Source organism: Microbacterium sp. NPDC055455, from assembly GCF_053619935.1.
Genome location: NZ_JBSHLB010000006.1, coordinates 1 through 42089, shown reverse-complemented (window position 1 = coordinate 42089; position 42089 = coordinate 1). Strand labels below are relative to the sequence as shown.

Annotated in this window: 29 protein-coding genes and 1 pseudogene; 15 read left to right on the top strand and 15 right to left on the bottom strand. The window is 72.5% G+C overall.

Annotated elements, in window-relative coordinates:
• Nucleotides 1–270: 270 nt before the first annotated feature.
• The 5 genes from ACWGUG_RS15040 to ACWGUG_RS15020 all read right to left on the bottom strand — a co-directional run bounded on the left by ACWGUG_RS15040 (nucleotide 271) and on the right by ACWGUG_RS15020 (nucleotide 9778).
• Nucleotides 271–4800, bottom strand: coding sequence for an FtsK/SpoIIIE domain-containing protein (locus tag ACWGUG_RS15040; protein WP_452325160.1), 4530 nt, complete (start codon nucleotides 4798–4800; stop codon nucleotides 271–273).
• Between the two features lie 25 nt (nucleotides 4801–4825).
• Nucleotides 4826–6130: an RDD family protein gene (locus tag ACWGUG_RS15035; RefSeq protein WP_452325159.1), complete on the bottom strand. Its 1305-nt coding sequence runs from the start codon at nucleotides 6128–6130 to the stop codon at nucleotides 4826–4828.
• Nucleotides 6131–6204: 74 nt separating this feature from the next.
• Nucleotides 6205–7809 carry a bifunctional phosphoribosylaminoimidazolecarboxamide formyltransferase/IMP cyclohydrolase gene (gene purH, locus ACWGUG_RS15030; protein WP_336398299.1) on the bottom strand — a complete coding sequence of 535 codons (1605 nt, stop codon included), beginning with the start codon at nucleotides 7807–7809 and terminating at the stop codon, nucleotides 6205–6207.
• 25 nt (nucleotides 7810–7834) lie between these two features.
• Nucleotides 7835–8437, bottom strand: coding sequence for a phosphoribosylglycinamide formyltransferase (gene purN, locus ACWGUG_RS15025; RefSeq protein ID WP_336398298.1), 603 nt, complete (start codon nucleotides 8435–8437; stop codon nucleotides 7835–7837).
• Between the two features lie 9 nt (nucleotides 8438–8446).
• Nucleotides 8447–9778, bottom strand: coding sequence for a cell division protein PerM (locus tag ACWGUG_RS15020; RefSeq protein ID WP_452325158.1), 1332 nt, complete (start codon nucleotides 9776–9778; stop codon nucleotides 8447–8449).
• A gap of 125 nt (nucleotides 9779–9903) precedes the next feature.
• On the opposite strand from ACWGUG_RS15020, the gene ACWGUG_RS15015 reads away from it, so the two are divergent.
• Nucleotides 9904–11388 (top strand): NCS2 family permease, encoded by a 1485-nt coding sequence (locus ACWGUG_RS15015; RefSeq protein WP_378882226.1) that lies wholly within the window; start codon nucleotides 9904–9906, stop codon nucleotides 11386–11388.
• Between the two features lie 155 nt (nucleotides 11389–11543).
• Here the strand turns inward: ACWGUG_RS15015 and ACWGUG_RS15010 are convergent, their stop codons facing one another.
• Together ACWGUG_RS15010 and ACWGUG_RS15005 are read right to left on the bottom strand one after the other, a co-directional pair.
• Nucleotides 11544–12287 (bottom strand): formylglycine-generating enzyme family protein, encoded by a 744-nt coding sequence (locus tag ACWGUG_RS15010; RefSeq protein WP_452325157.1) that lies wholly within the window; start codon nucleotides 12285–12287, stop codon nucleotides 11544–11546.
• A 10-nt stretch (nucleotides 12288–12297) separates the two neighbouring features.
• The gene (locus tag ACWGUG_RS15005) at nucleotides 12298–12738 is read right to left on the bottom strand and encodes a nitroreductase family deazaflavin-dependent oxidoreductase (protein ID WP_336398294.1); all 441 of its coding nucleotides are present in this window, start codon (nucleotides 12736–12738) and stop codon (nucleotides 12298–12300) included.
• A 57-nt stretch (nucleotides 12739–12795) separates the two neighbouring features.
• On the opposite strand from ACWGUG_RS15005, the gene ACWGUG_RS15000 reads away from it, so the two are divergent.
• Nucleotides 12796–13032: a tautomerase family protein gene (locus tag ACWGUG_RS15000; protein WP_452325156.1), complete on the top strand. Its 237-nt coding sequence runs from the start codon at nucleotides 12796–12798 to the stop codon at nucleotides 13030–13032.
• 66 nt (nucleotides 13033–13098) lie between these two features.
• Here the strand turns inward: ACWGUG_RS15000 and sucD are convergent, their stop codons facing one another.
• From sucD to ACWGUG_RS14985, 3 genes are all read right to left on the bottom strand, one after another.
• Entirely contained in the window at nucleotides 13099–14001 is a 903-nt protein-coding gene (gene sucD, locus ACWGUG_RS14995; RefSeq protein ID WP_452325155.1) for a succinate--CoA ligase subunit alpha, read from the bottom strand.
• 45 nt (nucleotides 14002–14046) lie between these two features.
• Entirely contained in the window at nucleotides 14047–15213 is a 1167-nt protein-coding gene (gene sucC / locus ACWGUG_RS14990) for an ADP-forming succinate--CoA ligase subunit beta (protein WP_336398291.1), read from the bottom strand.
• An 84-nt stretch (nucleotides 15214–15297) separates the two neighbouring features.
• Entirely contained in the window at nucleotides 15298–16881 is a 1584-nt protein-coding gene (locus tag ACWGUG_RS14985; RefSeq protein WP_452325154.1) for an FAD-dependent oxidoreductase, read from the bottom strand.
• 125 nt (nucleotides 16882–17006) lie between these two features.
• On the opposite strand from ACWGUG_RS14985, the gene ACWGUG_RS14980 reads away from it, so the two are divergent.
• The 5 genes and pseudogenes from ACWGUG_RS14980 to ACWGUG_RS14960 form a co-directional block, all read left to right on the top strand.
• Nucleotides 17007–17693 carry a TetR family transcriptional regulator gene (locus ACWGUG_RS14980; RefSeq protein WP_378882216.1) on the top strand — a complete coding sequence of 229 codons (687 nt, stop codon included), beginning with the start codon at nucleotides 17007–17009 and terminating at the stop codon, nucleotides 17691–17693.
• A gap of 61 nt (nucleotides 17694–17754) precedes the next feature.
• Nucleotides 17755–20475: a cation-translocating P-type ATPase gene (locus tag ACWGUG_RS14975; protein ID WP_452325153.1), complete on the top strand. Its 2721-nt coding sequence runs from the start codon at nucleotides 17755–17757 to the stop codon at nucleotides 20473–20475.
• A gap of 96 nt (nucleotides 20476–20571) precedes the next feature.
• The gene (locus ACWGUG_RS14970; RefSeq protein WP_336398287.1) at nucleotides 20572–21369 is read left to right on the top strand and encodes an alpha/beta fold hydrolase; all 798 of its coding nucleotides are present in this window, start codon (nucleotides 20572–20574) and stop codon (nucleotides 21367–21369) included.
• Nucleotides 21366–22739 carry a sensor domain-containing protein gene (locus ACWGUG_RS14965; RefSeq protein WP_378882210.1) on the top strand — a complete coding sequence of 458 codons (1374 nt, stop codon included), beginning with the start codon at nucleotides 21366–21368 and terminating at the stop codon, nucleotides 22737–22739. Before ACWGUG_RS14970 ends, ACWGUG_RS14965 begins: the two co-directional genes overlap by 4 nt.
• A 268-nt stretch (nucleotides 22740–23007) precedes the next feature.
• Nucleotides 23008–23391 (top strand): annotated as a pseudogene (locus tag ACWGUG_RS14960) (GyrI-like domain-containing protein); the annotation flags it as partial.
• A gap of 31 nt (nucleotides 23392–23422) precedes the next feature.
• On the opposite strand, the gene ACWGUG_RS14955 reads toward ACWGUG_RS14960, so the two are convergent.
• The gene (locus ACWGUG_RS14955) at nucleotides 23423–23764 is read right to left on the bottom strand and encodes a DUF2834 domain-containing protein (protein ID WP_336398284.1); all 342 of its coding nucleotides are present in this window, start codon (nucleotides 23762–23764) and stop codon (nucleotides 23423–23425) included.
• Between the two features lie 104 nt (nucleotides 23765–23868).
• Between ACWGUG_RS14955 and ACWGUG_RS14950 the strand changes: the two genes are divergently transcribed.
• The 7 genes from ACWGUG_RS14950 to ACWGUG_RS14920 all read left to right on the top strand — a co-directional run bounded on the left by ACWGUG_RS14950 (nucleotide 23869) and on the right by ACWGUG_RS14920 (nucleotide 31314).
• Nucleotides 23869–24099, top strand: coding sequence for a YkvA family protein (locus ACWGUG_RS14950; RefSeq protein ID WP_336398283.1), 231 nt, complete (start codon nucleotides 23869–23871; stop codon nucleotides 24097–24099).
• A gap of 49 nt (nucleotides 24100–24148) precedes the next feature.
• A complete protein-coding gene (locus ACWGUG_RS14945) occupies nucleotides 24149–24775 on the top strand; it encodes an SRPBCC family protein (RefSeq protein WP_452325152.1) in 627 nt (208 codons plus the stop codon).
• The gene (locus ACWGUG_RS14940) at nucleotides 24772–25440 is read left to right on the top strand and encodes a DUF4166 domain-containing protein (RefSeq protein WP_452325151.1); all 669 of its coding nucleotides are present in this window, start codon (nucleotides 24772–24774) and stop codon (nucleotides 25438–25440) included. The genes ACWGUG_RS14945 and ACWGUG_RS14940 overlap by 4 nt, the downstream gene beginning before the upstream one ends.
• A gap of 94 nt (nucleotides 25441–25534) precedes the next feature.
• Nucleotides 25535–26767, top strand: coding sequence for an acyl-CoA dehydrogenase family protein (locus tag ACWGUG_RS14935; RefSeq protein ID WP_452325150.1), 1233 nt, complete (start codon nucleotides 25535–25537; stop codon nucleotides 26765–26767).
• Nucleotides 26768–26830: 63 nt separating this feature from the next.
• Nucleotides 26831–27982, top strand: coding sequence for an AI-2E family transporter (locus tag ACWGUG_RS14930; RefSeq protein WP_452325149.1), 1152 nt, complete (start codon nucleotides 26831–26833; stop codon nucleotides 27980–27982).
• 181 nt (nucleotides 27983–28163) lie between these two features.
• Nucleotides 28164–28355: a hypothetical protein gene (locus ACWGUG_RS14925; RefSeq protein ID WP_336398278.1), complete on the top strand. Its 192-nt coding sequence runs from the start codon at nucleotides 28164–28166 to the stop codon at nucleotides 28353–28355.
• A gap of 37 nt (nucleotides 28356–28392) precedes the next feature.
• Nucleotides 28393–31314: a helix-turn-helix transcriptional regulator gene (locus ACWGUG_RS14920; RefSeq protein ID WP_452325148.1), complete on the top strand. Its 2922-nt coding sequence runs from the start codon at nucleotides 28393–28395 to the stop codon at nucleotides 31312–31314.
• Between the two features lie 34 nt (nucleotides 31315–31348).
• On the opposite strand, the gene ACWGUG_RS14915 is transcribed toward ACWGUG_RS14920, so the two are convergent.
• A complete protein-coding gene (locus ACWGUG_RS14915; RefSeq protein WP_452325147.1) occupies nucleotides 31349–32926 on the bottom strand; it encodes an aspartate:alanine exchanger family transporter in 1578 nt (525 codons plus the stop codon).
• A 156-nt stretch (nucleotides 32927–33082) separates the two neighbouring features.
• On the opposite strand from ACWGUG_RS14915, the gene ACWGUG_RS14910 reads away from it, so the two are divergent.
• On the top strand, nucleotides 33083–34129 hold the full coding sequence (locus ACWGUG_RS14910) for an ATP-dependent DNA ligase (protein WP_452325146.1): 1047 nt from the start codon (nucleotides 33083–33085) through the stop codon (nucleotides 34127–34129).
• 14 nt (nucleotides 34130–34143) lie between these two features.
• Here ACWGUG_RS14910 and ACWGUG_RS14905 read toward each other — a convergent pair whose 3' ends face one another.
• The 3 genes from ACWGUG_RS14905 to ACWGUG_RS14895 form a co-directional block, all read right to left on the bottom strand.
• Nucleotides 34144–36876 (bottom strand): BTAD domain-containing putative transcriptional regulator, encoded by a 2733-nt coding sequence (locus tag ACWGUG_RS14905; protein WP_452325145.1) that lies wholly within the window; start codon nucleotides 36874–36876, stop codon nucleotides 34144–34146.
• Nucleotides 36873–39644: a BTAD domain-containing putative transcriptional regulator gene (locus tag ACWGUG_RS14900; RefSeq protein WP_452325144.1), complete on the bottom strand. Its 2772-nt coding sequence runs from the start codon at nucleotides 39642–39644 to the stop codon at nucleotides 36873–36875. The genes ACWGUG_RS14905 and ACWGUG_RS14900 overlap by 4 nt, the downstream gene beginning before the upstream one ends.
• 204 nt (nucleotides 39645–39848) lie before the next feature.
• Nucleotides 39849–42065 carry a S1C family serine protease gene (locus ACWGUG_RS14895; RefSeq protein ID WP_452325143.1) on the bottom strand — a complete coding sequence of 739 codons (2217 nt, stop codon included), beginning with the start codon at nucleotides 42063–42065 and terminating at the stop codon, nucleotides 39849–39851.
• Between the last annotated feature and the right edge of the window lie 24 nt (nucleotides 42066–42089).

Below are 42089 nucleotides of genomic sequence, written 5' to 3'. Positions count from 1 at the left end.
GTGCTGCGTCTTGAAGTCCTCACCCAGCAGCGTGTCCACCTGGCTCTTCAGCGCGTCCAGCTGACCCTGGATGTCATCACGAGCCTGCGACAGCGCCGACGCCACCTGCTCCATCTCCGCATACGAGGCACCGAAATCCGCCATCGTCAACTCCCTCACTCAGGTAACCCGACCCACCCCGGGCGGGACACTCAGAAACCTAACCGACGCCCACGACGCCACGCGATGGGGACCATTCCCCATGGCATGACCCATGGCCTCTCGCCGCGGTCAGTGCTGCGCGGCGGCCTGGGCGACGGGCAGGGCGGATGCCTCGACCAGCGGCAGCTGCACGGTGACCTGGCGGCCCGCCTGCACGAAGATGCCGCGTCCGTCGGGGAAGTCGGCGCGCTTGACCTTGGGGAACGGCACCTTGAACACCGCATCGCCGTCGAACGCGTCGGGCTTGAGGATGACGCCCTTGCGACCGCCCTTGAAGTCCCCGACGAGCCCGAAGCCGCTCGTGACCTGCGTCACGTCGGCGTCGCCGATGAGGAAGTGCTCGCTGCGGTTGACCGCCTGGAACAGCGCCTTCAGCGGGCGCTCGGCGGGCGAATCGGCGAACTGCGGCACGTCCTCGATCACGATCATCAGACGGGTGTCGATGGACTCGTCGGCGACCAGCTCGGCGAGCTCGGTCGCGAGCTCCTTGGCCTCGTCGGGCGTCGTGGCGCTGCGCATCCAGGGCGCGAACTCCTTCAGCTGCGAGCGGCGGCCGCCGAAGTGGAACAGCCTCACGCCCGGGTCGAAGCGCACCATCGCCGTCACGAGCGCCTTCATCGCGTTGGTCTTGCCCGCCAGCGGCGGGCCCGCCACGACGAACGTGCCGACCGGGTCGAAGTCGCGCGGCGCGAGCGTGTCCTCGGCGATGCCGAGCGCCGGGAACTCGCCGACGCGGTCGGGCAGCGCCGACCATGCCAGGCGGGTCGGCAGCGAGCCGATCTCGTCGACCTCACGGGCACCGAGCGCGCGCAGCTCCTGCGCCCACTGCACGAGCAGCTTGGTCTGCTCCGCCACGTTGGGCGTCCCGCCCAGCACCGCGATCTGCGTCTCGAACCCGTCGATGATCGCGCGGCCGGGCGCGGACCGCTCGTCCAGGACGTCCTTCGGGGCGTTCAGCAGCGAGTACGCGCTCTCGTCGGCCAGGCGCAGGACGACGCGGCGCGAGATGTTCGAGCTCACCGCGGTCGGAACGGACCCCGAGCGGTCCGCGGTGGCCACGACGTGCACGCCCAGCGGGCGCCCCTCGCCCAGGATCCGCATGAACGCCTGATAGAACGGCATCCGCGCCGTCGTCGTCTCCCACTCCGCCCGGAACTGCGGCAGGCCGTCCAGCAGCAGGATGATGCGGGGCTCGTCCCGGCCGGTGAGGTCACGGTACTCGGCGATGCTGGAGGCGTTGGCCGCGCTGAACCTCTTGCCGCGGTCGTCGAGCACCGCGCCCAGCGACCGGAGGATGCGCTGCACGCGCTCGGCGTCGTCGCCCGGGATGATCGAGCCGACGTGCGGCAGCACCTCGAGGCTCTTGAGCGCACCCGCCCCGAAGTCGAGCCCGTACACGGCGACGTTCTCGGGGCGACGCCCCATCGCGGCCGCGATGGCGGCGGTGCGCAGCACGGTGGATTTCCCCGAGCCGCTCGTGCCGTAGACGAGGAGCGACCCGTCGCGGTCCGGCTCGAAGTACACGGGCTCCTGCAGCTGTCGCTCGGGGACGTCGCGCTTGCCGAGCAGGATGCTGCCGGGACGGCCGGCGCGGAGCGCCCGGATGTCGACCGTCGTCTCGAGGTCGTCGAGCCACGGGCGCCGGGGAGCCGGGATGCGCGCCTGCGCGGCCGCCGCCACCAGCGTCGCGACGATGCGCTTCTGGTCGTTGGGGCCGGGGTCGGCGGTGTCGTCGGCGGCGTCGCCCGGATCCTCGAGCTCCCACCTCTGCACCGACCCGAACCGAAGCTCCGCGACGCTCACGTCGGCCGCCGGCACCTCGTCGGTGCTCCAGCCGCCCGCGTACGCGGACTGGAACGGGACCAGCCGCCCCGGACCGGTCTTGGCGATGCCGCGCCCGGGGATGCCGGGGTCGAACCGCGCGGCGACCGGGTCGTCGACGACGTCCTTCGAGTCGGACTCGTCGGCCATGCGCAGCGCGACCCGCAGGTTGGTGTTGGCGCGCAGATTGTCCTTGATGACGCCCGCCGGACGCTGGGTCGCCATGATGAGGTGGATGCCGAGGGACCGGCCGCGCTGGGCGATGTCGACGACGCCGTCCACGAACTCGGGCACCTCGCCGGCGAGCGCGGCGAACTCGTCGATGACGATGACCAGCGCCGGGGGCACGTCGGGATCGCGGCGCTTCTCGAGCTCGAGCAGGTCCTTGGCCTTCTTGCGGTTGAAGAGGTGCTCGCGGTGGTGCAGCTCGGCGCGGAGGCTGGTGAGGGCGCGTCGCACGAGGTGGGGGCTGAGGTCGGTCACCAGGCCCACGCAGTGCGGCAGCTCGACGCAGTCGGCGAAGGCGGAACCGCCCTTGTAATCGACGAAGAGGAACGTGACGCGGTCGGGGCTGTGGGCGGCGGCCATGCCGAGGACCCACGCCTGCAGGAACTCCGACTTGCCCGCGCCGGTGGTGCCGCCCACCAGGGCGTGGGGTCCCTGCGTGCGCAGGTCGAGCGTCATCGCGTCGGTCGCGCCCTGCCCGACGATGGCGCGCAGGTTGCCGGCCTTCTTCAGCCGCGGCAGCGCCGCCCCCGACCGGTCGACGATGGTGTTGTTCTCGCGCCAGCGCTCCACGGCGAACGACGGGTCGGTCGCGATCTCGGGTCCGACGACCGAGAGGAACATGACCGAGTTCGGGATGTCGGAGGAGTCCTCGATGACGGTGCTGGAGTCGGCGACGGGCGCGAGGCGCTTGGCGAGCACGGTCATGAGCTCGTTGGAGACGCCCTCCACGACGGTGGCCGGGTACTCGACGCCGCTGCGGACCGTCCCCGCCCGCGCCGCCTCGAGACCCCCCGCCACGTCGACGAAGCTGCGGCATACGGCCGGCAGCGCCTCGACGACCGGCGCGACGAACAGTCCGTACACGCCGACGTCGGCGCCGCGCTCGAGCACCTGGGTGAGCCGGGCACGGTCCACCGGGGCATCCGCCGTCACGATCACCACGACCGCCGTCTGCCCCGGGAAGGTCGCATCCTCGGCGGCGCGGCGCACGTCGGTGCCGTAGCGCATCGGGTCCCAGTCGTCGTCCAGCGGCAGACGCGGCGACGAGGCCGCCTTGGAGCGGCGCATCACGAGCTCCTCGAGCGCCGAGAGCAGCGCCGCGCCGGTCGACGCGGAGTCCGACAGGGGCATGTCGCGGAACGGGCTGCGCTCGCTCGTGGTGTGCGGAAGCCACTTGAGCCATTCCAGTTGCGTCGCCCACTGCGGCTCGGTCAGCGCGACGGCGACGAGCTCGTTGGGCGAGTGCAGGCCGAACAGCTGCACGCACAGGCCGCGCAGCGCGTCCGCCGCCTCGCGCGGGGGCCCCGCGACGCCGATGACGCCCACGCTCTGCAGCGACTCCAGCACCGGCACGCCGTCGATGATGCGGTAGCGCTCGCGCAGCCGATCGACGCGGTCGACGTACTCCTGGAGCGCGTCGGGGTTCTCGGCGCGCTTGATCGTCGTGCGCGAGGGCGCCTCGGACGTCCCCAGCCGCACCGAGAGGAAGTTCCAGTGCTCGGGGCGCCTGGTCCACAGCATGGGCCCCAGCCGCATCGCCTCGTCGAACACCACGGCCACCGGCGGCACCTCGGCGTTGCGCACCTCGCGTTCGCGCGGCCGTTCGCGGTACAGCGTCTCTTCGAGCTCCTCGAACGTGCGCTCGAAGATCTCGGCCTCTTTGCGCACCCGCTGACCCACCTGGGTGCGCTGCGAGATGAAGTTGCCGAGCAGCATGAGGGGCGACAGGAGCACCACCAGCAGCGAGCGCGGGTTGCCTGTCATCGCGAAGATCGAGGCGCCCAGGATGACCGGCGCCACCAGCATGGGCCACGGGAACAGGCGGCTGATCGGATCCTTGGGGAGACGGGGCTCCGGCAGCTCCTCCCCCACGTACCGCGGCTCGACCCGGGGGCTGCGGTTGAACAGCAGCGATCCGCCGCGCTCCAGCACCGGGTCCTGGTCCAGCGGTGCGAAGTCCTGCACCATGCGCACGACCAGCTCGGTGTCGCCCAGCGCGAACCGCTGCCCCGGGATGACCTTCAGGCGCTGCACCAGGCCGCCGTCCACGACGATGCCGTTCGCCGAGTTGAGGTCGACGAGCTCGACGGAGGATCCGACCTCGATGCGGGCATGCCGCTTGGACACCAGCGGATCGTCGAGCACGACGTCGGCGCCCGCCGCCCGGCCGATCGTGAAGTGGCCGCGCGGCAGCTGGAACTCCCGCCCCGCGAACGGGCCGGCCACGACCGACAGGATCGCCGCCGGCGGCGCGCCCGCGCGGCGGCCCGAGACGTAGTCCGCCCCGAGGTTCGCGATCGTCGCGACGAAGCCCGACCCCACCGGCGCGTCGCTGATCAGCATGTCGGGCTCGAGCAGCTGGAACGTCGACGAGGTCGGCGGCGCCACCTGGAGGGTGAGCACGTCGCGCGGCGACGAGACGAAGCTGCGGGCGGGATCGGCTTCGGCGATCCGGCGCGCCACGTCCTGCACGGTCGCGGTCGTGTCGGAGGTGACCACGATGTCGGTGTGATGGCCGTCGCGACGCTGGAGCGTCAGTTTGAGTCTCATTCGCTGTCCCGGTCGAGCATCGGCCTCAGCCGATGCGGATCATTGCGTGGCGGTCCCCGAACCGAATCGTATCGCCGGGCCGCAGCGCGACCGGGGCACCGGGGACGAGCGGATGCTCCGCCCCGCCGCGCACGACGGCGCTGCCGTTGGTCGACCCGCGATCGACCACGACGGTGTCGGTTCCGTGCGGCAGCACCGCGAGGTGCGTCTTGGAGACCGACATCGTCGGGTCGTCGATCGCGACCGGGGCGACGCCGTCGTCGCCGGTGACCGGGGCGGGATCGCGGCCGATCAGGATGCCGCTGCCGACGTCGACGACCCGGCCGGTATCCAGCACGAAGCGCGCGGCGGACGCACCCGGACGGGAGGGGGCTGCGGGGCCGCCCTGCGCGCCCGTGACGGCCGGGGCCTCGCGCACCGGGGACGCGGCGCTCCCGTCGGGCAGCAGCTGGGGCGGGACCCATCCCGAGGCCGTGGGACCGGCGGGCGCCGCGACGGGATCCGGCGCGTCGAACGGCGTCGTCGCGGGCGCGGGCGCCCCGTGCTCCGGAGCGGGAGCGGGTGTCGCGATGCCGGATGCCGCCTCGCCGCGTGCCGCCCCGAGGACGCCGCCGCTGCTGCGCGGGGCCGGGACGTAGGCGGCAGGCGGACGCGGGCCGGCGGCCGTCGCGAGCGAGGGCAGCTCGCTGCGGACGTCCGCCAGATCCGTGGCGACCGTCTTGCGCGCGATGCGCATGCGCTTGTCGTCGTACGGGTTGAGGCCGCGCCGGGCGTCGACGAGCCAGGTGGCGCCCGCGAGGTCCGCCCAGCCCCGGCCCCGGCGCTCCGGGTCGAAGAACGGCGACAGCGCGATCACCAGCAGCGGCCCCAGGAGCGGCACCGCGAAGCTCGCCCACAGCACGAGCCCGCGCACGACCGCGCCGCGCCAGAAGCCGGGGCGCTCGAGCGTGCGGACGTTCACCGACCGCAGGCCGGTGAGCGCCTTGCCGAGCGTGATGCCGCGCCGGCCGTGCAGCACCAGCTGAACGATGAGGTAGACGGTGGTGAGCACGGTCGAGATCGCGGTGAGCACCACGACGAGCACGAGCCGCCCCTGCAGCGCCTCGGCGGGATCCGCCTCCGCCGACGCGGCGAGCAGCGCCGGCAGCGCGCCCAGCAGCAGCGGCAGCTGCAGCAGGACGTAGACGACCGCCTCGATGGTCGCCGACAGCGCGCGGCGACCGAAGGGCGCCCGCACGAGGCCGAGTGACGCGGCGTACTCCGGCCGCGGTCGCCCGTCGTCGTCGAGACCCTCGATACCACGGGTCGACTCGTCGATCTCCCAGATCACGCGGTCCTCCTGGCCAAAACTCCGCATCGACCCTAACCCGGGCGCCCGGCGGGCGCCGTCATCGGAACACGGCGTCAGTGGAAGAAGTGGCGCTCGCCCGTGAAGAACATCGTGACGTTCGCAGCCTGCGCGGCGGCGATCACCTCGTCGTCGCGCACGGAGCCGCCGGGCTGGATGATCGCCGAGATGCCGGCGTCGAGCAGCACCTGCGGGCCGTCGGCGAAGGGGAAGAACGCGTCGGATGCCGCCACCGACCCCGCCGCGCGGTCCCCGGCGCGCTCGACGGCGAGCCGGCACGAGTCGACGCGGTTGACCTGCCCCATGCCGATGCCGACCGTCGCCGAGTTCTTGGCCAGCACGATGGCGTTGGACTTCACGGCGCGGCACGACTTCCACGCGAAGATGAGGTTCGTCATCTCGTCGTCCGACGGACGCTCGCCCGAGACGAGCTGCCAGTCCTTGGCGACCGACTCGATGTCGTCGGGGAACCGGTCGGCGTCCTGCAGCAGCAGGCCGCCCGACACCAGGCGCACGTCCATCCGCTCCTGCTGCCAGTCGGCCGGCAGCTGGAGCACGCGCAGGTTCTTCTTGAGGCGGAACACCTCCAGCGCCTCGGGCTCGAAATCGGGCGCGACGATGACCTCGGTGAAGATGTCGCGGAGGTTCTCGGCCATCTTCAGCGTCACGGTGCGGTTGGCCGCGATGACGCCGCCGAAGGCCGACACCGGGTCGCACTCGTGCGCGCGCAGGTGGGCGCTGGCGATGGGGTCCGGCGACTTCGGAGCCGCCACGGCGATGCCGCACGGGTTGGCGTGCTTGATGATCGCGACGGCGGGCTTGACCATGTCGAACGCGGCGCGGAGGGCGGCGTCGGCGTCGACGTAGTTGTTGTACGACATCCCCTTGCCCTGCAGCTGCGTGGCCTGGGCGATGCCGTGGCCGCCGTTGCGGGTGTAGATCGCCGCACGCTGGTGCGAGTTCTCGCCGTAGCGCAGCGTGGCGAGGCGCTCGGCCTTGATCGTGAGGTGCGCGGGCAGGTCGTCCTCGAGGAGCGTGCCCTCCGAGAACCAGGTCGCCACGGCGCGGTCGTACTCCGCGGTGTGCGCGAACGCGCGCGCGGCGAGCTCGCGGCGCTGCACGAGCGAGGTGCCGCCGGACCGCACGGCCTCGATGACGGCCGGGTACGACGACGGCGAGACGACGATGGCGACGTTGGCGTAGTTCTTCGCCGACGCGCGCACCATGGCGGGCCCGCCGATGTCGATCTGCTCGACGACGTCGTCGCCCTGCGCGCCGGAGCGCACGGTCTCGACGAAGGGGTAGAGGTTCACCACGACGAGCTCGAACGGGGCGATGTCGAGATCGGCGAGCTGCCGCTCGTGGTCCTCGAGGCGGAGGTCGGCGAGCAGGCCCGCGTGCACGCTCGGGTGCAGCGTCTTGACGCGGCCGTCGAGGGATTCGGGGAACCCGGTGACGCGCGAGACGTCGGTCACCTCGTACCCCGCCTCGCGCAGCAGCGTCGCCGAGCCGCCGGTCGAGACGATCTCGACGCCCGCCTCCGCGAGGGCGGCGCCGAGCGTCAGGAGGTCGGTCTTGTCGCTCACCGACACCAGCGCCCGGCGCACCGGGACGACGTCGCGGGAGCGGTAGAGGGCGGGGTCGTGGCTCGGTCCGGCCATGGCGGGTTCTCCTCGGTGGGGTGGGTCAGAGCTGGGCGCGTGCGGAGGCCGCCGCGAGGTCGAGGTCGCCGGTCGCGATGCGGCGCACGACGTCGATGAGCAGGCGGCGCTCGACGGGCTTGATGCGCTCGTGCAGGGCGTGCTCGTCGTCGCCGGGAAGCACGGGCACGCGCTCCTGGGCGAGGATCGGCCCCGAGTCGACGCCGCTGTCGACGATGATGACGCTGGCTCCGGTCTGCGCGACGCCGGCGGCCAGCGCGTCGCGCACGCCGTGCGCGCCGGGGAACTCCGGCAGATACGCCGGGTGCGTGTTGATGATGCGGGGCGACCACGCGTCGACGAGGTCGGCCGGCAGCAGGCGCATGAGGCCGCTGAGCACGACGAGGTCGGGCTTCCACACGGCCAGCTGCGCACCCAGCTCGGCGCCCCATTCCTCACGGGTGCCGAATCGCGCGAACGGCACCATGAAGGTCGGGATGCCGTAGTCCTCCGCGTGCGCGAAGCCGTCGGCCTCGCGGTCGCCGCCGACGACGACGATGCGGGCGGGGAACTCGGGTTCGGCCGCCGCGTCGAGCAGAGCACGCAGATTCGACCCTGTGCCCGAGATGAGGACGGCGACCGTGAGCACCGACTCAGTTTAGTCCGGAACCCGGCTCGGACCGTGCGACGTGAGCCGCGGCAGCTCGATGGGCTCGGTCGTCGCCTCCGCGGCGGCGGCGGGTGCGGGCGGTTCGGGCGCGGCCGGATCGTGCGAGCCGCGGGGGGAAAGCAGCAGGATGGCCGCGCCGACGAGCACCTCGAGCCCCACCGCGAGGGCCACGGGCCCTGCGTCCGGGCCGAAGTGCGCCAGGCGCCCCGGTCCGACGGATCCGGACGCGGCGACGCAGAGGAGCGCGGCGGCGGCGCCGGACACGAGCGCGATGCCCGCGGTGATCGTGAGCCGCGCCGCGACGGCGTCCTCCGCGCGCCCGGGCGTCGGCGCGCCGGCGTGCACCAGACGGGAGCGGGCGATCCACCCCGCGAGCGCGCCGAGCGCGACGGGGAGGAGCGCCAGCAGGAGCAGCCACGAGGTCGTCGACTCCGGCACGGCGCCCAGCGCGGGAAGACCCGGCACGATGCCCACCTGCGTGCCGGCCGGCGAGACGGAGGTGCCCTCGCCCACCGCGAAACCCGGTCCGGCCACGAAGCTGAGGCCCCACACGGCGAGGGTCGGGACGTACGCCAGCTGCGCGAGCGTGAGCAGGGTCGCGCCGAGCACGTCGGCGTCGCCCGCCTGGAAGAGGGCCACGATCCGACCCGCCCGCGCGAACACCGCGACGGCGGCGACGGCCGCGCCGAGGCCGACGAGCCCCACCACCACGACGGCGGATCCCCGCGCGATGAGCGCCGGGGTCTCGGCCCAGCCGTGCGGCATCGACTCGACCCGGTCGCGGAGCCGCGCGATCGCACCCGATCCAGCCTCGATCCACTCCGTCACCACGGCGGCCGTGAGCGCGGGCAGCGCGAAGACCAGCGTGGGCACCAGGATCGCCTGCCAGGTCACCGCGACCGCGACGCCGTTCACTCCCGTGAGCGCCGCGCCGGTCGCGAGCGCCGCGAACACGACGATCGACGAGGCCACCCCGGTGATCCACGCGTCGGCGCGCGACGCGCGCACGCCCGACCGGGCGGCGAAGACGGCGGTGAAGACGGCGAACGCCAGCGGGGCGAGCGAGAGGGCGAAGGATGCCGCGTCGGCGGGGATGCCGGTCGCGGCGAGGTACTCGGGCGGGAGCGTGATGTGCAGCGGCACGAGGTTGCCCAGCTGCCACACCGCCACGGCCGCCGGCCACAGCACCCCCCAGTCGGCGCCACCGCCGAACCCGAAGACCCACAGCAGCGTCAGCGGCGCGAGGGTCGCCGCGATCCCGACGGCGACCGCGATGGCGGCGTCGACGGAGGAGAGGAGGGCGACGATGAGGCGATGCATGCGCCATAGACCCTACTTCGCGCCGCGTCCGCCTCCCGGTCGCCCGCGCCGCGGAGGCGCGGCATCCGTGCGGAATCTTCCGGCCGCCGGAGCGACTAACGTTCTCTGACGGAGGTCAACCACACATGAGCGCAGCCCCGTCCACGACGTCGAACGCACCCGAGGCACTCGACGGCAGCGAGACACCCCCGCCGAAGAACGGCTTGGACAGGTTCTTCGAGATCACCCGGCGAGGATCGACCATCGGCACCGAGGTGCGCGGCGGTGTGGTGACGTTCGTGACGATGGCCTACATCGTCATCCTCAACCCGATCATCCTCTCCGGCGGCGTCGACGTCGCCGGGGACTCCCTCGGCTTCACCCAGGTGGCGGCGACCACCGCGCTCACCGCCGGTGTCATGACCGTGCTGTTCGGCCTCGTGACCCGTCTGCCGTTCGCGTTCGCGGCCGGGCTCGGCATCAACTCGTTCCTCGCGGTCTCGGTCGTCGGCCAGGTGACGTGGGCCGAGGCGATGGGTCTCGTCGTCATCAACGGTCTGATCATCGTGCTGCTGGCGGCGACCGGGCTGCGGCGCATGATCTTCGACGCCGTGCCGATCCAGCTGAAGATCGCCATCACGGTCGGCATCGGCCTGTTCATCGCCTTCATCGGATTCGTCGACGCGGGCCTGGTCACCTCGACGGGAGCGTCCTCTCCCCCGGTCGGCCTGGGCGTCGACGGTTCTGTCGCGACGGTCCCCACCCTCATCTTCGTGTTCACGCTGCTGCTGACCGGCGTCCTGGTGGCGCGCAAGGTCAAGGGCGGCATCCTGATCGGCCTCGTCACCGGCACCGTCGTCGCGGTCGTCGTCGAGGCGATCTGGAACATCGGGCCGAAGTTCGCCGGCGACGAGGTCAACCCGGGCGGCTGGGGCCTGTCGGTGCCAGAGCTGCCGGCGTCGCTCGTGAGCGTCCCCGACCTCTCGCTCGTCGGTCAGATCTCGTTCGGCTCGTTCGAGCGGATCGGCGTGCTCGCAGCCCTCATGCTCGTCTTCACGCTCGTCTTCACGAACTTCTTCGACGCCATGGGCACCATGACGGGCCTGTCGAAGGAGGCGGGGCTCGCGGACGAGAAGGGCGACTTCCCCCGCATCAAGTCGGCGCTGATCGTCGAGGGCGTCGGCGCGGTCGCCGGTGGATTCACGTCGAGCTCGTCCAACACGGTGTTCATCGAGTCCGGCGCCGGCATCGGCGAGGGGGCGCGGACCGGCTTCGCGAACGTCGTCACCGGTGCGCTGTTCCTCATCGCGATGTTCTTCACGCCGCTGGTGTCGATCGTGCCCACCGAGGTCGCTGCCGCCGCGCTGGTGATCGTCGGCGCCCTGATGATGTCGCAGATCCGCTTCATCGACTTCACCGACTTCTCGATCCTGCTGCCGGTCTTCCTCGCCGTCACCGTCATGCCCCTCACCTACTCGATCGCCAACGGCATCGGGGCGGGCTTCATCGCGTGGGTCGTGGTGCGCTCGCTGTCGGGCAAGGCGCGCGAGATCAGCCCGCTGCTGTGGGTCGTCGCGGCCGGCTTCGTGCTCTACTTCGCCCGCGGGCCGCTGGAGGCCGTGCTCGGCTGAGTCTCACCGCGAAGGGGACGGGTGCTGCGGCATCCGTCCCCTTCGGCATCTCCCGGCCCGGCGCGCCTCGGGTTCGGGGCGCGCGACGCGCATCCGGGGCGCACGCGACGCGCCCCGGACGAGCGGGACGCGCCCCAAACCCGGGAACCAGGGGTTCAGCGCAACGGCGTCCAGCCGGGCGGGAGCGGACCGTCGAGGTCGGCGCGCTCGCGGTCGACCGCGGCCGACCAGCCCTGGGCGGCCCCGACGGCGTCGAAGCCGCCGCGCGCGACCCGGAAGCCGACATCGTCGTGGTGCATGCGCGGCGCGCCACCCCGGCGCGTCGACGCGCGCACGCTCCACGCGTCGTCGGCGAAGCCGCCGCCCCGGAACACCCGGTAGTCGGCGTAGCGCGCGGGGTCGAGCAGGTCCCAGCACCACTCCCACACGTTGCCGAGGGTGTCGAAGAGCCCGTTGAGATTCGGATGCTTCCCGCCGACGTCCTGCGGCGACGTGACGCCGTCCGCGCTCGTCCACGCGATGTCGGCGAGCGGTCCGTAGTGCGGGCCGGCCGACCCCGCGCGGCACGCGTGCTCCCACTCGGCCTCGGTCGGCAGGCGGAAGCCGTCGGCATCGACGTGCCACGTGACCACCTCGCCGTCGAACGTGTAGGCGGGGTCCAGTCCCTCCCACTCGGACGCGGCGTTGCAGAAGCGGATGGCCCGCAGCCAGCTCACGTCGGTCGCCGGCCGCCGAGGGTGGGTCGACGGCTCGCCGAGGAGCTCGGCGAGCTGCTCCTGGGTGACGGGGAACACGCCGATCTCGAACGGCTCGAGCTCGACGCTCCAGCGCGCCTTGCGGCGGGCGTCGTGGAGGGTGACCGTCCCGGCGCCGATCGACGCCAGCTCGATGTCGGTCATGCGGGCCGGCTCAGCCGTCCTGCGGCTCCAAGACGAACACGGCGATCTGCCGGTCGGTGCGAGTCTGGTACGCGTCGTAGTCGGGCCACACCGCGCACGCGCGCTCCCACCACTGCGCGCGCTCGTCGCCGTCCAGCTCCCGCGCGAGGTAGTCGCGCTTCACATCGGCGTCCTGCAGCTCCACGAGCGGGTGGCGACGCATGTTCTCGGCCCACTTCGGCTCGTCCGGCGCGCCGCCCTTCGACGCGACGACGGCGTAGCGGCCGTCGTGCTCGACGCGCATGAGCGCGGTCTTGCGCAGCGCTCCGGACTTCGCGCCGACGGTCGTCAGCACGATGATCGGCACGCCGCGCAGCGTGTTCGCCTTCTCTCCGTTGGAGGCCTCGAAGACCTCCGCCTGCTTGCGCGCCCAGTCGGACGTGGACGGCTTGTACTCTCCGGTCAACGGCATGCCACCAGCGTATTCGGCCTGCGCAGGGGCGGGCCGCGCGCCCTCTATGTTCGAGTCATGCCCAACATCAGAGTCGAACTCCTTCCCGGACGCACCGTGGACCAGCGCCGCCGCTTCGCCGAGGAGGTCACCCGCGCCGCCGTCGAGGCGCTCGGGGCCCGCAGGCAGGACGTCCGCATCATGTTCGAAGAGGTCGCCGCCGACTTCGTGGCCAACGGCGGCGTCCTCGCCAGCGATGACGCCGACCGCGCGGGCCAGGTGTCGCGTTTCGGCGGCTCGCCGGTCGCCGGCTGAGACGACGACGGCGGATGCCGCGACCCGGGGTCGCGGCATCCGCCATCGCTTGTCGAGCTGTACCCCTTAGAGCGACTCGATGATCTCGCGCATGAGCTCGGCGGTCTCGGACGGCGTCTTGCCGACCTTGACGCCGGCGGCCTCGAGGGCCTCCTTCTTCGCCTGCGCGGTGCCGGCCGAACCCGACACGATGGCGCCGGCGTGGCCCATCGTCTTGCCCTCGGGGGCGGTGAAGCCGGCGACGTAGCCGACGACCGGCTTGGTGACGTTGGCCTTGATGAAGTCGGCCGCGCGCTCCTCGGCGTCGCCGCCGATCTCGCCGATCATGACGATCGCCTTGGTCTCGGGGTCGGCCTCGAACGCCTCGAGCGCGTCGATGTGGGTGGTGCCGATGATCGGGTCGCCGCCGATGCCGATGGCGGTGGAGAAGCCGATGTCGCGCAGCTCGAACATCATCTGGTACGTGAGCGTGCCCGACTTCGAGACCAGGCCGATCGGTCCCTTGCCGGTGATGTTGGCGGGCGTGATGCCCACGAGCGACTCGTCAGGCGTGATGATGCCCGGGCAGTTGGGGCCGATGATGCGGGTCTTGTTGCCCTTGGCCGACGCGTACGCCCACGCCTCGGCCGAGTCGCCGACGGGGACGCCCTCGGTGATGACGACCAGCAGCGGGATCTCGGCGTCGATCGCCTCGATCATCGCGGCCTTCGTGAACGCGGCGGGGACGAACGCGATCGAGACGTCCGCACCGGTCTTCTCGATGGCCTCGGCCACCGAGCCGAACACCGGCAGCTCGACGCTGCTGCCGTCCTTGTCCTTGTGCAGCACCGTGGTGCCGGCCTTGCGTGCGTTCACGCCGCCGACGACATTGGTGCCGGCCTTGAGCATGAGCGCGGTGTGCTTGGTGCCCTCGCCGCCGGTGATGCCCTGGACGATGACCTTGGAGTCCTTGTCAAGAAAGATCGACATGTCTGTTGTTCCTTATGTGGGTCGCTGAGCTTGTCGAAGCGGCGGTCAGGCGTTGGCGAGCTCGGCGGCCTTGTCGGCGCCCTCGTCCATCGTGGCGGCCAGGGTCACCAGCGGGTGGTTGGCATCCTGGAGGATCTTGCGGCCCTCCTCGACGCGGTTGCCGTCCAGGCGCACCACGAGGGGCTTCGACGCGGTGGCGCCGAGCTCCGCGAGCGCACCGACGATGCCCTTGGCGACGGCGTCGCACGCCGTGATGCCGCCGAAGACGTTCACGAACACCGACTTGACCTGCGGGTCGCCGAGGATGACGTCCAGGCCCGCGGCCATGACCTCGGCCGAGGCGCCGCCGCCGATGTCGAGGAAGTTGGCGGGCTTGACCCCGCCGTGGTTCTCACCGGCGTACGCGACCACGTCGAGGGTCGACATGACCAGGCCCGCGCCGTTGCCGATGATGCCGACCTCGCCGTCGAGCTTGACGTAGTTGAGGTCGTTCTCCTTGGCCTTGGCCTCCAGCGGGTCGGCGGCGGCCTTGTCCTCGAGGAGCGCGTGCGCGGCGTGACGGAACTCGGCGTTGTCGTCGAGCGTCACCTTGCCGTCGAGGGCGATGACCTCGCCGTCCTCCGACAGGATGAGCGGGTTGACCTCGACGAGGGTGGCGTCCTCGCCCTTGTAGACGTTGTAGAGCTTGACGAAGACGTCGCTCACCTTGTCGACGAGGCCCGCGTCGAAGCCGGCGGCCTCGGCGATCTCGACGGCCTTGGCCTTGTCGATGCCCGTGCCCGGGTTGACGTCGATGCGGGCGAGCGCCTCGGGCTTCTCGACCGCGAGCTGCTCGATCTCCATGCCGCCCTCGACGGAGGCGAGCGACAGGTAGGAGCGGTTGGCGCGGTCCAGCAGCACCGAGAAGTAGTACTCCTCGGCGATGCGGGCGCCCGCGGCGACCATGACCCGCTTGACGACGTGGCCCTTGATGTCGAGGCCGAGGATGGCCTTGGCCGCCTCGTAGGCCTCGTCGGGGCTCTTGGCGACCTTGACGCCGCCCGCCTTCCCGCGGCCGCCCGTCTTGACCTGGGCCTTCACGACGACGACGCCGCCGCCGAGCTTCTCGGCCGCTGCCTTCGCCTCCTCGGGGGTGTCGGCGACGATGCCCGGGAGCACCGGCACCTCGTACTTCTCGAAAAGGTCTCGTGCCTGGTACTCGTACAGATCCACAGTGATTCCTTCGCTGGGGCGAACGGGCGGGATGACGCGGGGAAAGCGTCTTGATGTCGAGATATCGACCAGTGCCCCAGCCTACTACCGGTCGTCGTCCGGTTCTGACCGCAGCGACGCGCCGGGCGGTTCCTCGACCTCCTCGCCCGGCACCCGCGGCAGTCCGGACAGATCGTGCAGCGCAGGGCCCTCCAGGCGGCGCCCTTCCGCGGTGAACCGGGACGCGTGCAGCGGACAGTCCCACGTGCACTCTGCGTCGTTCCACCGCAGGACGCCGCCCATGTGGGTGCAGACGGCGCTCACCGCCCTGGTGCGCCCGCCGACCGTCGAGATGCCGACAGGCTGTCCTGCACGGCTCGCGACGACGCCGCACCCCTCGGCGGGGCGACGCACCGGCGTGGGAACGCTCTGGGCGCCGATCCAGCCGGATGTCGCCTCCCAGCCGACCCGCAGATTCTGCACGCCGCCGCGTGCGAGGTCGGCCGGGACGGTGAAGCGCGTCGAGAGGACGTTCATCCAGTCCGGACGATCTCGCCGGGGCACCCGGTCGATCTCGGCGGCCAGGCGCAGCGCGGCGGCGGGCGCGTTGGACAGGCCCCACTTCGCGTAGCCGGTGGCGAACCGGATTCGTCCGAGGGACCGGGGCATCGCCCCGACGAACGGCACGAGGTTGTGCGACTCGTAGTCCTGCGCGGACCACGCCGCGACCGGCTCCGCCCCGGGGAAGTGGCGCTGGGTCCACGTCACGAGCGCGTCGATCCGCGTGCGCGGCGAGGACGAGCGTCCGGTGGGGAACCCGTTGCCCCCGACGACGAGCTGCGCCTGGTCGGCGGGCCCGTCCTCGGCCGTGATGGATCTGACCGACTTCGTCTCGCCGTCGACCGTGACGTACAGCCCCTCGGGAAGCGGCCCGTCCGTCGCGAACGCCACGCACGAGGAGCGAAGCCCGCGCACCTTGGCGAAGTACAGTCCGCGATCGACGATGGGCGTGGCGGTCGCGAGCACGACGTGATCGGCCTCGGCGTAGCCGGCGGTCGTGTCGACGGCCGCGCGCGGGACGACGTGCGCGCATGTGACGCGCACGCCGGTGTGCAGCGTCCCGCCCTCGCGGACGAAGGCCTCGGCGAGCGCGACGAGGAGCCGGTACGGGTCGATCGCCACCTGGGAGTCCAGTGCCACCGCGCCGAGGATCGGGAACGGCGACTGCGCGAGCTGGTCCGGCTCGACGCGTCGCGCCGGCAGTCCGGCGTCGAGTGCCGCCTCGAGCTCCGCGTCCACCCGGTGCACGCCCTCGGGCGTCTGGGCGTACGAGTAGGCGGCGCGGCGGGAGTACGGCACGCCGAGCTCGTCGGCGGTCGCGGTCAGCCATCGGGCGCCGTCGAGGTTGGCGTCGACGTAGGCGCGGGCCAGGCGCGCGGAATGGTGGCGGCGCAGCGCGGACAGCACCGACCCCTGCAGCACGGTGAGCTTGCCGGTATTCGCACCGGACGCGAGCTCCCCGACCTCACCCGCCTCGATCACGGCGACCTCGCGCCCCTGGCGCACCAGCATCAGGGCGGTCGCCAGGCCCGTCAGCCCCGCGCCGACGACCACCACGTCGCGGTGTCGTCCCGGTTCGAAGGGGGTTCCGGCGACCCGTGGCGCCCCCCGCTTCCAGATCGGCGTCATGGAGCAAGTGAAGTGCACGATCGACGCCGCGTCGAGCCCCGTTGACAGCGGCGGGTCCGTGCGTCCTCGGCGCGCGGCGGAGCGTCGCGGCGGGCGCGGAACGCACGGACTAGGCTCTCCCCGAGATGTCCGACACCGCCGCCTCCGCCGCTCAGGCCGCTTCGCGCGCGGCCGTGGTGGCCGCCGCGCTGGAGCTCTTCGACGAGCAGGGCTTCGACCAGACCTCCGTGGAGCAGATCGCCCAGGCGGCCGGGGTGTCGCGATCGACCTTCTTCCGGCAGTTCGGCGGCAAGGACGACGTGGTGTTCACCGACCACGAGGTGCTGCTCGACCGCCTGCGGGAATTCCTGGGGCAGGCGCACCGCGACCCGTGGGCCGCGGTGTGCGAGGCATCCGTCCTCGTCTACTCCCACTTCGCCGCCGACCCCGAGCTCGCCCGCCGCCGCTACGCGGTGGTGCGCGGCGTGCCGGCGCTGCGGGACCGCGAGATCGTGACCGTCTTCCGCTACGAGCGGCTCTTCGACGAGTACCTGCGCGCGTCGCTGCCGGGGCTCGACCCCCTCGACGCCGTGGGATTCGCCGCGCTCGTTACCGCGGTGCACAACCACGTGCTCCGGCGCCTGATCCGCGGGCCGAAGAAGGTCCCGGTCTCGGTGCTGCGCGCGGCGCTCGACGACGCGCGCCGCCGGTTCGGCGTCCTTCCGGACGGCGAGTCGGATGCGGCCGCCGACGACGTGGTCGTCGCGGTGTTCCGCCGGGGCACGCCGACCGCGGAGCTCACCCGCAGACTCCGCGAGCAGCTCGACGCCTGACCCGCCCGGGGAAGAGGAATTTTCCTGTTCCGCGGGGGATCCCCCGCTGTATGTTCAAGCCATGAGCACCGTGGACGCCTCGCAAGACACGGCAACGCCCGCCCCCTGGTTCGCCCAGGATCCCGACGCCGTCGTCGCCGCCCTGCGCAGCGACCGCGAGCGCGGACTGACCTCCGCCGACGCCGCGCAGCGGCTGGCGGAGCACGGCCCCAACTCGATCGCCGCCGAGAAGCCCCCGTCGACATGGCAGGTGGCGCTGCAGCAGCTGGCCGACCCCATGAACATCATGCTGGTGGCCGTCGCGATCATCAGCCTCTTCATCAACCAGGTGAGCGTCGGAATCCTCGTCGGTGCCCTCGTCGTGCTCAACATCGTGCTCGGCACGCGGCAGGAGATGAAGGCGAAGGCATCCGTCGACGCGCTGTCGAAGATGCAGATCCCGCAGGCGAAGGTCGTCCGCGACGGCACGCTGGTCCAGCTGGACGCGACGACCCTCGTCCCCGGCGACATCGTGAACCTCGAGGCGGGCGACCTGGTCCCCGCCGACGGGCGGATCCTCCGGTCGGCGACGCTCGAGACGCAGGAGGCGGCGCTCACTGGCGAGAGCGCGCCGATCGCGAAGGATGCCTCGACCCTCGCCGATCCCGAGACCACACTGGGCGACCGCACCGACATGGTCTTCCAGAACACCCAGGTCACCCGCGGCACGGCGGCGATCGTCGTCACCGACACCGGCATGCAGACGCAGATGGGTCGCATCGCGTCGATGCTCTCGTCCGTCAAGCCCGCCAAGTCGCCCCTGCAGCGTGAGCTCGACTCGCTCACCGGCGTGCTCGGCTGGATCGCATGGGGGGCCGTCGCCGTCATCATCGTGACGGGCCTGCTGCGCGGGCAGGAGATCGCCTCGGTGATCCTGCTCGGCATCTCGATGGCGATCTCGGCGATCCCGACGGGCATGCCGTCGTTCGTGCAGGCGATGCTCTCGTACGGGTCCCGCCAGCTCGCGGAGCACAAGGCGGTGGTCAAGAACCTCACCGACGTCGAGACGCTCGGCGCGACGAGCGCCATCAATTCCGACAAGACCGGCACGCTCACCATGAACGAGATGACGGTGGAGTCGCTGTACTACCGCGGCGAGTGGTTCACGGTGGCGGGCTCCGGCTACGAGAAGACCGGCGAGGTCCGCCACGCCGCCGGACTCCCCGTGCCGCAGTTCACCCAGCTCGCCCTCGGGCTCACGCTCTGCAGCGACGCCACCGTGTCGGACGACGGCGCGGTCATCGGCGACCCGACCGAGGCCGCCCTGGTGGTGCTGGCGGCGAAGCTGGGCGCCGAGGCGGAGCTCACGCGCGCGAAGTTCCCGCGGGTGGCCGAGGTGCCGTTCGACTCGGCGTACAAGTTCATGGCGACCTTCCACCGCATCCCGGTGGAGGGCACCGAGACGCTCGTCGGCTACGTCAAGGGCGGCCCCGACGTCGTGCTGGACCGCTGCAGCGCGGTGGCGACCATGGACGGCGTCGTGCCGATCGCCGACCGCCGCGAGCAGATCCTGGAAGCCAACCGCTCGCTCTCCGAGCAGGGGCTGCGCGTGCTGGCCTTCGCGTTCCGACGCTACGCGCCGGACGCGGCGGTGGCGGAGGATCCGATGGCGGCCGTGTCCGACCTCATCTTCGTCGGGCTGGTCGGGATCATCGACCCGCTGCGCCCGTCGTCGAAGGAGGCGGTGCGGATCGCCCGGGAGGCGGGCATCGAGGTGCGCATGATCACCGGCGACCACGCGATCACGGCCGCCGCGATCGGCTCCAAGCTCGGTCTCGGCGAGGGCGCCGCCAGCGGCGCCGAGATCCAGGCGATGAGCGACGACGAGCTCAAGGCCGCCCTCCCCCGACTCCACATGTTCGGCCGGGTCACGCCCGAGGACAAGCTGCGCCTGGCCCGCCTCATGCAGGAGCAGGGCGCCGTCGTCGCGATGACCGGCGACGCCGTGAACGACGCCGCCGCGCTCAAGCAGGCCGACATCGGCGTCGCCATGGGGTCGGGAAGCGACGTGACCAAGCAGGCGGGGAAGATGATCCTCGTCGACGACAACTTCGGGACCCTCGTCACGGCCGTCCGCCTCGGGCGCTCGATCTACGAGAAGATCGTCAGCTACGTCCGGTTCCAGATGTCGCAGCTGTTCTCGCTCGTGCTGCTGTTCCTCGTGGCGAGCATCTTCGGCATCAACGACGGCGTGCCGCTGACGCCCATCATGGTGCTGTTCCTGAACTTCTTCGTGGCGATCTTCCCCGTCATCGTGATCCTCCTCGACCCGGCTCCCGAGGGCATCATGCTCAAGCCGCCGCGCGACCCGAAGAAGACCATCGCCAATCCCGCGGCGGTGACGCTGTGGTTCATCTACGGCGGCCTCATCTTCCTCACGACGCTGATCCCGCTGCTGATCTACCCCGACCAGCTCAGCTCCACCCAGCCGAACGTGCCCGTGACCATGGCATTCGTCGTGTGCGCCCTCGGCTCGATCTTCGGCGGCCTGGTGATGCGCCGCGATCCCGAGTCCGGCCTCGCGCCGCCCATCCTCATCGCGGTGAAGTGGCTCTCCATCCCGCTCGTGCTCACGGTGGCGGCCGTCGAGGTCGGCTTCATGCAGCGGCTCATCGGAACGACGAGCCTGTCGGGCGACGAGTGGCTCACGGCACTCGGGCTGGCGCTGCTGGTGCCCGTGCTGATCGAGCTGGAGAAGTGGATCCGGCGCAGCCGCCTCCGCCGCCGGGCGGCGGTCGCATGACGGGCACGGGCGGCGGCGCGGGCCCGTGGGCGCCGGCGTCGGCGCCGTCGCATACGATCACTTGAGGCGTCCCCCTGCGCCGAGGATAGGAACGCCATGACCGACGCGCTGCGCCGAAACAATGTGAGGGTCACGGGCGAACCCGGTCGCCCGATGGTGATGTTCGCCCACGGCTTCGGCTGCAGCCAGGAAGCGTGGAACCTGGTCGCACCCCGGTTCGAGGCCGGCCACCGCGTCGTCCTGTTTGACCACGTCGGCGCAGGCGGCTCGGACTCGTCCGCGTACGTCCCCAGCAAGTACGACTCGCTCGACGGGTACGCGACGGACGTGCTCGAGATCCTGGAGGCGCTCGACGCGACGGACGTCGTCTTCGTCGGCCACTCGGTGAGCGCGATGATCGGCGTGCTGGCCGCCAACCGCGATCCGTCCCGCTTCAAGGCGCTCGTGCTCGTCTCCCCCTCGCCGCGGTACACCGACGAGAACGGCTATCGAGGCGGCTTCCGGCGCAGCGACATCGACGCGATGATGGACGCCCTCGACGCGAACTACCTCGGGTGGTCGCGGGTCATCGCGCCGGCGATCGTGGCCAACCCCGATCGCCCCGCCCTCGGCGAGCGCCTCACCGACAGCTTCTGCAGCATCGACCCGACGATCGCCCGGCACTTCGCGCGCGTGACATTCCTCTCCGACAACCGGGCCGACCTTCCGCTCGTCTCCGTGCCGACCCTGGTGCTGCAATGTCGTGACGACGCCATCGCGCCCGAGGAGGTCGGCCGCTATGTGCACGCCGCCATCAAGGAGAGCCGCTTCACGCTGCTGAACGCGACCGGCCACGTGCCCAACCTCTCCGCGCCCGACGAGGTGGCAGACCAGATCCTCGCGTTCGTCGCATGAGCCTGCACGATCGAGGCTGGTTCCAGCTCGCGCCGTGCGGGCTGGTCGCGACCACGCCGGGCGGGGACGTCGTCGAGGCGAACGACACCTTCCTGGCGTGGACCGCCCGCGCGCGGGAGGACGTCGTGGGCCGGCCGTTCGCGTCGCTGCTCGACGGGGGGAGCCGCATCTTCTACGAGACCCGCCACACCCCGCTGATGCACCTCGTGGGCGCGGTGGAGGAGGTCGCCCTGACCCTCGTCGCGGCCGACGGGACGCCGCTGCCGACGCTGGTCAACGCGGTGCGCGACGACGAAACCGGCCTCGTCCGCATGGCGATCTTCAAGGCCACCGAACGCGCGCAGTACGAGCGGGAGCTCCTGGCCGCACGGCGGACCGCCGAGACCTCGGAGCAGCGGGTGCGCGTCCTGCAGGACGTCTCCAGCAGCTTCGACGTCAGCGCCACCGACGACGAGGTCGCCGAGTCGTTCGCCGCCGCCGCGCGCGATGCGTTCGCCGCGCGCGAGGCCGCCGTCTACCTCCGGGAGGACGACGGCGAACTCGTGCTCAGGGGCGGCACGAATCCGCTCGCGGGCAAGGTCGCCCCCATCCCGTCGCTGCGCAACACCCCCGAGGTGACCGTCGTCAACGCCGACGACATCGACGACGTGCACCCCGAGCTCGCCACGGCGATGCGCGCCGAGCGCCTGTCGTCGATCACCGTCACCCCGCTGCTCGCCGAGGGCCGGCGGCTCGGCAATCTCGCGTGCTTCTTCGCACGGCGCACCGACTTCGACGCGCAGTACTTCGAGCTGCAGCAGGCGCTCGGGCGGCAGGCATCCCAGACCCTCACGCGTGTGCGGCTGCAGCGCCGCCTGGCGTTCCTGGCCCTCCACGACCAGCTCACCGGCGTCGCCAACCGCCAGCTGCTGCAGCTGAGCCTGGATGACGAGATCGAGGCGTCCACCGCCTCGGGGGAGCCGCTCGCCGTCCTCTTCCTGGACGTCGACGACTTCAAGAGCATCAACGACGCCTTCGGCCACGCGTCCGGCGACATGGTGCTGCTCGAGATCGCCACCCGGCTGACGGCATCCGTGCGCACCGGTGACCTGGTCGGGCGCATCGGCGGCGACGAGTTCGTCGCGATCTGCCCGGGGGCCGACGCGCTGGCGGCCGAGGCGATCGCCGAGCGGATCCTCTCCGTCACCCGCGCGCCCATCACCGTCGCGGGCGGCGTGGTCTCGGCGTCCGTGAGCCTCGGCATCTCCCTGTACCTGCCCGGGATCGACGAGCGTCCCGACGCGCAGCAGCTGCTGGTGAGAGCGGATGCCGCGATGTACAGCTCCAAGCGCGCCGGCAAGAACCGCCTCACCCTCGCCGCCGTCGACTGACCCCCGCTCCGCCCGCGGTGTCTCGCGGGCAACGTGGTGCATGCCGACGGCCGGAGCGGGTGAACACCGCATCCGCGACGAGACGCCACGCCCCGCCGTGGTGTGTCGACCGAAACGTGGTGTATGCAGAACGAGACCAGGGGTGACCCGATCGGATCGGACCGGGATGATCGGGTGCGGGCGCGCGTCGACCGGAAGGCTGGATGTCGAAGGAGGAACCGTGATCGCGATCCTGAACCGCGTCGTGGAGTACGTCGACGACAACGGGCTCCCGGCCGCCGAGCACGCCCGGCTGAAGGAGCTGAGCGACATCGAGCCGCACGGACTGCTCCAGGTGAGCGCCGACGTCGACCCGGACTACGCCGAGGGCAGCGAGCTGACCTACCTGCACGGCGTCGCGGTCGGCCACGACACCCCGGCTCCCGACGACCTCGACGCGATCGAGGTGCCGGCGGGCACCTGGGCGGTCTTCCGCAGCGAGGGCCCGTACCCGTCGGCGCTGCAGGCGGCGTGGGCCGCGACGGCGACCGACTGGTTCCCGTCGAACCCATGGCGACTGCGGCCCGGACCATCGATCGTCGCCGTGCTCGATCGCGCGGACGACTTCAGCACCGCGACCTGCGAGCTGTGGCTGCCCGTCGAGCGCGATTAGCCGCGCACGCCGCGGCGGACCGGAAGTGCGATCATGACCGGTCCGCCGCGGGCGACCGCAGCCTGCGCTCTCGCATCGCGAGGAACAGCGGGAAGGTGAACGCGAAGGCGGTGACCAGCGACAGGACGATGTAGAGCCACGCGCGCTTCATCCCCAGCCGCCTCGCTTCGACGACGATGAACACGGCGCCGGCGACGGCGACCACGAGCAGGTCGACGCCGATCGAGGAGACAGCCGGGCCCCCTCCGAACACGTCGCCGAGGAAGTCCCGACCGGCGACGACGGTCCACGCATTGAAGAAGAACGTCCCGACGAGGCCGATGATCGCCAGCACGAGGTAGACGATCGCGAGCGGGGTCCAGCTGGCCTTCATGACGCCTCCGGTCGTTTCCCCGGATGCTACCGCCCGCGCGGCCGTGACCAGTTCGTTGTGCGAACCGCGCCCTCCTCCCCCCGGCGTGGCGCACACTGGATGGCATGTGGTTCAGGTTCCTCAAGGCGATCACGCGCCGCGAGCACCGTGTCGCGCCGACGACATGGGTCGCGGCCGTCGCCGCCGTCGTCTACACGGTCGTCCCGATCGACCTCATCCCCGAGCTCGTGCTGGGCCCGCTGGGCTTCGCCGACGACGTCGGCGTGTGGGCGGTCTTCGCCGTGCTCTTCGCCCGCGAGCAGCGCCGCTGGCGGGCCGGTCTCACCACGCGGTAGCGCCGGTGCGCCGCGCCGTCCGCGCATGCGCGTGTCGTAACGTCGTGGTGTGAGTCGCAGCGGCATCTACGTGGAGACGTCGATCGCCGCCCCTCCCCACGCCGTCTGGAACGCGACGCAGGACCCCGCCGAACACGTGCGGTGGGACGTGCGCTTCACGCGCATCACGCCGACCGGCACGGCCGAGGGTGGGGCCACCGCGTTCACGTACGAGCGCCGCGTGCCCTTCCACACCGTGCACGGCACCGGCGTGAGCATCGGCGAGCGGCACGGCGCCGGCGGCGCCCGCACGTCTGCGCTGCGGTTCCACACGAGCGACCGGATGTCGCCCATCAGCGCCGGTCGCGGCTACTGGCGGTACGTGCCCGGCCCCGGCGCCACGGTGTTCATCACCGGCTACGACTACACGCCCGGATGGGGCGTGCTGGATGCCGTCGTCCGCCCGGTCCTGGGCTGGGCGACGGCATGGAGCTTCGACCGGCTGCGGATCTGGCTCGAGACCGGGACTCCGCCCGAGCGCTGGCCGCTGTGGAGCGTGCTGTGGTGGTGGCGCAGCGACCGGCCGCGCGCCGCCCGCTGCCGCCGGGCACCCGCGGGCGGTTCGCGCCGGGCGGACCATCTCGCCGCGGCTCCGGCATCCCTCGCGGCGCTTCCCGATCCGGAGCGCGTGCGATGACGTCGATCTTCCGCGAGGCGCTCGGCGCCGAGTTCGAGCGCCTGCACCCGATGATGCAGCGCCGGTTCGGCGTCGGCCTGCAGTCCGGTGAGGCCTGCGTCGGCCGCGGTGTCATGACCTCGGTCCGTCGCGGCCCGTGGTGGACGGTGCCGTTCCTGCAGATCGGCCGGCTTCGGAACATCCTCGTCCCCGACTCCGGCACCGACGTGCCGTTCACGATCGAGAACTTCCCGTACCGCGACCCGCTGGGGCGCGAGACGGTCACCTTCGTCCGCGAGTACACGATCGGGCGGCGTCATCGGCGATTCGACGCCACCATGATCCTCGACGGCGACAGGATCGTGGACTACCTGGGCACCCACCAGCACCTCGCGGTCGATCTCGATCTGCGCGTCGACGACCGCGGCGGGCTCGTGCTCACCTCCGACGCGCAGCGGTTCTACGAGGGACCTGTCGCCTTCCGCTTCCCGATGCTCTTCAGCGGCCGCGCGCGCCTGCACGAGTACTTCGACGACGCCGACGGGCTCTTCCACGTGGACCTGGAGGTGCACAACCGCCGTTTCGGCTTCCTCTTCGGGTACCGCGGCTCGTTCCGGTGCGAGTGGATGCCGGCGCACGACGCCCCCGCACGGCTCAAGCCGCGCCGCCACGAAGCGCGCACCTGACGCCGCCGACGACGGCGGAGGTGACACTGAGTACTATTGATGCTGGTATTCAGTTCCACCCGCCGCATCGTCGCAACCGCGTCAGGAGTCCCCCGTGACCGATTTCCAGCCCCGCCCCGGTCAGAGCGTCGCCGGCTACGACGTGACCTCGCGCCAGGACACGGACTACTACGCCGTCTTCGCCGACATCCCCGTCGCCGACCGCGCGGCGTGGGATCGCGCCAAGGCGTACATCGACGAGGTCGGCAGCCGCATGCAGAATGCCTGGGACACCGGCGACTACCCCCTCGACATCGCGATGCGCGCCGGCGAGCTGGACCTCTTCAACGACGGCGTCGTCCACCCCGCGCTCACGCGGTTCTCCCCGCTCGCGGCGGGGCTGGTGAACATGGAGATCTCCCGCGGCGACGGCTCACTCGGCACGGTGCTCGCCGTCCAGGGCGGCCTGGCGCTTCGCACGCTCGCCCTGTTCGGCAGCGACGAGCAGCAGTCGAGGTGGCTGGTGCCCGTGGCACGCGGCGAGGTCGCGGCATCCTTCGCACTCACCGAACCCGACCACGGCTCGGACTCGGTGTCGCTCGAGACGGTCGCCCGTGCCGACGGCGGCGAGTGGGTGCTCGACGGCGCCAAGAAGTGGATCGGCAACGGGGCCTCCGGCGGGATCACCCTCGTCTGGGCGCGGGTGGACTCCCCCGGCGACGAGTTCCACGGCGCCGTCCGCTGCTTCCTGGTCGAGCAGACCACGCCGGGCTACACCGGCACCGTGATCTCCGGAAAGGCGTCGCTGCGCGGCATCCATCAGGCGCACATCGTCCTGGACGGCGTGCGCGTGGCGGCCGACGCGGTCCTTCCGGGCACGCGCAGCTTCAAGGACGCCTCGACGGTGCTGTACTCCACCCGCTCGGGCGTCGCCTGGTCGGCGCTCGGCCACGCCACCGCCTGCTACGAGGCGGCTCTGGCCTACTCGCAGCAGCGCGTGCAGTTCGGCAAGCCGCTCGCCAAGTTCCAGATGGTGCAGGAGCGTCTCGCGCAGATGCTCGAGGAGCTCACGGCGATGCAGCTGTACTGCCGGTGGATGGCCGACCTCGAGGAGGGCGGCCGGCTGCGCCCGACGCAGGCGTCGCTGGCGAAGTACCACAACACCCGCGCCGCCCGCCGCATCGCCGCCGTCGCCCGCGACCTCCTCGGCGGCAACGGCATCCTGCTCGAGAACGGCGTCATGCAGCACATGGCCGACATCGAGGCGATCCACACCTACGAGGGCACCGAGAGCATCCAGGCTCTCCTCATCGGCCGCGACATCACCGGCCTGAGCGCTTTCGCCTAGCCCGCTGCGGGACTCGTGCGCAAGCCACCCGGTCGCGCGGCCCTGTGCGCCTACTCTCGGCACATGGGACTCTTCCGCAACGACCCGCAGCGCGTCGTGCTCGAGACGCAGGACGTGGAGCCGAAGGCGACGCGACCCCCGTGGAGCCTGTGGGCCGACGGCTTCGGCAAGCTCGGCATCCGCTCGATCCAGATCATCGTCGTGGTGCTGCTGGTCGCGGGCATCGTCTTCGCGCTGCAGTTCCTCACCCTCGTCACGATCCCGCTCGTGATCGCGCTCATCCTCGCCTGCGCGTTCGCACCGGTCATGCGGTGGATGGTGCGACGCGGGGTCCCGGCGGTGCTGGCGACGGTGATCACGCTCCTGGTCGTCACGGTGCTGCTCACCGGCGTCGGCTGGCTGATCGTATGGGCGATCCGCGACCAGTGGGACGAGCTGTACGCGCAGGCGGTGGACGGCATCGAGGCGGTGATCGCGTGGGTGCGGACGCTTCCGTTCGCGCCGACGCAGGAGCAGCTGGACCAGTGGCTCGAGGGCGTCCTGGACTTCATCACGAGCGCGCAGTTCGGCTCGGGGGCCCTCGCGGGCGTGAGCGCCGTGGCGAACTTCGTGACCGGCTTCGTGCTGATGGTCACGATCCTCTTCTTCTTCCTCAAGGACGGCCCGCAGATGTGGGAGTTCATGCTGCGCCCGTTCCGCGGCGAGAACTACCTGCGGGCGCACCGCATCGGCGACAAGACGGTGGGCGTGCTCGGCTCGTACGTGCGCGGCACGGCGCTCGTGGCGCTCGTCGACGCGGTCGGCATCCTGATCGGCCTCCTCATCCTCGACGTGCCGCTGGCGATCCCGCTGTCGGTGCTGGTCTTCCTCCTCGCCTTCATCCCCATCGTGGGTGCCACGCTCGCCGGCATCATCGCCGCCCTCGTCGCCCTCGTCGCCAACGGCTGGGTCAACGCGCTCTTCGTGGTCGGCGTCGTGGTGCTGGTGAACCAGCTGGAGGGCAACTTCCTCCAGCCGGTGCTCATGGGTCGCTCGATGAAGCTGCACGCCTTCGTCATCCTGGTCGCCCTGACCATCGGCACGGTGCTGGGCGGCATCGTCGGCGCCGTGCTGGCCGTGCCGATCGCGGCGGCGGCGTGGGGAGCCGTGCAGGTATGGGACGGTCCGAACCTCGCGGCCCGGTGGGCGCGCCCGAAGCATCCCGTCGCCGGGTGACGCGCGGCTCCGCGTCCTCCGCCGCCTTACGGCTCAGGGGGCCGGTCGCGGCGGTCTAAGGCATCGGGCGTCCCAAGACTGGGCATCCGCCCGATGAAGCGCCCCCTCCTCAGGGAGGAAGGTCGTTCCTGTCAGCAGTCCGCACCCCGCACCGGGGATCGCGAGCAGACGGGAGCGACCCATGAACGACATCACCTACACCGCCTACACCCTCGACCGGCACCGCGCGTCCGACCTCGCGCGCGACGCCGAGCTCGTGCGCAGGCAGCGCGAGCACGGCCCGGCGGCGGACCGCCCGCGCGTGCGTCCGCTCGCCACGTGGTCCCGCGGGGCGACGCGCGTGCGGCGCTCGACGTTCGTCGCCGCGCGATGACCCGCCGCCGAGCCCGGGAAGGTGCCACGATATGACCATGCCCGCACTCCCCTCGAGCTCGCGCATGGTCGGCCGGCACGCCGAGCTCGCCACCCTGCTCGAGTCGTTCGACGAGGGCTCCGGCGGCCACCCCCGCACCGTCGTCGTGCGCGGCGAGGCGGGTGTGGGCAAGACGCGGCTCGTCCAGGAGTTCCTCGCGCTCGTCGCGACCGACCCCTTCGAGGCCGGACAGCCGGCCGCCGTCACCGAACGCCCCGTCGTCGCGTTCGGGCAGTGCGTCGACCTCGGCCCGATCGGCGCGCCGTTCGGGCCGATCCGCCGCGTGCTGCGCGACCTGCACACGGCGGTCGGCACCGACGAGCTGCGCGAGGCGGCGGGCTCCGCGTCGGCGATCGCGAGCCTGGCCGCGCTCGTTCCCGGCATCGCACCCGAGACCCCCGAGCACGATGAGCCCGCGGGCGAGTTCGCCGAGGCGATCGAGGTGCTGCTCGAGCGGCTGTCGCAGCGGCGGCACATCGTGGTCGTGCTCGAGGACCTGCAGTGGGCGGATGCCGCGACCATGGCGCTGCTGAAGACCCTCGCCAGCACGCTTCGCGGGCGGCGCCTCACGATCGTCGCCACCTACCGCTCCGACGACATCGACCGGTTCCATCCGCTGCGCCCGGTGCTGGCGGAGCTGGACCGCACCCGGTCGGTCGTGCGCGTGGAGGTGACTCCGCTCAGCCCCGACGAGGTCGCCGAGCAGGTCGAGCAGCTCACCGGACGGCTCGACCCCCGGCTCGTCGAGGCACTGGCGGAGCGCAGCGGCGGCATCCCGTTCCTCGTCGAGGAGCTCGTGGATCTGGGCGACCGTCCGCTTCCCGACACGCTGCGCGAGCTGGTGCTCGCCCGCTACGCACGGCTCGGCGACGACGCGCAGCAGGCGGTGCGCACCATGGCCGCCGGTGGCATGCACCTGGACCACGACGTGCTCGCGGCGGTGTGCGCGCTGGACGAGGCGGCGCTCGATCTCGCCGTGCGCGAGGCGGTCCACAGCAGGGTGATCCTCGCCGACGGCGCCGGCTACGCCTTCCGCCATGCGCTGACGCGCGAGGCCGTCGAGGCGGAGATGCTGCCGAGCGAGCGCGTGCGGGTGCACCGTCGCTACGCCGAGCACCTGCGCGACCACCGGGGCGACTCGCCCGACGACGCGTCGGCCGTCGCGGAGCACTGGCTCGCCGCACGCGACCTCACCGCGGCGTTCGATGCCACGGTCGCGGCGCTGCGGCAGTCGCGTTCGCGCTTCTCGCCCGCCACCTCCGCGAAGCTCACCGAGCGTCTCACCGAGCTGTGGGATCAGGTGCCGGATGCCGCGACCCGCGCCGGCACGACGCTCCCCGAGCTGCACCTCGACGCCGCACAGGCGTGGCACGACCTCGGCGACCCCGAGCGCTCGCTGCGGTCGGTGAACGAGGGCCTGGCCGTCTGCCCCGACGACCCGTACACGCGCGCGGCACTGCTGCGCCAGCGGTTCGTCGAGACGTACAACCTCGAACACCACGGCCGCAACGAGGACCTCGAGAAGGCCGTCGCCCTGCTGGAGGGCATCGACGACCCCCGTGCCCGCATCCTGCTGTCGCGCGTGCTCACCAACATCGCGCTGGACGAGCACGGCGAGGCCGCCGCCGCCCACGCGCACCGGGCGATCGCCCTCGCCGAGGAGGCCGGCGACGACGCCGCGCTGGCCGTCGCGCTGACGGTCGAGGCGTGGCGCATCGCGGGCGAGGACGACGACGAGCCCGGCGCGCTGGCACCGCTCGAGCGGGCCGTCACGCTGCGGCTCGACCCGCCGCTGCGCGCGTACGCCGGGCACGCCCTGACCGACATGCTGGTGCGCGTGGGCCGGTACGACGAGGCCATCGTCGTCGGGACCCAGCACTACGACGACGTCGCGCGGGCGGGCATCGAACGCGGCTCGGGCGCGTCGATCGCGCACTCGCTGGCGTTCGCCCTGTTCGCTGCGGGCCGACCTGCCGAGGCCCACCGCTTCGCGCAGCGCGCCCGCCGGCTCATGAACCCGGTCGACAGCGCGTTCGTCGTGCGGCTGCTCGCGTCCCACCTCTCGTGGGACGACCGCCCCGACGAGCGCGACGAGCTGCTGGCCGCCGAGCGCTCACGGATCGACGAGGCCCAGCGCCGCTACCCCGACAAGGAGGGGTGGTGGGTGATCGAGGCGGCGGATCGCGCCCTGACGCTGCACGCGACGGACGGCGGGACGGAGACCGCCGGCGACGTGCTGGCGGTCGCCGAGGGCGAGGCCGGCTCGCCCGCCGCGCGCCGCTACGCGCTCGTGACCGCGGGACTGCTGAGCCTGCCCGCCGGAAGGCCCGCCGCCCCGGAGCTGCGCGCCCGGTTCGAGCGGGCGATGGCGGGCTGGTCCCGCCACGACGCGGCGCAGGCGGCCGCGCAGTTCGTGCGGGCGCTCCTCGCCGACGCCGGCGACGCCGCCACCCCGGCCGACCGGGTGGCGGCATGGCGCGAGGTGTCCGGCGCACCGGGGGACGACGGGCTGCCGGTGTGGCATCGGCAGGCCGGGCGGATCCGCCTCGCGTGGGCGCTCGCCGATGACGGCGACCGCTCGGGCGCGGCCTCCGTCCTGGACGAGGTCGCCGCCGAGGCGCCGCCGCAGGGCGTCGCCCGCGCCGCGCGGTGGGCGGCCGAGCTGGCGGCGCAGGCCCGGCTCGCCGGCGCCGGCGCGCGGCAGACGAAGGGGGCGGCGGCGCTGACGCCGCGGGAGGTGCAGGTGCTCGAGCTGGTCGCCGAGGGGCTCACCAATCCGCAGATCGGCCAGCGGCTCTTCATCAGCCCGAAGACCGCGTCGGTGCACGTGTCGGCGATCCTCGCCAAGATCGGCGCCGCGAACCGCGCCGAGGCCGCCGCACTGTACGCCGCCTCCGCCGCGGCCTCGGCGTCCGCATGAGCGGGACGGATGCCGCGGGGAGCGGCATCCGTCGTCACAGCTCGACGAGCACCTGCGCGATCAGGATCTTGACGACCATCGCGGCCGGGTAGACCAGGGTGTAGCCGAGCGCGACGCGGACGTCGTAGTCGGTGCGGGAATTGGCGAAGCCGAGGATCGCCGGGTTCGTCTGCGCACCGCCGATGACGCCCGACGACCGCGTGCCGCCGAGGCGGAACACGGCGCGGGCGAGCACGAAGGTCGCGCCCATGAAGAACGTCGAGAGCACGGCGCCGAGCACGAGCAGGCGCACCACCTCGCCCGAGGCGATCGCCGAGAGGATGAGCGAACCCGCCTTGGTGCCGGCGAAGGCGAGGAAGGTGAGCAGCCCGAACTCGGCGAGCACGGTCGACGCGGTGTTGGGCAGCGACGTCACCACGCGCCCGATGCGGCCGATGCGCCCCATGATCAGCCCGACGACGAGCACGCCCGCCGCGTAGCCCAGGCTGAACTGCCCGCCGCCGGGGAGCGGGACGACGATCGACCCGAGCAGCATGCCGAGCAGGACGCCGATGCCGAGGGCGACCGGGTTGATGTCGGCGAGACCGCGCTCGGAGTCGCCGAGGAAGCGGGTGATCTCCCCCATGGATCCGGTGGGCCCGACCACGCGCAGGCGATCGCCCTGGTGCAGCACGAAGTCGGGGCTGCCGACGAAGTCGACATCGCCGCGCCGCACCTGCGCGATCGTCGCACCGTAGCGCTCGGGAAGGCGCAGGCTCGCGATCGAGCGTCCGGCCAGCCGTGCATCCGACAGGATGATCCGCCGGAAGTCGAGACGGCTGCGGTCCCGGGTGAGGTCGATCGCCGACGTGTGGCCGAGCTCGGTCTTCACCGCCTCGACGTCGTCGCTCGGCCCGACGACGTTGACGATGTCACCCGGCTCCAGCGCCGTGTCGGGGCCGACGATCTCCACCTCGCCGTCGGCGTGCCGCCGCCGCGAGAACGCCACCCGGCCGCCGTACCCGGCCGCGATGTCGGCCGCGGTCGGGCGCGAGGTGGTGTCGACCTCGATCGGCTTGCCGATGATCGGGGCCTGCGCGTCGGTGTCGCGCGCACGCGAGCGCAGCGCGAGCGCGACGCCGATCATCGCGGCGATGACGCCGTACACGTACGCGCTGGCGTAGCCGACGGTCGCTTCCGGGCTGCCGCCGGTCGCGGCGAGGGCGGGGGTGTTCGTGAGGGCGCCGGCGAACGTTCCGGCGATGGTGAGCGGCGGGATGCCGAGAGCCGACCCGACCCAGAACGCCAGGCCGCCCGCCACGACGAGCACGCCGGCGACAGCGAGCATCAGCAGGTAAGAGGTGCGCAGCGCGTTGAAGAACCCGGGCCCCGCGATGAGGCCGGTGCAGAACGCGAAGACGACGAGCCCGAGGTCGCCGACCGCTGCCGGAAGCTCGATCGTCACCCCCGTCGACACGCCCCACGCGGTGATGCCGATCGCGGCGAAGAGCACGCCGACGGCACCGAGCGAGACGCCCGCGACGCGAACCGTCCCCAGGGCCGCGCCCACCCCGAGGAGGAGGAACAGCAGCACGATCGGGCGTTCGGCCAGGAACTGGAAGACCACGTCCATGCTCACCTCCGTGCCCGGGGCTGACGCGGGCGCTTTCCGAGTCTGCCCACTCCCGCGCCGTCGCGCATCCATCCGGGCCGGGCGAGCCGGGCCGGGCAGGTGGGCGGGGCGCGCCGGGACTGTCGGGTGTCGGCGCGCAGCGGCAGGATGGAGCGCATGCCGTACGAGATCCCCGCGCCGATGCTGGCGAAGTCCGTGCCCGACATCCCCGATCCGGCGAAGGCGCCCGGCGGTCTCAGCTACGAGCCGAAGTGGGACGGGTTCCGCGCCCTCATCTCTTGGGATGGCGAGGACGTCGAGATCGGGTCGCGGGGCGCCAAGCCGCTGACGCGGTACTTCCCCGAGCTCGTCGAGGCGTTCGCCCGCGTCCTCCCCGAGCCGTGCCTGCTCGACGGCGAGATCGTGGTGCCGGTCGATCGCGACGGGCGGCGGCGCCTGGACTGGGAGTCGCTGTCGCAGCGCATCCATCCCGCGGCGTCGCGGGTGAACATGCTCGCCGAGCAGACGCCGGCGATGTTCATCGCGTTCGACCTGCTCGCCGTCGGCGACCGCGACCTGCAAGCGGAGCCGTTCGGCACGAGGCGCGAGGCGCTCGTGACGCTGCTGCGCGGCGTTCCCCATCCCGTCCACGTCACGCGCACGACGGACGACCCCGAGCTCGCGCGGCGCTGGCTCGCCGAGTTCGAGGGGGCGGGCCTCGACGGCGTCGTGGCCAAACCCCTCGACCAGCCGTACGCCCCGGGCAAGCGCTCGATGTTCAAGATCAAGCACGCCCGCACCGCCGACGTCGTGGCGCTCGGCTATCGCATCCACAAGTCCGGACAGGGCGTCGGCTCCCTCCTCGTGGGGCTCTACGGCGAGGACGGCACGCTGTACCCGGTCGGCGGGGTCGCCGCGTGGAGCGACAAGCGCCGGCTCGAGCTCATCGACGAGCTCGCCCCGCTCGTGGAGCGCGACGCCGACGGCGAGGTGCTGCGGGGCGAAGGCGAGAAGTCGCGCTTCCAGTCCGGCCGGGCCGACTCCTCGTTCGTGCGGCTGCGCCCGGAGCGGGTGCTCGAGGTGCGCTACGACCAGCTCGAGGGCTGGCGCTTCCGCCACACCGTGCAGTTCGAGCGCTGGCGCCCCGACCGCGACCCGCGGTCGTGCACGTACGAGCAGCTCGAGGTCGTGGCAGCGTACGATCTGGCCGACGTGCTGGTCTGACGAGCCGCGCCGCGTCACGCGAGCTGGGCGAGCGCCCAGCGCAGATCTCGGTCCCGCCCGCGCGCGATCGCCTCGTCCCACTCCGCCGCTCCCAGCCCGGCAGCGGCGCGCTCGCGGAAGGGCGCCGCGTAGGAGCCGTCCGAGAGGACGGGGTGGAAGCCGAACCGCGGGCCGAGCGCGTCCACCGCGCCGAAGAGCTCGGCGGCGCGGCGATGCTCGCCGGCCTCCACGAGGGCGATCGCGTACCCGCTGACGGCGGCGACCGTGCTCGTGGCATCCTCCCGCTCGGCGGAGCGGTGCGCGGCGGTCCGCAGCATCCCCATCGCATCGCGCGGACGGCCGACCTGCGTCAGCACCTTGCCCGTGATGTAGCAGGTGGAGGCGAGCGCCCACGTATGCCCGAGCTCGGTGGCGAGCCGGTAGGCCTGCTCGAGCGAGTCCAGCGCCTGCGCGGGCCGTCCCATCACCCGCAGTGCGTCGCCGCGGATGTACAGGTGGTCCACGACCGCCCATACTCTGTCGTCGGCGAGGCGCTCCCGGTGCCGCTGGGCCGTGGCGAGCTCCGCCTCCGCCGCCTCGACCGACTCGCCGTGCGCGGCGATCGTCGCCTGCATCGTGTGCGCGATCATGGGCAGCGAGGGGTCCTGGGCCTGGTCGGCGACCAGCGCGAACCTCTCCATGGTGCGCAGCGTCGCCAGCACGTCACCCGAGACCGACCGCATGAACGACGCGGCATACAGCGCCGTCGCCTCCGCGTCGGGGGCGGTCGGGCCGGGCAGGTCGAGCACCCGGTCGATCGTCGCGATCGCCTCGTGTCCGCTGCCGCGCTCGTACCAGTGCCATGCGAGCGCGGCGACCAGACGCACGGCCGTGGGGCGGTCCCCTCCGTCGATGAGCCGCCGGCACGCGTCGTCCAGGTCGGCGCGGTTGGCGGTGAGCACCGCCCGTGCGCGGCGGTTGTCGGCGGTGCGCAGCAGCGGCGCCCGACGCTCGGCGTCCTCGGTCATCCACGCCGCGTGCCGCCGGTGCCACGACTCGAGATCCTCGATCGGATGCCGCGCCCGCATGTGGCGCTTGACGGTGTCGAGCACGCGGAACCGGCGCTCGCCGGGCGTCGGCGCGACCGCGGCGACGAGCGACTTGCGCGCGAGGGCGACCGCGACCTCTCGGGGGTCGCCGTCGCCGGCGTCGCACACGCCGGCGACGGCGTCGAGGGTGAACGAGCCCGAGAACTCCGCCAGCTGCGCCAGCAGCGCACGCTCGGCGGGCGACGTCGTCGCTACGCTCCACGCGATCGCGTCGTCGATCGAGTCATGACGGCCTCCGCGCCGCGGCCCGGTGGGTGCCGCGTCGAGCGACGAGGCGAGCTCCTCCAGGGTGAGGACGTCCAGGCGCGAGGCGGCGAGCTCGATGGCGAGCGGCAGTCCGTCCAGCTGGGTGCACAGGCGCTGAGCCTCGCCGATCTCGGCGGCGCTCCAGTCGCGGATGCCGCTGGACTCGCTCGCACGCTGCAGGAACAGCGCGACGGCGTCACCGGCGGCCGCGCTCGAGAGCGGATCGAGGACGATGACCCGCTCCCCCGGCATCCGCATCGACTCCCGGCTCGTGACCAGCATGCTGAGCCCGGCGCATCGCTCGAGCAGCCGGGCGGCCAGGGATGCCGTGGAGCCCAGCACGTGCTCGGCGTTGTCGAGGATCATCAGCGTCCGCCGGCCGCCGAGCGCGTCGGCGATCGCGTCGACGGAGTGGGTGGCCGCGCCGACGGCGTCGGCGACGGCGCCCACGACGCGGTCGGGCGACGAGACGACCGCGAGGTCGATGAGCCGCTGCTGCTCGTCCTCGTCGGCGCGTGCGCGCCGGGCGACCTCGATCGCCAGGCGCGTCTTGCCGACCCCCGCGGGGCCGGTGAGCGTGACCAGGCGCGACTCGGCGCGGCCGCGCCGGATGACCTCGAGCTCATTCTCGCGTCCGACGAACCTCGTGACGGGGACCGGGATCCCGACACGGTCGATGGGGCGGTCGACCACGGCAGGTTCGGCCTCGTCCTGCCGGGCGATCGCGAGACGCAGGGCGTCGAGGTCCCGCGGCGGGCGGGTGCCGGTGTCACGCAGCGCGGTGGCGCGCGCGTCGATCGTCGCCAGGGCATCGGCCGTCCGCCCCGAGCGGTCGAGGGCGCGGGCGTACAGCGCGCCGATCTCTTCGTCGCCGAGGTCCTGCGCCAGCGGCGAGATCGCGGCGACCGCCCCCGCGGCATCCCCCGCCTCCAGTCGCAGACTGGTCAGCTCGAGGAGTGCGGTTCGACGGAGCGCTGCCAGGTCCTCCGCGACGGGCCGGGCGAACGGGAACTCGCCGAACCCGCTGAGCGGCGCACCGCGCCACAGGCGGTCGGCGTCCTCGAGCTCGGCCGCGCGCGACGAGGCGCCGTTCCCGGCGACGAGAGCGCGGTAGCGGACGATGTCGACCGCCTGCGGGGGCAGCTCGAGTCGGTAGCCCGCGCGGCCGCCGACGAGCGCCTCGCCCCACCCGCGGGCGCGCAGGCGGGAGATGTGCGCGCGGAGGCTGCTGACGACGGCGGCGGTCGGCTCCGACCACAGTGCCTCGACGAGCTCGTCGGCCGAGAAGACGCGTCCGGGCTCGAGGGCGAGCCGCGCGAGGATCGCCTGCGGGATGGTGCCCCGCACCGCCTCGGGCGCACCGTCGCCGGACACCTCGAAGGCGCCGAAGAGCGCGATGCGCACGGCTGTCACGCCGTCGCCTCGGCGGGGAGCGGCGCGGTCTGCGGAAGACGCTCGATCAGCGCCGAGACCTCGTCCCACCCGAGCCGGCGCCCGTTGCGGTACTCGTGCTCGAACTCGCCGGGGGTGAGACCCAGCGCGACGGCTTCCCGCAGGCGGCGCGCATCGTCGCCCTCCGCGGCGGCGATGTCGTAGTCGTAGCGCCGTCCGAGCTCGTCCACCGCGCCCATGAGGCGCGCGCCCACCTCGTGCCGCTCCACGAACGCGCACGCGCCGGCCGCGACGTGCACGACGGCGAGGGCACCGGCGGCGTCCTCGTTCGCACGCGCAGCCGCGATGGCGCTGCGCGCGACGGCGATCGCCTCGCGTGGCCGTCGTGCGTCGACGAGCGACTTGGCCATGATGTACTGCGACGACGTGATCATCCACGTGTAGCCGACCGAGGATGCGATGCGGTGCGACTCGCTCAGCGCCGCGAGCGCGTCGTCCGGCCGCCCCTGCGCCCGTCGCAGCTGGCCGAGCGACATGTGGACCTCGGCGCGCGCCCAGGCCTGGGCGTCAGGGAGCAGGTCCAGCGCCTGCGCCATCAGCTGCTCGCCGAGGTCCGGCTCGCCGAACATCGACCGCCCGAACGCCTCGCGCGACAGCGCGACCGCGGTGACCGAGGCGTCCGAGCGACGCTCCCCCTCCGCGCGGGCGCGGGCGATCGCCTCGAACCCGGCCATCGCGTCGCCGGTCTGGTAGGCGAGGTTGGCGAGCTCGGTGAGGGCCAGCCCGTCCGAGTCGGTCGGGTCGCCCGGCAGCGCGAGGGCCCGCTCGACGCGGGTGCGGCCCTCCCGCAGCAGCCCGCGGAGGAACCAGTACTGCGCCTGCCAGCCCGCGATGCGCACCGCCGCCTCGCGATCGCCGGCCTCGATGGCGCCTTCGAACGCGACGGCGAGATCCGCGCGGAAGCCGTCGAGCACGGCCATGGTGTCGCGGGCCTCGAACGTGCGCAGGGTCGGGCCGAGCCGGCTGGCGAGGTCGGCGAACCACCAGCGGTGCCTCAGCCGCCACGCGGCGATGCGGGCGGGGTCGTCGCGATCGGCGAGGAACTCGCGCGTCGACTCGAGCACGCGGAATCGCCGCCGGCCGGTGCCGCTGCGGTCGACGGCGACGAGCGAGCGACCGACGAGCTGCATCAGGAGCTCGGACGTGCGGGCGGTGTCCAGGCCGCTCGTACCGGCCGCGGCGCCGACGGTGAAGGTCCCGGCGAACCGGGCGACGTCCGCCAGGAGCGCCCGCTGGTCGTCGTTCAGCTCGCCGAACGTCCAGCCGATCGCGGCGCGCACGCTGTCGTGCCGGCCGGTGCCCGCCCCGCGGCCGCCGATGCCCTCGCGCACCTGCTCGACGTCCAGCACGTCCAGCCGCGCCGCCGCGAGCTCGAGCGCGAGCGGGATGCCCTCCAGCTGCGCGCACAGCTGCCGGGCCTCGGTGAGCTCCTCGTCGTGGAAGGCGCGACCGCCGCGCGCATCCGCGGCCCGCTCGCTGAACAGCCGCCAGGCGTCCTCCGCGTCGTCGCCGACGAGCGGACGCAGCACGACGACGTGCTCCTGCGCGAGGCGCAGCGATTCGCGACTGGTCACGACGATGCGCAGGTGCTCGGTCTGGGCCAGCAGGGCGTCGACGGCGACGGCGAGGGCGCCGATCACATGGTCGGCGTTGTCGAGCACCAGGAGCACGCGACCGCGGCTGAGGCGGCGCACGATGCCGTCGATGCTGAGCTCGCGCGCCCGGACGACGGAGGCGATGGCGGCCACGACGTCGTCGGGGTCGCGGATGTCGGCGAGGTCCACCATGTACTGGTCGTCCTCCAGGGCGGTGGTCGCCTCGCGGGCGAGCTCCACGGCGATCCGGGTCTTGCCCACTCCCGCCGGCCCCACGACGGTGACCAGCCGGTGCCCGCGCCGGGCCTCGCGCAGGGCGAGCAGGTCGCTCCCGCGTCCGATGAAGCGGGTCAGCGGAATGGCGATGCCGACGCGGTTCACCGTCCCGCCGATGCCGATCGGCGCGACGACGGCGGGGTCGAGCCGCACGATCGAGGCCCGCAGCGCGTCCACGCGGGCCGAGGCGTCGAGCCCCTGGTCGGTGAGGCGCTCGCGGTAGCCGTCCAGCACGGCCAGCGCGTCGGCGTAGCGCGCGGAGCGCGCGAGGGCGAGGGCGAGCAGCCGCACCGGCCGCTCGTGCAGCGGGTGGCGTTCCACGGTTCCGGCCAGCACGGCGGTGGCGAGGCTGTCGTCGCCCAGCTCGATGGCCGATTCGGCGAGGTCCTCGTCCAGCAGCCGCCGCTCCTCCAGGTGATCGGCGCGCAGCCGCGCCAGGAACGGATGCCCGTCGAGGTCGGCGAGCGGCTCCTGCCCCGCGATCCCCGCCAGCTCGACGAGGCGGGCCAGGTGCTGCTCGGCGTCGGTGATCTGCGCGGCCTGCGCGAGGTCGTCGCGGAACCGCGTGAGGTCGACCCGCTCCCGCGGGATGTCGATGAGGTAGCCGCCGCGCGCGCCGACGATCGACGCGCCGAGGCCGGCGCTGCGCAGTCGCGACAGGTGCGCGCGGAGCGTCGAGACCACGTTCTCGGGACGATCTGCCCAGACGTCGGCGATGAGCTCCTCCGACGGGACGAGCTCGCGCGGCGTGCTCGCCAGACGCGCGAGCAGGGCGCGCGGGAGGTCGCCGCGCACCGGCACCGCGCTCCCGTCGATCCGCAGTCCGAACGCCCCGAGCAGTTCGATGTCGATCCCCATGCGCGTCGGTCTCCTCCGGTTCGTGGTCTCTCAGGATGCTAGGCGCGCCGCGGCCCGCGCCGCCCGGCGCGGGTCACGGTGCAATCTTGGTGCAATCGCGGACGGGTCGGCAGGCGCGGCGCGCTGCAATCCGCCACCCACGAGCGAGCGGATGCCGCGGCACGCAGTGTGCCGCGGCATCCGCTCCTCCGTGTCGCCCAGGTGTCAGAACGCCGCCTGGAAGCTTCCCAGCGCGCGGTCGATCGCGGTGAAGTCGCCCTCGCTCAGCGCGGTGACCGACAGCACGATGAGGTACTGGCCGTCGTTGGAGTACGCGGCGAGCATCAGGTAGTCCGCGGCCGTCTCACCGCAGCCCGTCCAGTACTGGAAGACCCCCGAGTGCAGGTCGTCGGCGTACTCGTCGATCGCCTGCTGCGAGCAGCCGGACTGGGTGAGGTAGTCGGCGGTCATCTGCAGCCACTCCTCGGGCTGGATCGTCGCGGTGGCTGCGGGAGCCGCCACCACCGAGACACCGGGCACCGACCAGCCGCTCGCGAACGCGGCGACGTCGGTCGAGGCGTCGATGCGGGCCCACTGACCGCCGCGAGGGTCGGTGTAGACGCTGGTGTCGATGCTCGACCACGCCTCGGGCACGTCGACGGTCACGCTGCCGGTGTCGTCGACGACCGACACGAAGTCCGCCGCGGCGCTGGCGCCGCCGCCGGAGCCGCCCGAGCTCGCGCCCGCCTCGCTCGCGACCGAGACGCCCTCGACGGGCTCGCCGTTGAACTGGCCGGTGTAGTAGATGCCGTCCGCGGGGCGATACAGCTCGACTCCCAGGGTCGCATCCTGCCCGTGGGTGCGCAGCACGTCGCAGTAGTCGGCCATCGTGCCGTCGGTGCCGACGCTGACACCCTCCATCTTGGTGATGAGGTCGCCGGGCTCGACGCCGGCCTTGTCGGCGGCCGAGCCCGAGGCGACCGAGTTCACCCAGATGCCCAGGCCCTCGCCCTCCTCGGTCATGAGGCCGGTGCCGTTGATGCCGAGGCTGAGCACGCTCTCGCCGGCGGCCAGCTGGTCGAGCACCTGCTGCACCTCGTCGCGGTGGATCGCGAGGTTCTGGTCGTGGAGGTCGTTGCCGGCGTAGTTCACGCCGATGAGCCTTCCGTCGGCGTCGACGAGCGGACCGCCCGAGTTGCCGCCGCGGATGCGCGCGTCGTGCTCGATGACGTGGTCGAGCGACGCCCACGGGGTGTCGACCGCCGTGTCGGCCTTCGACACGATGCCGCGCGTCATGGTGAACTCGGGGTCCCCCAGCGGGAACCCGGCCGCGTAGACGTCGGTGGCCGTGGTGATGTCGCCCTCGTGCCACGAGAAGTACGGGTAGTCGTCCTCCTGCAGCTGGATGACCGCGAGGTCGAGGCACTCCGACGAGCCGAGGACCTTCGCGTTGAGCGTCTCGGACGTGTCGCCGCCGCGCCACACCTTGAGCGTGCCGGCGCCGACGACGACGTGGTTGTTGGTGACGGCCAGGCCGTCCTCGCTGATGAGGAACCCCGAGCCGCGTCCGGCTGCTTCGTATCCGCCCATCTCGGGCGAGACGAACGTGCCGACGGCCTCGATCTGGATGGTGGCGGTCTGGATGTCGTCGAAGCCGACGCCTCCGGCGCCGCCGGCCCCGCCGGCGGCGCCCTGGCCGGGCGAGACGGTGAAGGACATGCAGCCGGTCAGCGCGAGCGCCGACGTGGCCGTGAGGGCGGCACCCGCGAGAGCGAGGCCGCGGCGTGAGCGGTGTGTGGTCGTGTTCATGGTTGAGCAAGCTATTGGCGTGCAACGGTGCTGCGGGGCGGGCGTTGCACCGTGCAACCGCTGTGCAATCGAAGGGCCCGCAGACGCGGAAGAGCGGGGGGGGGTAACGCGAATGGGAGGCGCGGCCGGGGGCCGGGGGGGGGCGCCACGCGCGGCGTGGAGCTCGGGCGGGGCCACCGGCGCAGCATCCGCCCCATCGAAGGTGACCGTGACGGCCGACACCAGCACGATGCCGTCGCGGATCGGGTACTCGACGGGCGCATCGTGCTCGGCCGTCACGATGTTCGCGCGGACCGCACCGGGGATCGTGCGCTCGGTCCATGTCGTGACCGTCGCACCCGAGAGCTCTTCGACGCCGGTCGCCGTCTCGACGGTGAGCTCGAACGCCCCCCGCACGACGGCACGCACGCTGTCCTCTTCGGCGAGCACGACGGCGAACGGCGGGATCGCCGCGAGCGATGTGCCGAACGCACCCGTCAGGGCCTCGATCACGGCGGGGAGCCCGCGGCCCGCGTCGGCCTGACGCCAGACGCTCTCGAGCAGCGTGATGGGAACGTCGGCGCCCAGCACGACGAGCCCGCGGCCCGTCACCACCGCCTGCCACGGTCCTGGCGCGTATCGTCCGACGATCATCGCCGACCCCCTCCTGTCCCGACA

What these genes read in the sequence shown, in the direction of transcription:
- ACWGUG_RS14900 (WP_452325144.1), bottom strand. Translation starts at nt 39,644, where the DNA reads ATGGGGATCGACATCGAACTGCTCGGGGCGTTCGGACTGCGGATCGAC.
- ACWGUG_RS15010 (WP_452325157.1), bottom strand. Translation starts at nt 12,287, where the DNA reads ATGACCGACATCGAGCTGGCGTCGATCGGCGCCGGGACGGTCACCCTC.
- ACWGUG_RS14980 (WP_378882216.1), top strand. Translation starts at nt 17,007, where the DNA reads ATGTCCGACACCGCCGCCTCCGCCGCTCAGGCCGCTTCGCGCGCGGCC.
- ACWGUG_RS15040 (WP_452325160.1), bottom strand. Translation starts at nt 4,800, where the DNA reads ATGAGACTCAAACTGACGCTCCAGCGTCGCGACGGCCATCACACCGAC.
- ACWGUG_RS15020 (WP_452325158.1), bottom strand. Translation starts at nt 9,778, where the DNA reads ATGCATCGCCTCATCGTCGCCCTCCTCTCCTCCGTCGACGCCGCCATC.
- ACWGUG_RS14920 (WP_452325148.1), top strand. Translation starts at nt 28,393, where the DNA reads ATGCCCGCACTCCCCTCGAGCTCGCGCATGGTCGGCCGGCACGCCGAG.
- ACWGUG_RS14970 (WP_336398287.1), top strand. Translation starts at nt 20,572, where the DNA reads ATGACCGACGCGCTGCGCCGAAACAATGTGAGGGTCACGGGCGAACCC.
- ACWGUG_RS14910 (WP_452325146.1), top strand. Translation starts at nt 33,083, where the DNA reads ATGCCGTACGAGATCCCCGCGCCGATGCTGGCGAAGTCCGTGCCCGAC.
- ACWGUG_RS15000 (WP_452325156.1), top strand. Translation starts at nt 12,796, where the DNA reads ATGCCCAACATCAGAGTCGAACTCCTTCCCGGACGCACCGTGGACCAG.
- ACWGUG_RS14930 (WP_452325149.1), top strand. Translation starts at nt 26,831, where the DNA reads ATGGGACTCTTCCGCAACGACCCGCAGCGCGTCGTGCTCGAGACGCAG.
- ACWGUG_RS14895 (WP_452325143.1), bottom strand. Translation starts at nt 42,065, where the DNA reads ATGATCGTCGGACGATACGCGCCAGGACCGTGGCAGGCGGTGGTGACG.
- sucD (WP_452325155.1), bottom strand. Translation starts at nt 14,001, where the DNA reads ATGTCGATCTTTCTTGACAAGGACTCCAAGGTCATCGTCCAGGGCATC.
- ACWGUG_RS14955 (WP_336398284.1), bottom strand. Translation starts at nt 23,764, where the DNA reads ATGAAGGCCAGCTGGACCCCGCTCGCGATCGTCTACCTCGTGCTGGCG.
- ACWGUG_RS15015 (WP_378882226.1), top strand. Translation starts at nt 9,904, where the DNA reads ATGAGCGCAGCCCCGTCCACGACGTCGAACGCACCCGAGGCACTCGAC.
- ACWGUG_RS14975 (WP_452325153.1), top strand. Translation starts at nt 17,755, where the DNA reads ATGAGCACCGTGGACGCCTCGCAAGACACGGCAACGCCCGCCCCCTGG.
- ACWGUG_RS15005 (WP_336398294.1), bottom strand. Translation starts at nt 12,738, where the DNA reads ATGCCGTTGACCGGAGAGTACAAGCCGTCCACGTCCGACTGGGCGCGC.
- ACWGUG_RS14940 (WP_452325151.1), top strand. Translation starts at nt 24,772, where the DNA reads ATGACGTCGATCTTCCGCGAGGCGCTCGGCGCCGAGTTCGAGCGCCTG.
- ACWGUG_RS14985 (WP_452325154.1), bottom strand. Translation starts at nt 16,881, where the DNA reads ATGACGCCGATCTGGAAGCGGGGGGCGCCACGGGTCGCCGGAACCCCC.
- ACWGUG_RS14950 (WP_336398283.1), top strand. Translation starts at nt 23,869, where the DNA reads ATGTGGTTCAGGTTCCTCAAGGCGATCACGCGCCGCGAGCACCGTGTC.
- ACWGUG_RS14965 (WP_378882210.1), top strand. Translation starts at nt 21,366, where the DNA reads ATGAGCCTGCACGATCGAGGCTGGTTCCAGCTCGCGCCGTGCGGGCTG.
- purH (WP_336398299.1), bottom strand. Translation starts at nt 7,809, where the DNA reads ATGGCCGGACCGAGCCACGACCCCGCCCTCTACCGCTCCCGCGACGTC.
- ACWGUG_RS14925 (WP_336398278.1), top strand. Translation starts at nt 28,164, where the DNA reads ATGAACGACATCACCTACACCGCCTACACCCTCGACCGGCACCGCGCG.
- ACWGUG_RS14915 (WP_452325147.1), bottom strand. Translation starts at nt 32,926, where the DNA reads ATGGACGTGGTCTTCCAGTTCCTGGCCGAACGCCCGATCGTGCTGCTG.